This window comes from Nocardia sp. NPDC055053 (assembly GCF_053608285.1).
On the sequence record NZ_JBSGVD010000009.1, the window covers coordinates 1 to 56,779 of the forward strand.

The 56,779-nt window shown below is 67.8% G+C and carries 53 protein-coding genes and 1 pseudogene; 25 read left to right on the forward strand and 29 right to left on the reverse strand.

Features of this window, described 5'->3' with window-relative positions; genetic code table 11:
* Positions 1 to 106 precede the first annotated feature (106 nt).
* Positions 107 to 898, reverse strand: a complete 792-nt coding sequence (locus ACWF82_RS11655) for a TIGR03084 family metal-binding protein (RefSeq protein WP_452500390.1) — start codon at positions 896 to 898, stop codon at positions 107 to 109.
* A gap of 104 nt (positions 899 to 1,002) precedes the next feature.
* Complete coding sequence (locus tag ACWF82_RS11660) at positions 1,003 to 2,358, reverse strand: hypothetical protein (RefSeq protein WP_452500392.1); 1,356 nt, start codon at positions 2,356 to 2,358, stop codon at positions 1,003 to 1,005.
* 201 nt (positions 2,359 to 2,559) lie between these two features.
* Between ACWF82_RS11660 and ACWF82_RS11665 the strand changes: the two genes are divergently transcribed.
* Entirely contained in the window at positions 2,560 to 4,338 is a 1,779-nt protein-coding gene (locus ACWF82_RS11665) for a protein kinase domain-containing protein (protein WP_452500394.1), read from the forward strand.
* Between the two features lie 297 nt (positions 4,339 to 4,635).
* Here the strand turns inward: ACWF82_RS11665 and ACWF82_RS11670 are convergent, their stop codons facing one another.
* A complete protein-coding gene (locus ACWF82_RS11670) occupies positions 4,636 to 5,247 on the reverse strand; it encodes a TetR/AcrR family transcriptional regulator (protein ID WP_452500396.1) in 612 nt (203 codons plus the stop codon).
* An 84-nt stretch (positions 5,248 to 5,331) separates the two neighbouring features.
* On the opposite strand from ACWF82_RS11670, the gene ACWF82_RS11675 reads away from it, so the two are divergent.
* The 4 genes from ACWF82_RS11675 (at position 5,332) to lon (ending at position 9,996) form a co-directional block, all read left to right on the forward strand.
* Complete coding sequence (locus ACWF82_RS11675; protein ID WP_452500398.1) at positions 5,332 to 6,108, forward strand: Rv1157c family protein; 777 nt, start codon at positions 5,332 to 5,334, stop codon at positions 6,106 to 6,108.
* 29 nt (positions 6,109 to 6,137) lie between these two features.
* Positions 6,138 to 6,308, forward strand: a complete 171-nt coding sequence (locus tag ACWF82_RS11680; RefSeq protein WP_189031615.1) for a DUF2613 domain-containing protein — start codon at positions 6,138 to 6,140, stop codon at positions 6,306 to 6,308.
* Positions 6,305 to 7,378 (forward strand): DUF3068 domain-containing protein, encoded by a 1,074-nt coding sequence (locus ACWF82_RS11685; protein WP_452500400.1) that lies wholly within the window; start codon positions 6,305 to 6,307, stop codon positions 7,376 to 7,378. The genes ACWF82_RS11680 and ACWF82_RS11685 overlap by 4 nt, the downstream gene beginning before the upstream one ends.
* 146 nt (positions 7,379 to 7,524) lie before the next feature.
* Positions 7,525 to 9,996, forward strand: a complete 2,472-nt coding sequence (gene lon, locus ACWF82_RS11690) for an endopeptidase La (protein ID WP_452500402.1) — start codon at positions 7,525 to 7,527, stop codon at positions 9,994 to 9,996.
* A gap of 243 nt (positions 9,997 to 10,239) precedes the next feature.
* On the opposite strand, the pseudogene ACWF82_RS11695 reads toward lon, so the two are convergent.
* Positions 10,240 to 10,647: pseudogene (locus tag ACWF82_RS11695) on the reverse strand (PaaI family thioesterase); the annotation flags it as partial.
* A 148-nt stretch (positions 10,648 to 10,795) separates the two neighbouring features.
* Between ACWF82_RS11695 and ACWF82_RS11700 the strand changes: the two are divergent.
* Both ACWF82_RS11700 and ACWF82_RS11705 read left to right on the forward strand, forming a co-directional pair.
* Entirely contained in the window at positions 10,796 to 11,872 is a 1,077-nt protein-coding gene (locus ACWF82_RS11700) for a DNA polymerase IV (RefSeq protein WP_452500404.1), read from the forward strand.
* A gap of 157 nt (positions 11,873 to 12,029) precedes the next feature.
* A complete protein-coding gene (locus ACWF82_RS11705; RefSeq protein ID WP_452500406.1) occupies positions 12,030 to 13,025 on the forward strand; it encodes an acrylyl-CoA reductase family protein in 996 nt (331 codons plus the stop codon).
* 55 nt (positions 13,026 to 13,080) lie between these two features.
* Here the strand turns inward: ACWF82_RS11705 and ACWF82_RS11710 are convergent, their stop codons facing one another.
* Positions 13,081 to 14,967, reverse strand: coding sequence for an ABC transporter ATP-binding protein (locus tag ACWF82_RS11710; RefSeq protein WP_452500408.1), 1,887 nt, complete (start codon positions 14,965 to 14,967; stop codon positions 13,081 to 13,083).
* Positions 14,968 to 15,114: 147 nt separating this feature from the next.
* On the opposite strand from ACWF82_RS11710, the gene ACWF82_RS11715 reads away from it, so the two are divergent.
* Together ACWF82_RS11715 and ACWF82_RS11720 are read left to right on the forward strand one after the other, a co-directional pair.
* Complete coding sequence (locus ACWF82_RS11715) at positions 15,115 to 18,153, forward strand: FAD-binding and (Fe-S)-binding domain-containing protein (protein WP_452500410.1); 3,039 nt, start codon at positions 15,115 to 15,117, stop codon at positions 18,151 to 18,153.
* 282 nt (positions 18,154 to 18,435) lie between these two features.
* Positions 18,436 to 19,383: a DNA-3-methyladenine glycosylase family protein gene (locus ACWF82_RS11720; protein ID WP_452500412.1), complete on the forward strand. Its 948-nt coding sequence runs from the start codon at positions 18,436 to 18,438 to the stop codon at positions 19,381 to 19,383.
* On the opposite strand, the gene ACWF82_RS11725 is transcribed toward ACWF82_RS11720, so the two are convergent.
* Positions 19,380 to 19,586, reverse strand: a complete 207-nt coding sequence (locus ACWF82_RS11725) for a hypothetical protein (RefSeq protein WP_452500414.1) — start codon at positions 19,584 to 19,586, stop codon at positions 19,380 to 19,382. The two genes, ACWF82_RS11720 and ACWF82_RS11725, sit on opposite strands and share 4 nt — an antisense overlap.
* Before the next feature lie 180 nt (positions 19,587 to 19,766).
* Here ACWF82_RS11725 and ACWF82_RS11730 point away from each other — a divergent pair, with 180 nt between their 5' ends.
* From ACWF82_RS11730 to ACWF82_RS11745, 4 genes are all read left to right on the forward strand, one after another.
* Positions 19,767 to 20,684 (forward strand): helix-turn-helix domain-containing protein, encoded by a 918-nt coding sequence (locus tag ACWF82_RS11730; RefSeq protein WP_452500416.1) that lies wholly within the window; start codon positions 19,767 to 19,769, stop codon positions 20,682 to 20,684.
* Positions 20,681 to 20,899 carry a DUF397 domain-containing protein gene (locus ACWF82_RS11735; protein ID WP_189031590.1) on the forward strand — a complete coding sequence of 73 codons (219 nt, stop codon included), beginning with the start codon at positions 20,681 to 20,683 and terminating at the stop codon, positions 20,897 to 20,899. Before ACWF82_RS11730 ends, ACWF82_RS11735 begins: the two co-directional genes overlap by 4 nt.
* Positions 20,896 to 21,111 (forward strand): DUF397 domain-containing protein, encoded by a 216-nt coding sequence (locus tag ACWF82_RS11740; protein ID WP_452500418.1) that lies wholly within the window; start codon positions 20,896 to 20,898, stop codon positions 21,109 to 21,111. The genes ACWF82_RS11735 and ACWF82_RS11740 overlap by 4 nt, the downstream gene beginning before the upstream one ends.
* A 99-nt stretch (positions 21,112 to 21,210) precedes the next feature.
* Positions 21,211 to 21,348 carry a hypothetical protein gene (locus ACWF82_RS11745; protein ID WP_229740032.1) on the forward strand — a complete coding sequence of 46 codons (138 nt, stop codon included), beginning with the start codon at positions 21,211 to 21,213 and terminating at the stop codon, positions 21,346 to 21,348.
* 49 nt (positions 21,349 to 21,397) lie between these two features.
* Here ACWF82_RS11745 and ACWF82_RS11750 read toward each other — a convergent pair whose 3' ends face one another.
* The 6 genes from ACWF82_RS11750 to ACWF82_RS11775 form a co-directional block, all read right to left on the reverse strand.
* Positions 21,398 to 22,144: a succinate dehydrogenase/fumarate reductase iron-sulfur subunit gene (locus ACWF82_RS11750; RefSeq protein ID WP_452500420.1), complete on the reverse strand. Its 747-nt coding sequence runs from the start codon at positions 22,142 to 22,144 to the stop codon at positions 21,398 to 21,400.
* A gap of 2 nt (positions 22,145 to 22,146) precedes the next feature.
* The gene (locus ACWF82_RS11755) at positions 22,147 to 24,081 is read right to left on the reverse strand and encodes a fumarate reductase/succinate dehydrogenase flavoprotein subunit (protein WP_452500422.1); all 1,935 of its coding nucleotides are present in this window, start codon (positions 24,079 to 24,081) and stop codon (positions 22,147 to 22,149) included.
* A gap of 30 nt (positions 24,082 to 24,111) precedes the next feature.
* Positions 24,112 to 24,942: a hypothetical protein gene (locus ACWF82_RS11760; protein ID WP_452500424.1), complete on the reverse strand. Its 831-nt coding sequence runs from the start codon at positions 24,940 to 24,942 to the stop codon at positions 24,112 to 24,114.
* Positions 24,943 to 25,171: 229 nt separating this feature from the next.
* On the reverse strand, positions 25,172 to 25,462 hold the full coding sequence (locus tag ACWF82_RS11765) for a hypothetical protein (RefSeq protein WP_452500425.1): 291 nt from the start codon (positions 25,460 to 25,462) through the stop codon (positions 25,172 to 25,174).
* A 192-nt stretch (positions 25,463 to 25,654) separates the two neighbouring features.
* Positions 25,655 to 26,581, reverse strand: coding sequence for an alpha/beta fold hydrolase (locus ACWF82_RS11770; RefSeq protein WP_452500735.1), 927 nt, complete (start codon positions 26,579 to 26,581; stop codon positions 25,655 to 25,657).
* Positions 26,582 to 26,968: 387 nt separating this feature from the next.
* Entirely contained in the window at positions 26,969 to 28,150 is a 1,182-nt protein-coding gene (locus ACWF82_RS11775; protein WP_452500427.1) for an AAA family ATPase, read from the reverse strand.
* A gap of 105 nt (positions 28,151 to 28,255) precedes the next feature.
* Between ACWF82_RS11775 and ACWF82_RS11780 the strand changes: the two genes are divergently transcribed.
* From ACWF82_RS11780 to ACWF82_RS11790, 3 genes are all read left to right on the forward strand, one after another.
* Positions 28,256 to 28,537, forward strand: coding sequence for a hypothetical protein (locus ACWF82_RS11780; RefSeq protein WP_452500429.1), 282 nt, complete (start codon positions 28,256 to 28,258; stop codon positions 28,535 to 28,537).
* Positions 28,538 to 28,897: 360 nt separating this feature from the next.
* Positions 28,898 to 29,428, forward strand: coding sequence for a C40 family peptidase (locus ACWF82_RS11785; protein WP_379306854.1), 531 nt, complete (start codon positions 28,898 to 28,900; stop codon positions 29,426 to 29,428).
* A gap of 3 nt (positions 29,429 to 29,431) precedes the next feature.
* Positions 29,432 to 29,824: an RNA-binding S4 domain-containing protein gene (locus ACWF82_RS11790; RefSeq protein ID WP_452500430.1), complete on the forward strand. Its 393-nt coding sequence runs from the start codon at positions 29,432 to 29,434 to the stop codon at positions 29,822 to 29,824.
* Here ACWF82_RS11790 and ACWF82_RS11795 read toward each other — a convergent pair.
* Together ACWF82_RS11795 and ACWF82_RS11800 are read right to left on the reverse strand one after the other, a co-directional pair.
* Positions 29,821 to 30,951 (reverse strand): cation:proton antiporter, encoded by a 1,131-nt coding sequence (locus ACWF82_RS11795; RefSeq protein WP_452500432.1) that lies wholly within the window; start codon positions 30,949 to 30,951, stop codon positions 29,821 to 29,823. The two genes, ACWF82_RS11790 and ACWF82_RS11795, sit on opposite strands and share 4 nt — an antisense overlap.
* Entirely contained in the window at positions 30,948 to 31,337 is a 390-nt protein-coding gene (locus ACWF82_RS11800; protein WP_452500434.1) for a hypothetical protein, read from the reverse strand. Before ACWF82_RS11800 ends, ACWF82_RS11795 begins: the two co-directional genes overlap by 4 nt.
* A 142-nt stretch (positions 31,338 to 31,479) precedes the next feature.
* On the opposite strand from ACWF82_RS11800, the gene ACWF82_RS11805 reads away from it, so the two are divergent.
* Positions 31,480 to 32,421 carry an MBL fold metallo-hydrolase gene (locus ACWF82_RS11805; protein WP_452500436.1) on the forward strand — a complete coding sequence of 314 codons (942 nt, stop codon included), beginning with the start codon at positions 31,480 to 31,482 and terminating at the stop codon, positions 32,419 to 32,421.
* Between the two features lie 3 nt (positions 32,422 to 32,424).
* On the opposite strand, the gene ACWF82_RS11810 is transcribed toward ACWF82_RS11805, so the two are convergent.
* Positions 32,425 to 33,348 (reverse strand): NAD-dependent epimerase/dehydratase family protein, encoded by a 924-nt coding sequence (locus tag ACWF82_RS11810; RefSeq protein WP_452500437.1) that lies wholly within the window; start codon positions 33,346 to 33,348, stop codon positions 32,425 to 32,427.
* 159 nt (positions 33,349 to 33,507) lie between these two features.
* Between ACWF82_RS11810 and ACWF82_RS11815 the strand changes: the two genes are divergently transcribed.
* Together ACWF82_RS11815 and ACWF82_RS11820 are read left to right on the forward strand one after the other, a co-directional pair.
* On the forward strand, positions 33,508 to 35,880 hold the full coding sequence (locus tag ACWF82_RS11815; RefSeq protein WP_452500439.1) for a flippase-like domain-containing protein: 2,373 nt from the start codon (positions 33,508 to 33,510) through the stop codon (positions 35,878 to 35,880).
* Positions 35,881 to 36,183: 303 nt separating this feature from the next.
* On the forward strand, positions 36,184 to 36,951 hold the full coding sequence (locus ACWF82_RS11820) for a GntR family transcriptional regulator (protein ID WP_452500441.1): 768 nt from the start codon (positions 36,184 to 36,186) through the stop codon (positions 36,949 to 36,951).
* Between the two features lie 66 nt (positions 36,952 to 37,017).
* Here the strand turns inward: ACWF82_RS11820 and ACWF82_RS11825 are convergent, their stop codons facing one another.
* From ACWF82_RS11825 to ACWF82_RS11860, 8 genes are all read right to left on the reverse strand, one after another.
* Positions 37,018 to 38,136 (reverse strand): NAD(P)H-dependent flavin oxidoreductase, encoded by a 1,119-nt coding sequence (locus ACWF82_RS11825; protein WP_452500443.1) that lies wholly within the window; start codon positions 38,134 to 38,136, stop codon positions 37,018 to 37,020.
* A gap of 18 nt (positions 38,137 to 38,154) precedes the next feature.
* Positions 38,155 to 39,513: a WS/DGAT/MGAT family O-acyltransferase gene (locus ACWF82_RS11830; RefSeq protein ID WP_452500445.1), complete on the reverse strand. Its 1,359-nt coding sequence runs from the start codon at positions 39,511 to 39,513 to the stop codon at positions 38,155 to 38,157.
* A gap of 191 nt (positions 39,514 to 39,704) precedes the next feature.
* Positions 39,705 to 40,505 carry a hypothetical protein gene (locus ACWF82_RS11835; protein WP_452500446.1) on the reverse strand — a complete coding sequence of 267 codons (801 nt, stop codon included), beginning with the start codon at positions 40,503 to 40,505 and terminating at the stop codon, positions 39,705 to 39,707.
* Positions 40,506 to 40,642: 137 nt separating this feature from the next.
* Positions 40,643 to 42,322: a cutinase family protein gene (locus tag ACWF82_RS11840; protein WP_452500448.1), complete on the reverse strand. Its 1,680-nt coding sequence runs from the start codon at positions 42,320 to 42,322 to the stop codon at positions 40,643 to 40,645.
* A 223-nt stretch (positions 42,323 to 42,545) separates the two neighbouring features.
* Positions 42,546 to 42,974: a hypothetical protein gene (locus ACWF82_RS11845; RefSeq protein ID WP_379306769.1), complete on the reverse strand. Its 429-nt coding sequence runs from the start codon at positions 42,972 to 42,974 to the stop codon at positions 42,546 to 42,548.
* Between the two features lie 56 nt (positions 42,975 to 43,030).
* Positions 43,031 to 43,720: a DUF2637 domain-containing protein gene (locus ACWF82_RS11850; protein WP_452500450.1), complete on the reverse strand. Its 690-nt coding sequence runs from the start codon at positions 43,718 to 43,720 to the stop codon at positions 43,031 to 43,033.
* 124 nt (positions 43,721 to 43,844) lie between these two features.
* Positions 43,845 to 44,852 (reverse strand): 1-aminocyclopropane-1-carboxylate deaminase/D-cysteine desulfhydrase, encoded by a 1,008-nt coding sequence (locus ACWF82_RS11855; RefSeq protein WP_452500452.1) that lies wholly within the window; start codon positions 44,850 to 44,852, stop codon positions 43,845 to 43,847.
* A 17-nt stretch (positions 44,853 to 44,869) separates the two neighbouring features.
* Positions 44,870 to 45,697 carry an alpha/beta fold hydrolase gene (locus tag ACWF82_RS11860; RefSeq protein ID WP_452500454.1) on the reverse strand — a complete coding sequence of 276 codons (828 nt, stop codon included), beginning with the start codon at positions 45,695 to 45,697 and terminating at the stop codon, positions 44,870 to 44,872.
* 191 nt (positions 45,698 to 45,888) lie between these two features.
* On the opposite strand from ACWF82_RS11860, the gene ACWF82_RS11865 reads away from it, so the two are divergent.
* The 5 genes from ACWF82_RS11865 to ACWF82_RS11885 all read left to right on the forward strand — a co-directional run bounded on the left by ACWF82_RS11865 (position 45,889) and on the right by ACWF82_RS11885 (position 50,554).
* A complete protein-coding gene (locus tag ACWF82_RS11865; RefSeq protein WP_452500456.1) occupies positions 45,889 to 47,154 on the forward strand; it encodes a serine hydrolase domain-containing protein in 1,266 nt (421 codons plus the stop codon).
* Between the two features lie 3 nt (positions 47,155 to 47,157).
* A complete protein-coding gene (locus ACWF82_RS11870) occupies positions 47,158 to 47,952 on the forward strand; it encodes a class I SAM-dependent methyltransferase (RefSeq protein ID WP_452500458.1) in 795 nt (264 codons plus the stop codon).
* Between the two features lie 168 nt (positions 47,953 to 48,120).
* Positions 48,121 to 48,981, forward strand: coding sequence for an SDR family NAD(P)-dependent oxidoreductase (locus ACWF82_RS11875; protein WP_452500460.1), 861 nt, complete (start codon positions 48,121 to 48,123; stop codon positions 48,979 to 48,981).
* Between the two features lie 31 nt (positions 48,982 to 49,012).
* Positions 49,013 to 49,912 (forward strand): LysR family transcriptional regulator, encoded by a 900-nt coding sequence (locus tag ACWF82_RS11880; protein ID WP_452500462.1) that lies wholly within the window; start codon positions 49,013 to 49,015, stop codon positions 49,910 to 49,912.
* 96 nt (positions 49,913 to 50,008) lie between these two features.
* Positions 50,009 to 50,554 (forward strand): dihydrofolate reductase family protein, encoded by a 546-nt coding sequence (locus ACWF82_RS11885; RefSeq protein WP_452500464.1) that lies wholly within the window; start codon positions 50,009 to 50,011, stop codon positions 50,552 to 50,554.
* A gap of 14 nt (positions 50,555 to 50,568) precedes the next feature.
* On the opposite strand, the gene ACWF82_RS11890 is transcribed toward ACWF82_RS11885, so the two are convergent.
* Positions 50,569 to 50,952: a winged helix-turn-helix transcriptional regulator gene (locus tag ACWF82_RS11890; protein ID WP_452500466.1), complete on the reverse strand. Its 384-nt coding sequence runs from the start codon at positions 50,950 to 50,952 to the stop codon at positions 50,569 to 50,571.
* Positions 50,953 to 51,031: 79 nt separating this feature from the next.
* On the opposite strand from ACWF82_RS11890, the gene ACWF82_RS11895 reads away from it, so the two are divergent.
* Entirely contained in the window at positions 51,032 to 51,442 is a 411-nt protein-coding gene (locus ACWF82_RS11895; protein WP_452500468.1) for a Rid family hydrolase, read from the forward strand.
* Positions 51,443 to 51,538: 96 nt separating this feature from the next.
* Here ACWF82_RS11895 and ACWF82_RS11900 read toward each other — a convergent pair whose 3' ends face one another.
* From ACWF82_RS11900 to ACWF82_RS11920, 5 genes are all read right to left on the reverse strand, one after another.
* Positions 51,539 to 52,048, reverse strand: a complete 510-nt coding sequence (locus ACWF82_RS11900) for a hypothetical protein (protein WP_452500470.1) — start codon at positions 52,046 to 52,048, stop codon at positions 51,539 to 51,541.
* A gap of 144 nt (positions 52,049 to 52,192) precedes the next feature.
* The gene (gene dnaB, locus ACWF82_RS11905) at positions 52,193 to 54,820 is read right to left on the reverse strand and encodes a replicative DNA helicase (RefSeq protein WP_452500472.1); all 2,628 of its coding nucleotides are present in this window, start codon (positions 54,818 to 54,820) and stop codon (positions 52,193 to 52,195) included.
* 588 nt (positions 54,821 to 55,408) lie between these two features.
* Entirely contained in the window at positions 55,409 to 55,861 is a 453-nt protein-coding gene (gene rplI / locus ACWF82_RS11910) for a 50S ribosomal protein L9 (RefSeq protein ID WP_452500474.1), read from the reverse strand.
* A 17-nt stretch (positions 55,862 to 55,878) separates the two neighbouring features.
* Entirely contained in the window at positions 55,879 to 56,130 is a 252-nt protein-coding gene (gene rpsR, locus ACWF82_RS11915; RefSeq protein WP_019050001.1) for a 30S ribosomal protein S18, read from the reverse strand.
* Between the two features lie 31 nt (positions 56,131 to 56,161).
* Complete coding sequence (locus tag ACWF82_RS11920; protein ID WP_019050000.1) at positions 56,162 to 56,722, reverse strand: single-stranded DNA-binding protein; 561 nt, start codon at positions 56,720 to 56,722, stop codon at positions 56,162 to 56,164.
* Positions 56,723 to 56,779 lie beyond the last annotated feature (57 nt).

Below are 56,779 nucleotides of genomic sequence, written 5' to 3' on the forward strand. Positions count from 1 at the left end.
GCTTGCTCCTTCGTCGCCTACGCAACGGCACCTGACCGGCGGGACGGCCGCGAACCGCCGTTGCGCGGCGGCCCCTCCTCGGGGTCGGGGCGTTGTTGCTCGGTTTTCAGGCGAACTGGCCCGCTTCTCGGCCCTTTCCGGGCGGGCCCGCGAAGGCCTGTGCGATGCCGAGCCAGTGTTCGGCGTCCGGGCCCTCGGTGAGCAGGGCGGTGTCGTCGCGATGGCGGCGCTGGGTGGCTACCAGGCAGAAGTCGACGGCCGGACCGGTGACGCGCTGCTTCGCGTCCTCGGGGCCCCAGGTCCACAGGGTGCCGTCGGGTGCGGTCAGTTCCACCCGGAATTCCTCGGCCGGCCCGGATTCACCGTGGACGGTGTAGGCGAAGTTCCTGGTACGGACGCTGATGTGGGCGACAGTGCGCAGCCGGGCGGTGGGCGTGCGGTCGACGCCGAGCGCGTCGGCGACGTCCTGCCCGTGCGCCCAGGTCTCCATGATGCGGGCCGAGATCATCGACGCCGGGCTCATCGGCGGGCCGAACCAGGGCAGCTTGGTGCCCGCGGGCACGGCGGCCAGCGCGGCGAGCAGCTCGGCGCGGCCCGCGCGCCAGCGCACGAGCAGCTCGGCGGGCGGGGTCTGCGCCACTTCCTCGGCGGCCTCGTCGACGAAGGTGAACATCTTCGGCGCGGCCTCGGTCAGCAGCTTCGTGAAGGTCTCGCCGTCGGTGGCGGCGAGCTTGGACACCTCGTCGGTCCAGGTCAGGTGGGCGATCTGGGTGGTGATGTGCCAGCCGGGCGACGGGGTCGGCGTCTGCCACTGTTCGGGGGTCAGCGGTGCGACCAGGTTTTCCAGATCCGCGCATTCGGCGGCGAAGTCGTCGAGGAGCGCTGCGAGGTCAGCCATCTGTTCCCTTGCCGATCATGGCGCGGCCCGGTACGGGTGCGCCTCGTCACCAAGAATCTCAGCGGCCCGAGAAAAATGCAAGCACGCGTGCTTGTTATTTGCCGCTACCAGCCGAAGGTGAGCAGGTGGATCGCGCCGACTACGACACCGAGCACACCACCGTGCACGTAGAGCAGCCACGCGTCCTGCTCCACCGCGGCGTAGAACATCTCCATGAACTCGCCCGGCGTGAGTTTCTGCAGCTTGCGATCGGCGAACTCGTCGATCTTCTTCGCCTGCTCCAGCACGAACTTCTCGTCGTCGACCATCTCCGGCGCGAGGCTCATGCCCGCGCCGGCGCCGGAGATGGCGAGATTGTCGTACCCTTTCCGCCCGATCGCCGCGCGCACCATGAACGCGGTCGGGCCGAGCTGGTGCTGGATCTCCTCGGCGACGACCCGCTCGATCAACTGCTTGGTCTTGTCGCCGTTCGGCCCCTGGAGCAGCTCATTGGACAGGTTCTCCACGGTCAGCACCTGGTAGGCCAGAATGTGCGCGAGGTCGGTCGCCGCCTGCGGCTGCCGCTTGGCCAGCAGGGCCTGGCGCCACAGGTACTTGTAGCGCGGCTGCGGGTCGCCCGGCTCGAACACCATCTTGATCGCGATGACGTTCACGATGACGCCGATCGCGGCCGAGGCCAGCAGCACGATCACCCACGCGGGCACCAGCCCCCAGTACGGGATCTGCGAGTGCACGTGCAGGTACAGCGCCAGCACCAGGCCGAACGGCGCGCCGAGCAGGCCGATCCGCGCCATGAACTTCAGTTCCGGCGCGGCGATGGTGGTGGTGAGGTCCTTGAGAATGGTCGGGTTCTTCTCCAGGTACCTGATCACGAAGTTCTTGACGTCGAGCAGCTGGTCGATGTTGTCGCCCAGGCTCGCGAACGCGCGCCGGCCCAGCGCGGGCAGCTGCCGGTCGACCCGCTGGTAGACGGCCTGCTTCACCGGCCGCGGCAGCGAGCGCCACAGATCGGGATTCTCCCGGTACATGATCTCGTCGACGATGGGTTGCACCTGGTCGCGGGCCCGTTCGGCGAGATAATCGCCGATACCGTCCAGATCGAGTTCATGGATGAAATCGCGCGGGCTGCCGATGCGCATCAGCGCCTTGTCGACGCAGATACTCGCCATCTTCTCGGCGCGGGCGGGGATGAAGCCCTGGAAGCCGAGCCTGCGCCCGTCGCCGGAGAAGGTCGGCAGCACCTGGACCCGGCGCGGCAGATACGGGTAGAGGACGTGCAGCATCGGTACCCGGAAGCCCTTGAAATGCAGCGGCCAGAACAGCATGAGCACGCCGGTCCAGTTGGTGAGCCAGCCCGCCACCGCGCAGAAGATCGGGAAACTTACCAGCTCGACCACGAATTTCGACTGCCCTGTCAGCTCTTCCCAATCGATGAAGAGTCCGGAGGCCAGTGTGGTCATCGAGGAGCCCCCTAGTGCTGACGCGCGAAGAACGTGAAGAACGTGAGGATAACGAAATCACATTCTGACCCGTCGCGACGGGGTACGGCCTCGGGACCCCGTTTGCCCAGGCGGCGGCTGGTCACGAGCCCAGTTCGGCGCCGGATTTTGCGGTTAGAGTGACCGGGCAGGCTCAGCCGATTTTCGAAGGACCCCCACGCGATGCAACCCCTCGGCAGCGATGATCCACGCCAGATCGGGGCGTACCGGTTGCTCGGCGTCCTCGGCGCCGGTGGCATGGGCAAGGTGTATCTGGGCCGCAACGCGGGCGGGCGCACCGTCGCGGTGAAGGTGATCCGGCCGGATCTGCTGGGCGACGCCGAATTCCGGGTCAGGTTCCGCCGGGAGGTGGCCGCGGCGCGACGGGTCGGTGGGGCGTTCACCGCGCCGGTGCTCGACGCCGACGTCGACGCCGATCCGCCCTGGCTGGCCACCGGTTACGTTGCCGGACTTGCGCTCTCGGACGCGGTGGCCCGATACGGGCCCTTCGCCGAACCGTCGCTGCTCGCCCTCGGCCACGGGTTGGCCGAAGCGCTCGTCGCGATTCACGGTGCGGGCGTTGTGCATCGCGATCTGAAGCCGTCGAATGTGCTGCTGGCCGTCGACGGACCCAAGGTGGTCGACTTCGGCATCGCGCGAGCGGTCGAGGACACCGCGCTCACCACCACCGGAAAGGTCATCGGCTCACCGGGTTTCATGTGTCCGGAGCAGGTCACCGGCGAACCGCTCGGCCCCGCCTGCGATGTATTCGCGCTCGGCGGTGTGCTGACCTTCGCCGCCTCCGGGCACGGCCCGTTCGGCACCGCCGAGATCGTGCAGATGCTGTGGCGGATCGTCTACGAGGAGCCGCGCCTGGAGGGCCTGCCGCCGTCGCTGCGCCCGCTGGTCGCGGCCTGCGTCGCCAAGGACGCCGCCGCCAGGCCGACACCGCGGGAAGTCCTGGCCGAGCTCGCCGGAATCGGCATACCCGAGCGATCCGGGTGGCTGCCGCCCGCGGTGCTCGAGGAGGTCAGCATGCGAGCGGTGCGCCTGCTCGACCTGGATTCCGGCCCGGCCGATTTCCCACCCGGCCTCGGCACGCCGGATACCTCGACGTCGAACCCGGCTGGCACCGGCGCTGTCCTGCCTGCGGCGACCGGCGGGCATACGGCGTTCCCCGGCGCTGTCCCGTCAGCGGCGTCCGGCGGGCATACGGCGTCCCCCGGGGTTGCCCTGCCTGCGGCGACCGGCGGCCATACGCCGCGACCTGGCGCTCCCCTGACGGCGGCGAACGTCGGCGGGTACACCCCCGCGCCGTATGCGACTGTCCGTCCGCCGGTCGGCGGAGCCGGCGACCCCACCATGACGCCGACAGGCTGGCACATGGCGAGGCCCCAGCCGGATGCCGTCTCGGGACAGCATCCGATCCCGCCGACGAACTCCCGCACCCGCAACCTCCTCGTGGCCGCGGCGGTCACTGTCGCGATCGCGGTGGCGGCGGGTGCGTTCCTGATCGGCGTCCAGCTGCGCGGCCAGCCCGATGCGGGCGGCGTGACCATCTCGACGACGGCCGCCGCGGACACGGACGCGCCGACCGCCCCCGGCGCCCCGGCCACCACGGTCCCCAGCGCCTTCGTCGGCAGCTGGCAGGGGCAGGCGTCGGACGGTCCGGTGCGCTTCGCGATCGAGCTGACCATCGGGGACGGCGAGGTCGGGCAGCAGGTGGCCACCGCGTCGAACACCGGCATGATCTCCGGTGAGCGCTGTGAGCGGTCGGAGACCCTGGTCGAGGCCACCACCGACCGCCTCGTCTTCCTGGCGAAGCTGACCGGCGACAGCGCGGGCGGCTGCCTCGACGAGGGCGCGACATCGACGGTCACTCTGCGACCGGACGGCAGCATCGCCTACAGCACGCCGGGCGCATTCGGCGGCACCATCGCGGGCGTCCTGCGGAAGTCCTGATCGCCGGTTGCCGGTCGATTGCCGACCACGTACCGCAGGGTGTGAAACGGCGAACCGGACACCCCGCGAGGCCGGTGGTGGTTCACTACCACCACGAGCTTGTTTGGACCCGTGACCAGCACATCCCCCCAGGTGATGCCGATCGCAAAGTTTCAGCCGTTGCGATCTGGGTCACTACTATGCCAGACTCTCGTCCCACACTGTGAAGCCGTCCGGTCTCACAATGTCCGGAGAGGGAGTGTGTTGAGCAAGCGGCAAGTGCGTGAAGTTGCCACCCTCCCGGCGGTTGCGCGGAAATCAGTACTGATCGACCAGCGCGAGCGCTGCGGCGGTCAGCAGGTCGACCAGCTCGCCGACCGGCGGGCGCGCGTCGAGCAGCAGCCATTCGTGCGCGACTCCGTTGACCGCGCCGGTGAGCAGTCCCGTAGCGAGCTGTGCGTCGCCGCGCAGCCGGACGCCCTTCACGGCCAGCGCGGTCTGGATCAGCGCCGACCAGGCGTGGCGCCGCTCCCGGCGATGGTTCTCCATCCGGTCGCTGACCCCGATCACCTCGATCAGCGCCAGCTGCGCGCGGTACGGGTCGGAGCTGAGCGATTCCAGGTAGGCGGCCAGGCCGGCGCGCAGCGCGGACTCCGGGTCGGCGTGGTCGACCACCGCCGTGGCGACCGCGGCCGCCGCATCGTCCTGGATGCGGTCGTAGGCCGCGATGAGCACGTCCTCGCGGGTCTCGAACTCCTCGTAGAACTGCCGCTTGGACAGCCCGGCCGCCGCGCACACCTCGGCGAGCGAGCACGTGACGTACCCGCGTTCGGCGAAGATTCGCGTCGCTGCTTCCAGGAACCGCTGGCGCCGTTCGGCTTTACGCGCGACGACTGTACGACCCCCATACCGCCTGTCCGCTGTAGTCACCTCTCCAATGTATCTGAAACCCGGGATCACATATACCTTTCCGGACTGCTCCAACCAATCCCCACAAAGAAGGACGGCTGACCAGTGCTGCGCACCCGAGGCTCGCGGACCGCATTGTCCGCTCTCGTACTAGCGGTGAGTGCCTCACTCGCCGCACCGGCATCGACCATGGCTGCCCCGCGGCCTGCGGCTCAGCCGAGCGTCCCGGCGATCGCGGAGAACGTTCCCTCCGAGACGCTGGCCGCGCTGGCACCGTCGATCGTAAGCGCCATCTCCGCTCCCGCCCCCATCGCCGACGGTGCGCAGGCCGCGATCTTGGCCCAGGCGCGCGTGCTGCTCGCCACTCCGGGCATCCCCGCGCAGGTCAAGGCGACGCTCGAGAAGGTCATCACCTTCCTCGACGGCAGCGGCGGTGGCGGCCCCGAGCTCCCGCCGTCCGACGGTCCACGGATCGCGCAGTTCCTCTACCCGACCATCGGCAAGGGCTGCATCGGCCCGACCTCCGATTCCGTCGGCACCGCGCTGGCCGTACCCGGCCCGGCCGAGCTGCCGCCGCCGGGGCCCGCCGCGGGCCAGACCGGTTTCGTCTTCACCGCGCTGGGTACCAAAACGCCCACCGTCGCGCAGAACCCGCCGATGACGGTGCAGTGGGTCAACCTGGACAACCGGCGCACCGGCAACCAGCCGCTCACCACCGCGGCCGGAATCAACCCGGACGGACCGGCCACCCTGTCCGCCATCGCCGACACCGGTTCGGGCCGGGTCGCCGCGGTGATCACCGGTTCGCTCACCACGACCACCGCCGACGGTGACCGGACCTGCTCGTTCGCCCCGACCATCGGGTTCTTCTCCGTCGCTTGAGCCGACGCCGGATATTGGAGTTTCGATCTATGAAGTTTGCCGTCCCCGGCCTGATCAGCGGTCTGGCCGGCGCGATCCTCGGGGTGATTGCCGTGCTCGGCATCACCGCAGGCGCGCAACAGAATTCGATCCCAGCACCCGAGACCACCGCTGACCCGGGCTCCTCGGTGCTCGGCAACGTGCAGTACGGAAGCCGATGAACAGCGGGCGCAGGATGATCGCCTGCATTCTCGTCGGACTCGGCGCGCTGCTGCTCGCGGCCGCCGTCATGATTCCCACCTACACCGTCGGCAAGGTCGCCAAGACCCCGCTGGATCTGCGGATCACCACGATTGCCAAGAATGTGCCGGGCGAGGAAAGTCTTGTCCTGGACGCGAAGTCGCTGACCTCGCCGGAGGGCTCGGCCAAGGTCGACAAGAACGTCCCCGTCGTCTCGCAGCGCTTCCTGACCGTCGAGGAGCCGTCGGGCTCCGACGAGATGACGGTCCAGGCGGGCCAGACCCTGCGTCGCGACGACCGTGACGGCGACACCGGCATCCTGACCGCCTCGATCGACCGGGTCACCATCGACCGCGTGACGGGTCAGCCCGTCGACGCTTCGCCCAACGGTTCGCTCGCGGTCACCGTCGACAAGTCGGGCGCCTCGGTGGCCGACGCCCTGACCCGTCAGGGTCTGCAGTACCGCTTCCCGATCGGCACCGAGAAGAAGTCGTACCCCTACTTCGACACCAACGCCCGCTCGACCCGGCCCATCGACTTCGTCGAGGAGTCCGAGATCAACGGCGTGCCGGTCTACCACTTCCGGCAGACCATCCCGGTGACGAACATGAACGACGTGGTCCCCGCCGCGACCAACAAGCTCACCCTCCCCGCCGCCAAGTGGGGCCTCGAGGGCGACGCGCCGGTCACGATGACCCGCTTCTACACCAACACCCGTGACCTGTGGGTCGAGCCGCGGACCGGCGCGGTCCTCAAGGGCGGCGAGTCCATCCACCTGTACTACGGCCGCAGCGCCAACCAGGTCGATGTCACCGCCCTGAAGTCGCACCTCGTGTTCGACGAGGAGACCATCGACGCGCAGATGGCCGTCACCCAGGAGAGCCTCGACAAGCTCGACCTGTTCGGCAAGACCCTGCCGATCATCCTGGGCATCCTCGCCGCGATCCTGCTCATCGCGGGCGCCGTCCTCGGCGTCATGAGCGCGGGCGGCTCCACCGCGCGTCGCACCTACGACCCGCCCACCGAACAACTCCGCTCCACGAATCTCTAGCTCGGTTCCCCTGCACAACACGGCCTCCCCGGATCACTTCCGGGGAGGCCGTGTTGCGTTCGCCGTCAGTGAACGACGGCACCGGCAGGAACAAACAGGTAGGGCCTTGGGTTGAGTCAGCAAAGCTCAACTTTGGAAGGGTCGACATGACTACAGCTCAGAACCTGCCGGTGCTGTTCCTCACCGATCCGATCGTGCTGCCGGGCATGGTCGTGCCCATCGAATTGGACGAATCCGCGCAGGCCGCCATCGACGCCGCGCAGGCCGGGAAGACCGGCGCCGTGCTCGTCGCGCCCCGGCTCGACGAGGGGTACGCCTCCTACGGCGTCATCTCCTCGATCGAGCAGGTCGGGCGGATGCGCGGTGGCGCTCCCGCCGCCGTGCTCAAGGCCGAGCGCAGGGCGCGGATCGGGCACGGCGTGACCGGGCCAGGCGCCGCCCTGTGGGTGGAGGCCGAACCGGTCGATGAGGTCGCGCCGGACGCGCGGACCACCGAACTCGCCGCCGAGTACAAGAAGCTGGTCGTCGCGGTGCTGCAGCGCCGGGAGGCATGGCAGATCATCGACATCGTCAACCAGCTCGACAAGCCGGACGCCATCGCCGACACCGCGGGCTACGCGCCGTACCTGTCCGACGAACAGAAGCGCGAACTGCTGGAGACCCCGGACGTCGCCGTCCGCCTGACCAAGCAGATCGAGTGGATCAAGGACCACATCGCGGAGGTCGAGGTCACCGACAAGATCTCCGAGGACGTCCGCGAAGGCATGGAGAAGAGCCAGCGCGAATTCCTGCTGCGCCAGCAGCTCAACGCCATCCGCAAGGAACTCGGCGAGGACGAACCCGACGGCGCCGACGACTACCGCACCCGCGTGGAGAACGCCGACCTGCCGGAGCACGTGCGCGCCGAGGCGCTGCGCGAGGTCGGCAGGCTGGAGCGGGCCAGCGATCAGAGCCCGGAATCGGGCTGGATCCGCACCTGGCTCGACACCGTGCTCGACCTGCCGTGGACGGTGAAAACCGAAGACAGCACCGATGTCTCGGCCGCGCGCGCCGTGCTCGACGCCGATCACCACGGGCTGGACGAGGTGAAGGACCGCATGGTCGAGTACCTGGCGGTGCGTGCGCGAAGGGCCTCGCGTGGGCTCGAGGTCGTCGGTGGACGTGGCTCCGGCGCGGTGCTCGTGCTGGTCGGCCCGCCCGGTGTCGGTAAGACCTCGCTGGGTGAGTCCGTCGCGAAGGCGCTGGGCCGCAAGTTCGTTCGCGTCGCCCTCGGCGGCGTGCGCGACGAGGCCGAGATCCGGGGCCACCGCCGCACCTACGTCGGCGCGCTGCCGGGCCGGATCGTGCGCGCGGTGAAGGAGGCGGGTTCGATGAATCCCGTTGTCCTGCTCGACGAGATCGACAAGGTCGGCTCCGACTTCCGCGGTGATCCGGCGGCGGCGCTGCTCGAGGTCCTCGACCCCGCGCAGAACCACACCTTCCGCGACCACTACCTGGATCTGGATCTGGACCTGTCGAACGTGCTGTTCATCGCGACGGCCAATGTCATGGACACCATCCCCGGCCCGCTGCTGGACCGGATGGAACTCATCACCGTCGACGGCTACACCGAGGCCGACAAGGTGGCCATCGCCCGCGACTTCCTGGTGCCACGGCAGCTGGAACGCAACGCGCTGACCGCGCAGGAGGTCTCGATCACCGACGCGGCCCTGCGCGAGATCGCGGCGAACTACACCAGGGAAGCCGGTGTGCGCCAGATGGAGCGACTCGTGGCGAAAGCCTTGCGCAAGGCGGCGACTCGTCTGGTCGCCGGCGACGCCGGTCGCCCGGACGGGAAGACGACGCTGGTCGACAACGGCTCGCTCGGCGAGGGCGCCGTGCTCGGTTATGACCCGGAGCTCGGCTACGACAACGTCATCGATATCGAGTCCGGCCCACAGCCTGCCGGTCAGCTGACGAGTCTCGTGGTCGACATCGACAACCTGACCGACTACCTCGGCCGTCCCCGCTTCACCCCGGACTCGGTGGAACGCACCGCGGTCCCCGGCGTGGCGACCGGCCTCGCGGTCACCGGCGCCGGCGGCGATGTCCTCTACATCGAGGCCAATGCCGCCGAGGGCGAGCGTTCGCTCACCCTCACCGGCCAGCTCGGCGACGTCATGAAGGAGTCGGCGCAGATCGCCCTCACCTACGTGCGCTCGCACCTGGAGGAGATCGGCATCGAGCCGAAGGTCCTCGACCGCAATATCCACATCCACTTCCCGGCGGGTGCGGTGCCCAAGGACGGACCGTCGGCGGGCGTCACCATGGTGACCGCCCTGGTGTCGCTGGCCCTGGATCGTCAGGTGCGCGGTGATGTCGGCATGACCGGCGAGGTCACGCTGAACGGCCGGGTCCTGCCGATCGGCGGCGTGAAGCAGAAGCTGCTCGCCGCCCAGCGAGCCGGCCTGAAGACGGTCTTCATCCCGGCCCGCAACGAACCGGACCTCGACGAGGTCCCGGCGGAAGTGCTGGCCGCCCTGGACGTCCGCCCCGTCGCCGACGTGGCCGAGATCCTGGCTTACGCGATCGAACCGATCGCCGAGCCTGCGGCCGACAAGCTGGCGTACACGGCCTGACGGCACTGGCGTAATCGTGCATTTCGCGTCTCGCACGATTACGCCGGTTGCCTACCGGCTCACCGTGGGCGGCAACTGCGGCGCCTCATCCGCACCGACGACGATGACCGGCAGCTGATCGGTCTCGAAGCCGTCCTGCTCCTCCCCGAACTCGTCGTCGAAGTCGGCGTCGTCGTCGAACTCCGGATCTTCGTCGGCGTCGGCCGCGGCGGACGGGGCGAGGTCCTTCTCCACGCGCCGGGTCGTCCCCTGCGCGACCGCGCACAGGATCGGCTCCTCGCCCTCGGTCTCGGCGTAGACATCGCAGTGGGTGACCGCCTGGCGGCGGGTGGCGCCGAGGACGGTGGCGTGGATGCGCAGCCGCTCGCCCATGGCGGGCCGCAGGTAGGTGATGGTGAAGCCGCCGGTCAGGACGTTGGGGCCGAGGACGGTGCCCGCGGCGAAGGTCAGCGCGTTGTCCGCCGCGTAGGCGAGCACCCCACCGTGCACGAAACCGAACTGCTGGCCGTGTTCGGGCTGGATCTCGATGACCAGTGTGGCCGCACCGTCCCCGAATTCGGTCAGTTCGGTCCCGACGAGGCGCGCGAACGGCTGCGCGGCTAGTACCTGGCGGGCCAGGTCGAGGTCGAGGGTGGTGGCTTCGGTCGGCATCGGGTGTTCCGTTCTTCGAGCTCTGTCGTGACATCGGTTGGCGCGCTACGGATATTGCCATCCGGCCGGTGCGGCGAGTACTCCAGTGCCGCACCCGTCAGCGCCAGGTTGCGGCGGTTTGTCGGTACCGTGCGGTAATACTTCATTCGTGCCCCAGTGGCTGCTGCATGTCGATCTCGACCAGTTCCAGGCGGCGGTGGAATTCCGGCGTCGCCCTGAGCTGCGCGGACAGCCGGTCATCGTCGGCGGTACCGGCGATCCCGACCAGCCGCGCAAGGTCGTCACCTGCGCGTCCTACCCGGCCAGGGCCTACGGCGTGCGCGCGGGCATGCCGTTGAAGATGGCGCAGCGCAAGTGCCCCGACGGTGTGTTCCTGCCGGTGGACATGGCCGCCTACGAGGAAGCCTCCGACGAGATCATGGCGACTCTCGGCCGGGTGGCAGGCGCGGTCGAGGTGTGGGGCATGGACGAGGCGTTCGTCGCCACCGACGGCGATCCATGGCCGCTGGCCGCCGAAATCCGCAGCGCCGTCATCGAACTCGGACTGACCTGCTCGGTCGGCATCGGCGACAACAAACTCACCGCGAAACTGGCGACCGGTTTCGCCAAGTCGGCGGGCAAGTCCTCCGCCGAACCCGAACACGACCCCGGCGCCGCGGCCGGCGTCTTCGAGCTCACCGCGGCCAACTGGACCGAGCTGATGGGCCACCGCCCCACCGACGCGCTGTGGGGCGTCGGCGCCAAGATCGCGCATCGCCTCGCCGTCATCGACATCGCCACCGTCGCCGACCTGATGGCCGCCGACCGCGAGCGCCTTGCCGCCGAATTCGGCCCCAACACCGGCCCCTACCTGTGGGTCCTCGGCCACGGCAAAGGCGACACCGAGCTCACGACCACCCCGCGAATCCCGGTGGGCCGCAGCAAGTCCGAGACCTTCCCACACGACCTCACCGAGCCGGACGAGATCCACCGCGAGGTGGCGAGACTGGCCACCGAGGTCGCCGAAGAGATGATCGAGCACGCCCGGATCAGCACCAGGGTCTCGGTCACGGTCCGCACGAAGACCTTCTACACCCGCAGCAAACAGCAGAAACTCCCGCAACCGACCGCAGACATCACCACCATCGTCGACACGGCCTTGGCCATCATCGACCGCTTCGACCTGGACCGCCCCGTCCGGCTCCTCGGCGTCCGCCTCGAACTCCTCCCACCCGAGCACCCCTGACGACCACCCCCGAGCCCGGCCCGACTCGTGGACAGTTGATCACCACGCTGTGGTGGCGGCATCGGCCGAGAGAGCACCGCCACCACAGCGTGGTGATCGCTTGTCCAGGAAGTTGTGGTCTGCCCGTGGGGGTGGTTCGGCTCGTATGCTCTGAGCCATGGATTACTCCGCTATGGTCGCCCGTGAATCCGACGGCCAGATCGTGCTCGCGCGTGAGCAGGTCGGGGACGATTTCCTCGGCACCGGCGAGGTGACGATCAAAGTCCACTATTCGAGTGCCAACTACAAAGATCTTCTCGCGATCACCCCGCGCGGTGGCGTGGTGCGCAATTACCCGATCGTGCCCGGTATCGATCTCACCGGTGAGGTGGTCGCGTCGGAGTCCGACGACTTCGCCCCCGGCGACCAGGTGATCGCGCACGGCTACGAACTCGGCGTTTCCCGCAACGGCGGCTTCGCCGAGTACGCCAGGGTGCCCGCCGAATGGGTGGTGCGGCTGGAGGGCCTCGACACCCGCGACGCTGCCACGATCGGCACCGCGGGTTTCACCGCGGCGATGAGCGTGCAGGCGCTGCTCGACCACGGCCTGACCCCTGATGACGGCGCGGTCCTGGTCACCGGCGCGACCGGCGGGGTCGGCACCGTCGCCATCGACATTCTCTCCGGCCTCGGGTTCGAGGTCATCGCTTCGACCGGTAAGACCGACGCGGGCGATCTGCTCGCCGAGATCGGCGCCAACGAGGTCATCGGCAGGCTCCCGCTCGACCCCGACGCCAAGCCGCGCCCGCTGAACAAGGCGGTCTGGGCGTCCGCCGTCGACAGCGTCGGCGGCGCATCGCTCGCCCATGTCCTGAGCTCCATCGGCTACGGCGGCGCCGTCGCGGCCAGCGGACTCACCGGCGGCTCCGAGCTGCCGACCACCGTGCTCCCGTTCATTCTGCGCGGCGTGAGCCTGCTCGGTATCGACTCGGTTTTCCTGCCGATCGAGAAGAGGCGGACGCTGTGGGCAGCCCTCGGCAAAGAGCTGCGCCCGCAACATCTTTCGACCATCGAGTCCTTCGCCCCGATCACCGAGGTCGGTGCCGTGCTGCAGTCGATCAAGGACGGTGGTCACTCCGGTCGCACCGTCATCGGGGTCGCGGGCGAGTTCTGATCGGACAGCACTGTTCCCCAACTGCTTACCGTGACAGCGGTTGGGGAACAGTCAGCTAGACCGCGGTCTTGACCGGGACCGGCTCGTCGGCGAACTGGGTGCGGTAGAGCTCGGCGTAGCGACCGTCGGCATTGAGCAGGTCGGCGTGGGTGCCGCGCTCCACGATCCGGCCCTGCTCGAGCACCACGATCTGGTCGGCGGCGCGGATCGTCGAGAGCCGGTGCGCGATCACCAGGGCGGTCCGGCCGTGCAGCGCCTCGGTGAGCGCTTCCTGCACCGCGGCTTCCGAGGTGGAGTCCAGCGAGGCGGTGGCTTCGTCGAGGATCACCACGCGCGGCTGCTTCAGCAGCAGCCTCGCGATGGTCAGGCGTTGCCGTTCGCCGCCGGAGAGCCGGTAGCCGCGTTCACCGACGACGGTGTCGAGGCCGTCGGCGAGCGAGTCGACGAGGTCGCCGAGGCGGGCCCGGCGCAGCGCGTCCCACAGCTGCTCCTCGGTCGCTTCCGGTTGTGCCAGCAGCAGATTCGCGCGGATCGTGTCGTGGAACAGGTGCCCGTCCTGGGTGACGAGGCCGACCGTGCGCTGGATCGACTCGGTGGTCAGCTCGCGCACATCGGCGCCGTTGAGCCGGACCGCGCCGGAATCGACGTCGTAGAGCCGCGAAACCAGTTGGGCGATGGTCGATTTGCCCGCGCCCGATGATCCGACCAGGGCGACCAGCTGACCGGGTTCGGCCCGCAGCGTCACCTCGTGCAGCACCTCGACGCCACCGCGGGTGTCCAGGGTCGCGACGTCTTCGAGCGAGGCGAGCGACACCTTGTCGGCCGAGGGGTAACCGAAGTCGACCGCGTCCAGCTCCACCGCCACCGGGCCGTCCGGCACCGGGACCGCGCCGGGCGCGTCCTCGATCAGCGGCTTCAGGTCGAGCACCTCGAAGACGCGCTCGAAGCTCACCAGGGCGGACATGATCTCCAGGCGCGCGCTGGCCAGTGCGGTGAGCGGGGTGTAGAGGCGGGTCAGCAGCAGCGACAGCGCGACGACCGAACCGGCGTCGAGACTGCCCTGTAGCGCGTACCAGCCGCCGAGACCGTAGACCAGCGCGAGCGCGAGTGCGGAGACCAGCGTGAGCGAGGTGACGAAGGTGGTCTGCAGCATGGCGGTGCGCACGCCGATGTCACGGACCCGGGTGGCGCGCATGGCGAACTCGGACGATTCCTGCCGCGGCCTGCCGAACAGCTTGACCAGCGTGGCGCCGGGCGCGGAGAAACGCTCGGTCATCTGGGTGCTCATGGCGGCATTGAGCTGGGCGGCTTCGCGCTGCATGGCGGCGAGCCGGTTGCCCGCGCGCCGGGCCGGGATGACGAACACGGGCAGCAGCACGAGGGCGAGGAGGGTGATCTGCCAGGAGATGCTGAGCATCACGGCCAGGGTCAGCGCCAGCGTCACCAGGTTGGTGACGACGCCCGACAGCGTATCGCTGAACGCGCGCTGCGCGCCGATCACATCGCTGTTCAACCGGCTCACCAGGGCGCCGGTCCTGGTGCGGGTGAAGAACGCGACCGGCATCTTCTGCACGTGGTCGAACACGGCGGTGCGCAGGTCGAGGATCAGTCCCTCACCGATCCGGGCGGACAGCCAGCGGATGACCACCCCCAGCCCGGCGTCGAGGATCGCGAGCCCGGCGATGGCGAGGGCGAGCAGCACGACGGTCCGTGGCGCCGAACCGCCGACGATGTCGTTGACGACCCGTCCGGCGAGCACCGGCGTCGCCACGCCGAGGACCGCGGCCACCACGCTGAGCAGCAGGAACCCGGAGATCCGGCGCCGGTGCGGGTCGGCGAAGCGGAGGATGCGGCGGGCCGTGGCCAGGCGGAACGGCCGTTCCTCCTCTGGCGCGTTCATCCGCCGGTACATCTGGCTGTAGGCCACCGATTCGATACTCACTGCCACACTCCTCTTCGCTCCCCACCCATCGAACTCCTGCCCACCGACACTAAAACCTCAACAAAGGTTGACCGCAAATACTTTCCGCTGACGGCCGGTTCCGCGCACAGCGAAACCGGGCGGGGACTCGCCGAATAGGCTGGTCGGGTGGACGAGATCCGGAGTGCGGAGCTGCTGGCCGATGCCCTGCGTGGCCGGGTCGGCTGCGCGGTCGACGCCTCGACGCGCAGGCTCGCGGAGTACTCCTCGGACGCCTCCAACTACCGGGTCCGGCCCGCGATGGTCGTGTTTCCCCGCCACGATTCCGACATCGCAGCGGCAGTGACCTTCGCCCGCGAGCACGGGCTGGCGGTGACGGCGCGCGGCGGCGGCACCTCGGTGGCTGGCAATGCGGTCGGCCCCGGCATCGTGCTCGATTTCAGCAGGCATATGCGGGCCATCCTGGCGGTCGATCCCGAGGCGCGCACGGCGCTGGTGCAGCCGGGCGTCGTGCTTTCGGACCTGCAACGACGGCTGCGACCCGACGGCCTGCGGTTCGGGCCCGATCCGTCCACCCAGGACCGCTGCACGCTGGGTGGGATGATCGGCAACAACGCCTGCGGCCCGCACGCGCTGGCATGGGGGCGCACGTCCGATACCGTGCGATCGCTGCGCGTCATCGACGGGACCGCGACGCAGCGCATGCTCGGCACGAATCTCGCTGAGATCCCCGGCCTTTCCGGCTTCACGAATGCCAACCTCGCGGTGTTGCGCACCGAACTGGGCAGGTTCGACCGCCAGGCTTCCGGTTACGGTCTGGAACATCTACTGCCGGAACGTGGTTCGTCGCTCGCGAAGGCGTTCGTGGGAACCGAGGGCACCTGTGGGCTGCTGCTAGAGGCCGAGGTCGAGCTGACGCCGTTGCCTGCCGCGACCGTGCTGACCGTGCTCGGCTATCCCGATATCGCCACGGCGGCAGACGATATCGCCGCGGTGACCGGGTGCGCCCCCATCGCGGTGGAGGGTATCGATGCCGGGCTGGTCGACCGGGTGCGCGCCCATCGCGGGACGGTGCCCGAGCTGCCGCGCGGCCGTGGCTGGCTGTTCGTCGAAACCGCTGGTGCGAGTGCCGCCGAAGCATTGGCCTCGGCCGAGCGGTTGTGCCGGGAAGCCGACGCCGACGACTACCGGATCGTCACCGATCCCGCTGCCACTGCGGCACTGTGGCGTATCCGCGCCGACGGGGCCGGATTGGCAGGGCGGACACCGGACGGGAAACCGGCGTGGCCCGGCTGGGAGGACGCGGCCGTCCCGCCTGATCGCCTCGGCACGTACCTCCGTGAATTCGCGGCGCTGACCGGGGAATACGGAGTCGACGGACTGCTCTACGGCCACATCGGTGACGGCTGCATCCACGTCCGCCTCGACTTTCCGATCGCCGACGCGCCGCAACAGTTCCGCGCCTTCCTGTTCGAGGCCGCCGAACTGGTTGTGCGCCACGGTGGCTCGCTGTCGGGCGAACATGGCGACGGCCGAGCCAGATCCGAACTGCTCGCGGTGATGTACTCCCCCGCCGCCCGCGCCGCCTTCGCCGGCTTCAAGGCCCTGTTCGACCCCGATGACGTGCTGAATCCGGGCGTACTGGTCGCGCCGAATCCGGTCGACGCCGATCTGCGCGTTGCCGGGCTCCGGCCGCTGGCCCCGGCAGGCGGCTTCGCCCTGTCCGCCGACTCCGGCGACCTGTCCACAGCTGTGCACAGGTGTGTAGGAATCGGCAAGTGCCGCGCCGACACTCGTGGTTCCGGCGGCTTCATGTGCCCGTCCTACCTGGCGACCGCCGACGAAAAGGACACCACACGCGGCCGCGCCCGAGTGCTGCAAGAGGTAGTGCGCGGCGAACTCGACTGGCGCGCACCGGCAGTCGAGCAATCCCTTGACCTGTGCCTGTCCTGCAAAGCCTGCGCATCGGACTGCCCCGCAGGCGTCGACATGGCGACCTACAAATCCGAAGTCCTCCACCGCCGCTACCACCATCGCCCCCGCCCCCTCGACCACTACGTCCTCGGCCAACTCCCCCGCTGGCTCACCGCCGCACAACGCTTCCCGCGACTCGCCAACGCCCTGGCCGCCCGCCCGCTGCTCCGGCGCACCGCGATGCGCGCGGCGGGGATCGACCCGCGCCGCGAGGCTCCAGTACTCGCGACGGCATCATTCCGCCGAATCTGGCAGGACATCGGCGGCAACAACCGCACCGATCCAGCCGCCATCGCCCTGCAGCGCACCCCTCACCGCCACCTCATGCCGAACCAGCCCCCGAACACCGAGACGCGTACCGCCGCAACGCCTGCCGCCACGGCTGCGGATGACAAGGCGGCAGGCGGCGCGACTGCTGGCGACGCAGCTGCAGGTGACGCGGCTGTGGGCAACGCAGCGATTGGTGAGGCGGCTGCAGGTCACTCAGCGACGGGCGACGCGGCAGTGGGGGCGGGTCCGCCAGCCGCTACCACCGGCGAGGTGATGCTGTGGGTCGACACCTTCACCGACACGTTCGCTCCGGACAACGCCGTCGCCGCGACACTGCTGCTCGAACAGCTCGGCTATCGCGTCCGTATCCCGGCGGATCGCGTCTGCTGCGGACTGACCTGGATCACCACCGGGCAGCTCGACGGCGCCCGCGCCCGCCTGCGCGCCACCCTCGACGCGCTGGCCGCCCACGTGGCGGCGGGTGGCCTGGTCGTCGGCCTCGAACCGTCGTGCACCGCCACACTGCGCGCCGACCTGCCCGAACTACTCCCCGACGACCCACGCGCACCACAGGTCGCCGCCGCCATGCGTACCCTCGCCGAATTCCTGCTCGAGCATCCCGGCTGGCAGCCGCCACGACGCACCGGCGAGACGGTCGTCGTCCAGCCGCACTGCCACCAGCACGCTGTCGGTGGCTTCGCCGCGGAACGCGCGATCCTGGCCGCGATGGGCGTCACCGCCGACGAGCTCGCCGGGTGCTGCGGGCTGGCGGGCAACTTCGGCATGCAGAAGGGCCACTACGACGTCTCGGTGGCGGTCGCCGAGAACGCGCTGCTCCCGGCCCTGCGCGCGGCCCCGCCCGCGACGACGTTCCTGGCGGACGGCTTCTCCTGCCGAACCCAGGCCGCCCAGCTGGCGGGCGTGCGCGGTGTGCCGCTGGCGTCGTACCTACTCGGCGGCTGACCCTGCTCAGCTAGGGCGAAGCTCGCCGACTGCGCTGAGGCCTGCGCAGAGGACTGTGCTCAGCTGCCGTGCGGCAGGGTGCCCGGCGGAATCTGGTAGCCAGAGCTGCCGGCGGACCCGGTTCCCCATGCGGCTAGCAGCCAGTTCAGCGCGTTCGTGATCATCCGGTACCTCCTGCATCGGCGGGATGCCGACTGTTTGCCGACAAGGGCTAGATCGCCGTGCGAGTGGCGAGTATTACGAATCCGCATGGCCGCCGGATCGGGCGCGCACAATGGTCAGGTGCGCGATCAGACCCTCGACCCCGGCCTGTCGACGGCCGGGCTGTCCAGGACCGTCCGGTCGACCAGACCGTTCGACGTCGGGCTGACCGTCATCCCGCTGCGGCGCGGCGGCGGCGACCCGTGTCACCACATCGGCCCCGACGGCGCGCACTGGCACGCCTCGCGGATGCCGAGCGGCGTGGTCACCTACCGGCTCACCCAGGACGGCCGCGACGGAGCGCACGCCAGGGCCTGGGGCCCCGGCGCCGAGGAATTCCTGGCAGGCCTGGACCGGATGCTCTGCCTCGAGGAAGACCTCGCCGACTTCGCTCCCGCCCATCCCAAGCTGGTCGAAGCGCATCGCGTGGTACCGGGCCTGCGCATGCTGCGGACCGGGCTGGTGTTCGAGTCGCTGGTGCCCGCGATCCTCGAACAGAAGGTGCACACGAAGGCATCCTTCGCGTCCTGGCGGAGCCTGGTGCGCGAGTACGGGACCAAAGCACCAGGCCCCGCACCCGCCGGTCTGATGGTCGCGCCCGACGCCGAGACCTGGCGGCACATCCCGTCGTGGAAGTACCACCGGGCCAATGTCGGGCCGCAGCGCGCGCAGACGATCGTGCGCGCCGCCAGGGTTGCCGACTCGATCGAGCGCACCGCCGACCTGCCGCCCGCCGAGGCCGCGCAACGGTTGCGCAGCCTCCCTGGCATCGGTGTCTGGACGGTTGCCGAGACCGCGCAGCGCGCCTTCGGCGACGCCGACGCGCTCTCGATCGGCGACTATCACCTGGCCGCGGTGGTCGGCTGGAGCCTGCTCGGCCGCCCGATCGACGACGCGGAGATGATCGAGTACCTGGAACCGCTACGCCCGCACCGCTATCGAGCGGTCCGGCTGCTCGCGCTCAGCGGCCAGGCGCGCAAGCCGAAGTTCGGCCCGCGCACCCCGATCACCGATCACCGGCACCGCTAACGGATCGCGCGCTGGTCTAGCACGCATCGCCCCGAGTCGACCAGGGTGTCGCGCGCCCGTCTGCGCACCCGGCACTCGTCGACGGTGCAGTCCAGGTGCGATTGCATTGCGGCATGGGCCTGTTCGGCGTCCATCGGGCCCGGATCGGTGCCGCAACCGAGTAGTGCAGCGGCAACATGCATGTTCACATCGCTCAATTGCATGAACCAAGCACAGCACGCAACCGCCCGGCTAACGGTCAGTACACGCCGATCCCGATATTTCGCGTGAATTCCCAGCACAAGATCCACGGGGGAGTGCAGGATTCCCCATAGTGGACGAAATCCACCGCCAGACCGGGGTAATGGGTCGTGGCGGGTTGCGAACACAGGAGGAGTGGGGCTGTGGCAGCGAACGCATCGACCGGAACGGGTGGCACGGCGGCGGGAGTCTCCTCGACGCTGCCGCGCCGCCAGCTCGGGCGCTATCTGCGCGATTGGCGAACCCAGGCGGGCCTGACCATCGCCGAGGCGGCCAAGTTGATGGAATGGGGCGCCAGCACACTACAGCGACTGGAAAAGGGTCAGGCCGACCGCATTCGGACGATCGACATCCACGAACTGTGCCGGATCTACGGTATCCCCGACGATCTCGCCGAAGGGCTGACCGGTCTCGCGCAGCAGGCCGCTGTCAAGAGCTGGTGGCACGCCTATGGCGACCTGATTCCCGAAAACTTCGACGTCTATGTGGGTTTGGAGGCATCGGCGCATCGGCTGCGGGCCTATCAGTCCGAATTGGTCCTCGGTCTGCTCCAGACGGCCGACTACGCGCGGGCGCTGAATCATCTGGGCTATCCCAAGGATTCGGTCGACGAGCTCGATCGACGGGTCGCGTTGCGGCTGCAACGGCAGGCGCTGATCACCCGCAAGCACTCGCCCGCCGAAATCGATGTGGTTCTGCACGAATCGGTATTGCATCGCATCGTCGGTGATGCAAAGGTAATGGCTGCGCAGCTGCGACATCTTGCCGACACGAGTACCCGAAGCAATGTGGCGCTGCGTATCCTGCCGTTTGCCGCCGGTGTTCCACTCGGAGTCTCCACCGGACCTTTCACGGTTCTCGAGTTCGGCACCGACAGCAAGGGGCAACCGGTCGAACCGCCGGTGGTGTATGCCGAAGGCTTCACCGGCGATCTCTACCTCGAACGACGCACGGATGTCAGAAGGTACGACCGGGCTCACGAGTGCCTCCAGCGTCATGCGCTGGATATTCAACCGAGTAGAGACCTGCTGCGGCGGGTCGCGAAGGAGTATGTGGCATGAGTTTCGATCTCGTCGACGCACACTGGTTCAAGAGCACGCGCAGCGGCGCGGGCAAGGACTGCGTCGAAGTCGCGTTCCTGTACGGCGGGCGCGTCGGCGTCCGTGACAGCAAGAACCCGGCGGGCCCCGCGCTGGTCTTCGACGGACCGAGCTGGGACGCCTTCACCCGTGGCATCGACAACGGCGCGTTCGCCTGCGCACTGGGCGCACGGTGAACAGCAAGCGCACCATCGACACCACCGGCGCCACCTGGCTGCGGGCTGGCACCGCGGGGGAGGGCAGCAGCGTCGAAGTCGCCATGCTCGCCGACGGCTATGTCGCGCTACGCGACGGTAAAAACCCCGACGGACCGGTGTTGATCTTCACGCCGAGCGAATGGACCGCGTTCACCGCGGGCGTTCACGACGGCGAGTTCGATCGTCCTTGATCACGTTTGGATCAAGACACGGCGGGTAACCCCTTGATTATGGACCGAGGGTTGAAGAAAATGCCACCCCGGTACCGGAGGCTGGCGCCTGAGGACGGAGTGGAGCGCCTGATCGTGATACTGCTTTTCGCGGTGTCGTCGGTCGGAATCTATGTGCTCACCGGCTCGTTGCTCGCGGCGCTGTTCATCGGATTACTGGTCGGATTAGTCGCGGTAGGGACTGTAGCCGTGTTGTAGGTAGCAGTCGCTGCGGGGTTCGCCTGCGCGGACCCCGCAGCGCAACTGCCTACCGCCGGAACAGTTTGTTGCCCAGCCAGACAATCGGGTCGTATTTGCGATCGACGACGCGCTCTTTCAACGGAATCAACGCGTTGTCGGTGATCTTGATGTGTTCCGGGCAGACCTCGGTGCAGCATTTGGTGATATTGCAATAGCTCAGACCCGCTTCCTCCTGCGCCATTTCGCGGCGATCGGCGGTGTCGAGCGGATGCATCTCCAGTTCGCTGATGCGCATCAGATAGCGCGGCCCGGCGAAGGCCTGTTTGTTGTCCTCGTGATCACGCACCACATGACAGGTGTTCTGGCACAGGAAGCACTCGATGCACTTGCGGAACTCCTGTGAGCGCTCCACGTCGACCTGTTTCATCCGGTAGTCGCCCGGAGCGAGATCAGCCGGCGGCGTGAAAGACGGTATCTCCCTTGCTTTCTCGTAATTGAACGAGACGTCGGTGACGAGGTCCTTGATGATCGGGAAGGTGCGCATCGGCGTCACCGTGATCACCTCGTCCTGGGTGAACGTCGACATTCGCGTCATGCACAGCAACCGTGGCCTGCCGTTCACCTCCGCCGAACACGAACCACATTTGCCCGCTTTGCAATTCCAGCGCACCGCGAGATCGGGCGCCTGGGTGGCTTGCAGGCGATGGATGATGTCGAGCACCACTTCGCCCTCGTTCACCAGCACCGTGAAGTCCTCGAGACCGCCGCCGTCGACATCACCGCGCCAGACCCGGAACCGGGCGTCGTACCCCATCGCTACGCCTTTCCCTCGACCGAGCTCGCGGCCGGATGTTCGGCCAATTCCTGCTCGGTGTAGTACTTCTCGAGTTCGGTCAGTTCGAACAGGGCGAGCAGGTCCTCGCGCATCGGCGTCTGATCGGCCGGGGTGACCGTGATCGCCGGCATCTGCTGCCCCGCCGTGGCCGGGTCGATCGCGCAGACCAGCAGTTTGTTGCGCCAGTCCGGGTTCATGCCGGGGTGGTCGTCGCGGGTGTGCCCGCCGCGGCTCTCGGTGCGCAGCAGCGCGGCCTCGGCCACGCATTCGCTGACCAGCAGCATGTTGGCCAGGTCGAGCGCCAGGTGCCAGCCGGGATTGAACTGCCGCCGCCCTTCCACCCTGACATCGGCGTATCGGGCGCGCAGCTGCGCCAGCTTCTTGATCGCCTCGCGCACCTCGTGTTCCTTGCGGATGATGCCGACCAGGTCGTTCATCGTCTGCTGCAACTCGCTGTGCAGGGTGTAGGGGTTCTCGCCGGGACCTACGGTGGGTGGATCGAACGGTGCCAGTGCGGTTTTCGCGGCGCCCGCGATGTCGGCATCGGCCGGGGCGGGCCGCTCGGTGAGCTGCTTGACGTAGGCCGACGCGCCGAGCCCGGCCCGCCTGCCGAACACCAGCAGGTCCGACAGCGAGTTGCCGCCGAGCCGGTTCGAGCCGTGCATGCCGCCGGAACACTCACCGGCGGCGAACAATCCGGGGACAACGGCCGCGCCGGTATCGGGGTCGACCTCGATACCGCCCATCACGTAGTGACAGGTCGGGCCGACCTCCATCGGTTCGGCGGTGATGTCGACGTCGGCCAGTTCCTTGAACTGGTGATGCATCGACGGCAACCTGCGCACGATCTCGTCGGCGGGCATGCGGGAGGCGATATCCAGGTAGACGCCACCGTGTTCGGTGCCGCGCCCGGCCTTGACCTCCTCGTTGATCGCCCTGGCGACCTCGTCGCGGGGGAGCAGGTCGGGGGTGCGGCGCGCGGAATCGTTGTCGCGCAACCACTGATCGGCCTCGGCCTCGGTCTCGGCGTACTGGCCCTTGAACACCGGCGGGATGTAGTCGAACATGAACCGCTTGCCGTCGGAATTCTTCAGCACGCCACCGTCACCGCGCACGCCCTCGGTGACCAGGATGCCCTTCACGCTCGGCGGCCAGACCATCCCGGTCGGATGGAACTGCAGGAATTCCATATTGATCAGCGTCGCGCCCGAGCGCAGCGCCAGCGCGTGCCCGTCGCCGGTGTACTCCCAGGAATTCGAGGTCACCTTGTAGGACTTGCCGATGCCGCCGGTGGCGAGCACGATCGCGGGCGCCTTGAACAGCACCAGCCCGCCCGACTCACGCCAATACCCGAACGCGCCTGCGATGCGGCCGTTGTCGGTGAGCAGTTCGGTGATCGTGCACTCGGCGAAAACCTTGATCCTGGCCTCGTAGTCGCCGGTGGCCGCGTGGTCCTCCTGCTGCAGCGACACGATCTTCTGCTGCATGGTGCGGATGAGCTCGAGGCCGGTGCGGTCGCCGACGTGGGCCAGGCGCGGGTAGGTGTGGCCGCCGAAGTTGCGCTGGCTGATCCGCCCGTCCGGCGTCCGATCGAACAGCGCGCCATAGGTTTCCAGCTCCCACACCCGGTCGGGTGCTTCCCGCGCGTGCAGTTCGGCCATCCGCCAGTTGTTGAGGAACTTGCCACCACGCATGGTGTCCTTGAAATGGGTCTGCCAGTTGTCCTTCTCGTTGGCATTGCCCATCGAGGCCGCGCAGCCGCCCTCGGCCATCACGGTGTGCGCCTTGCCGAACAACGACTTACACACCACCGCGACCGAGAGCCCCTGCTCCCTTGCCTCGATGACGGCACGCAAGCCGGCGCCGCCCGCCCCGATCACCACGACGTCGTAGTCGTGCTGTTCCACTTCTGGCATGTCGATGAAGCTCCTCGAGTCGACGCGAAATCAGTTGACGAACCGCAGGTCCGAAATGGTCTGGCTCGCAACCAACATCACGTAGAAGTCGGTGAGCGCGAGGGTGCCGAGGGTGGTCCAGGCCAGTGCCATGTGGCGGGTGTTGAGCTTGGAGACCTGGGTCCAGAACCAGTACCGCACCGGATGCGCGGAGAAGTGCTTGAGCCTGCCGCCCGCGATGTGCCTGCACGAATGGCACGACAGGGTGTAGGCCCACAGCAGGATGACGTTGACCAGCAGCACGATGTTGCCGAGACCGAAGCCGAAACCGCCGGTGTCGCCGTGGAATGCGTAGATCGCGTCGTAGGTGTTGATCAGCGAGACCACCACCGCGACATAGAAGAAGTAGCGGTGCGAGTTCTGGATGATCAGCGGGAGCCGCGATTCACCGGTGTAGCGCCCGTGCGGTTCGGCGACCGCGCAGGCGGGCGGGGAGAACCACACCGACCGGTAGTAGGCCTTGCGGTAGTAGTAGCAGGTCAGCCGGAAGCCGAGCAGGAACGGCAGCACGACGAAGCCGAGCGGGATCCACATCGGGAGTTCGCCGAACGGGGTGCCGAAGTGGCTCGAGCCCGGTGCGCAGGAATCGCTCAGGCACGGGGAGTAGAACGGCGTCAGATAGTGGTACTGCGGCACCCAATAGGCCGTGCGCACAAACGATCTGATCGTCGCGTAGCCGACGAAGGCGGCCAGGCCGATTGCGGTGAGCAGGGGTGGCAGCCACCACCGGTCGGTGCGCAGGGTGCGCGCGGCGATGCGGGCTCTCGTCTTGCTGAAGACGCCCGTGCCGGACGGCGGGGTGGTGGTCGGTGCGGCACTCACGGTGGATGCCTCGCTGATCTAGGCCGTGCGGCGGTTGATCATTCCCCACCGCGATGGATTGTGATGTGGAGCACCATACGCCTGTGTTATCGCCGCTCGAGCCGGGTCTCCCACAACCGCCCGTTACCGGCCGTGGTGATCTCTGTCACAGACAGGATCGCGCCGGGTCCGGACAGGGGTCGGCGCGGCGACCCTGGGTGGCAGGACCGCCGCGCCGGTGAACAGGTCTTTACTTGGTTCGCGGCCGGGAGTGGAAACCGAGCCCCTCGTCCTGCGCGCCCATCCAGGCGGCCTCGTCGGACTTGCTGTCCGGGACATAGATCGGTTCCGCCCTGCGCGGGGTGGCGAGCTCCGGCGGTGGCGCCTGCTCGAACTCCTCGGCATCGATGACGAGCCGCTCGAGGTCGTTCTCCAGCCTGCGCACGGTGGCCGCGTCGCCGTAGTTGGAGCGCAGTGCGCCGATCGATTGCCGGAGTTGGCCGACCGCGTAGCGCAGTTCCGCGATATCGCTGCGTGTCATCGTTACCTCCTGTGTATATGGCGGGCATACCGACTCGTCGGATCACCTGGCACGCCCGTGAACTCCCGGGCCGCACTGCACCGAGCCGTGTGACTCACCACACAACGTGATCTCTACCACAATAACCGAGCTTTTCGGTTTGCGCCCGAAGTTGGGTCGGATTACGCGGTTGCCGTCCGGTAACTCCTGGGCTCAGCCCGCGACGGCGTAGTGCTTGTGGACACCAGCGGCGGCGCGCTCGACCAGCGTGGCGATCGAGTGGGCGACCTCCTCGGCGCACTCGAGGATGACGCTGTGCCCCGCGCCCTCGATCCGCACCAGCTCGGCGCCTGCCAGCTGGGAGGCGAGCACCACCGAGTGCGTGAACGGCACCATCAGGTCGGCCGAGCCCGCCAGCACCAAGGTGGGCAGCTCGCTCAGTCTCGGCAGGGTGTGCGCCTCGTCGAAGGTCAGCAGCGAGCTCAGGAAACCCGACATGGTCAGCAGCGGCGTCTCGTTGAGTACCGCGGTCGCGATCGCGGCGACCCGCGGGTTCACCCGCCTGGTCCCCGCGCTCGCCTCCCGGATCAGCGGCCCGAAGATCCAGCGCGAGAAGCGCTTCGACGCCTGCATCACCCGCGGCGCGTGCACGACGGCCCGCTGGAGCGAGGCGACGGCGTGCCGGTTGAGCAGCCTGCCGAGGCCGACCTCGGTGATCCCGCCCGCCGCGCCTGCGATCAACCCGATCCCGGCGACCCGTTCGCCGATCGCCGCCGGGAACAGCCGGGCGTAGGCCAGCAGCACCATCGCGCCCATCGAATGGCCGACCAGTACGACCGGCCCGGCCGGCGCGATCGCGCGCAGCACGGCGTCGAGGTCGGTCGCGAGCTGGTCGATCGTGTAGGTCGTGTGGTGGGCGTGCCCGGATTCGCCGTGGCCGCGGTGGTCGTAGAACACCATCCTGGTCCCGGCGTCCCAGTGCTGGAGCAGCTGTTCGCGCAGGATCGCCCAGGATTCGGTGTGCAGGCAGTGGCCGTGGACGAAGACGACGGTCAGCGTCGCGTCGTCGGCGCCGAAGGTGCGGACCGCGATCGGCACGCCGTCGTCGGCGGTGACGGTCGCGCGTCGGACTGTGTTCATCGGAGCGCTGGCGCGCTCGAGTTCGCGGCCCCTTGGGTCCCGCTGATCAGGCGCCATGGCTTGCTCCTTCGTCGCCTGCGCCATGACGCCTGATCAGCGGGACGGCCGCGAACCCGCCGCTGCGCGGCGGGCCCCTCCTCGGGGTCGGGGCGTGTGGCGTGGTGGTCCTGTACGGAGATTTTCGAATCAGATTTCCGGGCCGTTAGCCCGCGAATCCTCGCGTTATCCAGCTGATGCGCAACCGAATCCGGACGGGCTCCGGTCGTTATCAAGGAGACTCTTCGGCTTTCTAGCGCTATTGCTAGAAATCTGTAGATCAACCTGCGGACGCAGCCCGTGAGGTCCGTATCGGCATATCTAGTAGAAGGGTTAGATAGCCGAAGAGAGCTAAACGCTTCGGAGGTAGCGGCCGAAGTGGGGGACCGTGAAGCCGATCGTGCCGCGTTCGGCCGAGTAGATCAGGCCCTTCTTGATCAGGCCGTCGCGCGCGGGGGAGACCGAGGCGGGCTTGCGGCCGAGTTCGGCGGCCACCGCCGACGTTGCCACCGGGCCGTCGTCGCCGGCGAGGTCGGCCATCGCGCGCATGTACTCGCGCTCGGCGGGCGTGGCGCGCTCATAGCGGGAACCGAAGAAGCCGACCGCCAGTTCCTCCTCGGCCGTCGGCGAGGCCACCTCGACGTCCTCGGCGGTGATCGGGCTCTCCGGCGCCTGATCCCAGGCCGCCTTGCCGTAGGCCTGCACGAAATACGGGTAGCCGTCGGCCTTCAGATAGAGCGAGTCGAGGGCTTCCTCGGTGAACTTCACCTCTTCGCGCTCGGCGGGGGCGATCAGCGCGAGGTCCGCCGACTCCCGGTCGAGCCGATCGATGCGGTGATAACTGAACAGCCGCTCCGAGTAGCTCTTGGACGCCGAGAGCACCGCGGGCAGATGCGGCAGGCCCGCGCCCACGACGATCAGCGGCGCGGCGTCCTGGCTGAGCTCGTGGCAGGCGCCGCAGATCGCGGACACGTCGGCCGGGCCCAGATCCTGCATCTCGTCGATGAAGATGCCGATTCCGACGCCGATGGCGGCCGCCAGCGCCGCGGCCTCCTTGAACAGCTCGATCAGGTCGATCTCGATATCGCCGGAATCGGCGCGCCCGGTCACCGCGGGCACGTCGATGCCGGGCTGCCAGCGTTCGCGCATGCCCTTGTCGGCGGTGGCGCGCAAAGCGAAGGCCTTGAGGATGCCGAGGAAGTCGTCGACGTGCTCGGGATTGCGATGCGCCATCGCGATCGCGCGTACCGCCATGTGCAGCGCGGACGACAGCGGCCTGCGCAGATCCTGATCCGGCCGCGCCTCGATCTTGCCGGTGCCCCAGCTGCGCGAGACCGCGGCCGAGCGAAGCTGGTTGAGCAGCACGGTCTTTCCCACGCCACGCAAACCGGTGAGCATCACGCTGCGCTCCGGCCTGCCCCTGGCGACGCGCTCGAGCACGATGTCGAAGGCGGCGAGTTGCTTGTCGCGCCCGGCCAATTCGGGTGGACGTTGGCCGGCGCCGGGGGCGTAGGGATTGCGCACGGGGTCCATGCCGGACAACCGTAGCGCGTCGGCACGGCAGAATCTCGGTAACTCTGGGCTGTGTCCTAGATACTGCTAGCGAACGTAAGACGAGCGGAACGGGGACGGAGCGGCATGGTCGAGGAATCCCGGCGCGATGGTTACGACGCCGAGCCCGAGGTGGCCTCCACCGCGGAGATCGTCGCCGGCTGGGAGCTGCCTGCGGGCGCGTTCCTTGCCGATACCATCCGGCGCGGCGTGCTCGCCACCATCAATGCCGGATACGACGATCCAGAGGCGATCGCCGACCTGGCGATCGGGCCGCTGGTGATCGCGCTCGGCAGGCTGGAAGTCGACCTGGCCGACGCGCGCTCGCGCATCGAGGAACTGGAGCGACGGCTCGCCAGCCGCGGCTGATAACGATCCCCCGGTGCGGAGATCGGACCGTTACGCGTGGCGACACGCCGGGTAAATGCCCCCTGTTCTGGGGGTTTGCGAATGCGAGAAAACAACTTGCGCGCTTCGCTGGACAGCTTGCATCACAGGCCGTAATCTTCTCGTGACTTAGTGGAGTCTGTCGCTTCGTCAGAGAAACGGCGCCATTGAGTCACCGCCGAACAAGTCGTCGCACCAAGCGATCCCGACGACGCGGTGGTGGAGCAGCAAGATCGGAGACTCGTCTCGGTGGGTAAACACAGCTTGCAGCGGGATTCTCGACTGCCGAATTCCGTCAAGGGTGCACTCGTTCTGGGTGCGGTGGCCGCCACGACCGGTGCGATGCCCGCGATTTCGCAGGCCGCCACGATCAACATTCCCGGCCTCGGTAACTTCGATCTGCCGCCGGAGCTCGAGCAGCCCGCGCAGCAGGTGGAGAAGCAGCTTCAGGCGATGGTCGCGCCGCAGGGCCAGGCCGCCCCGCAGCTGCCGAGCGTCAACTTCGACAACCCGTTCCAGCAGCAGCAGTCGGCGGGCAACGTCGCGCTCGACGCAGCGCGGACCAAGCTCGGCGCCGTCTACAGCTGGGGTGCCGCAGGCCCCTCGAGCTTCGACTGCTCCGGCCTCGTGCAGTGGGCCTACCGTCAGGCCGGTATCGAACTGCCGCGCACCAGCTTCGAGCAGTCGCACGTCGGCGCGCCGGTGTCCTTCGACAACCTGCAGGCCGGTGACATCGTCATCACGAACGGTGGCGGCCACGTCGGCATCTACGCGGGCAACGGTCAGCTGCTGAACGCGGTGCAGTCGGGCACCCCGGTGTCCTACACCCACCTCAGCGCCGACGACGTCGTCACGGCTCGCCGTATCGTCTAAGGGGTGAGCCCCGCCGAACAACGCTCCATCACCCAGGCCCGCGTCGATTCGTGGATCTGGGCGGTGCGATTGTTCAAGACACGCTCGGCCGCGGCGGAAGCCTGTCGTGGCGGGCATGTGCGTGTCAACGGTGTGACCGTGAAACCGGCGCACCAGGTAAAACTCGGAGACGAGGTCAGGATCCGGCACGCGGGCGTCGAACGCATCGTCGTCGTGGAGCGGATCATCCACAAGCGCGTCGGACCACCGGTCGCCGCGCAGTGCATGATCGACCGCAGCCCGCCGCCACCACCGAAGGAAGTCCTCGCTTCCATCCCGCAGCGTGAACGCGGTGCGGGCAGGCCGACCAAACGCGAACGCCGCGAAACGGATCGGCTGATGGGCCGCTCCGACTAGACCGGCGCCTTCGCTGCCAGCCGGCTCGCCGCCATTGTCGCGACCGCGATCGTGCACAGCGTGGCCAGCATGATCGCCGAACCCTCACCCGGCACCAGCACGCCCAGCTGACTTCCCACCGTCACCGCGGCGACCGGCACCCCGATCTGTGCCGCCGCCAGCGCACCGTAGGTCAGCGGCTGCCCGATGACTCGCGTTGTGCAGTGCACCGCGACCGCGCCGAGGCCGAGCGCAAGCCCGAGCAGGATGAACTGCGGATGCTCGCCGAACTCACGCAGATCCAGCCGCGCCCCGAGCCAGACGAAGAACAACGGCGCCAGCAGACCGTCGCTGATCGCGAACACCTGCTTGGCCACCCGGCGCGGTTCACCGACACCCGCTACCGCCAGCCCGGCCGCGAAGCCGCCGAGCATGATCGACACGTGCATCGCGTTGGCCACCCCGCACAGCGCGAACACCAGCACCAGACTCACCCGCAGCTCCAGGGTCAACTTGCGCTCCTCGGACACCACGTGCACCTGCCGCTGCGCACCCGTCTGCTGCAGATACCGCAGGATCAGGAACATCACGCCAGCGCAGGCGGCGACCACCACCGCACCGAGCGCGGCCCGCGCCGCATTGCCCGGGTCGATCACCAGCGGTAATGCCACGATGCAGGCGGTGTCGGCGATGGCGACCTGGGCGGTGAGCGCGAGCACCGGCGGTCCGCTCAACCGCAGCGAGTCGATGATCGGCAGCGCCATCGCCGCCGAGGACGACGCCATCAGCACCGCGTAGATCGCGCCGTGGCCGATGCCGAAGGCCTGCGCCACCGCCCAGCCCGCGACCGCCGCGACGACCCCGACCAGCACGGCCCGCACCACCCCGGCGCCCAGCGCGCCGCGCACGGCCGGATCGCGGACCGGAACATGGGTGCCCGCCGCGAACATCACCAGCGCGAAACCCATATCGGCGAGGAAGACGAAGATCGGGTCCTCGGCATCGAGGATCCGCAATCCCGTGGTGCCGAAGATGATCCCGGCGATCAGCTCGCCGAGGATGACCGGCAGATGCAGCCGTCTGGGCAGGGCGAGCAGCGGCCCGGCGACCCCGAGCGCGACGACCAGCGCCAGGGTCGTGAAGGTCACGGCATCGCGGCGATCTTGGCGGGAATCTCCGCGTTCTCGTCGGCGAAGTACAGCGCGCACACCCGGTGGTAACCGTCGGCGATCAGCATCGGCACATTCTTGCGGCAGTCACCGCGCACCAGCAGGATCGGCGAGAGCCGCTTGCCCTCGTTGATCTTGAGCAGGTCCTTGCGCACGTGCGGGTTGTCGGGCGTTAGCGCTTCGAGCTGGGAGGCGCGCAGAATGTCCTTCGCCTTCTTCACGACCACCGGTGCGCTGCGGAGTTGGGCCACGATCGCCTCGACCACGACCGTGTCGCCGAGCAGCTCGAGATAGTCGGCGGCGGCCGGATAGTCGTGTTCCTCCGGCGTTTCCTTCCACTGAACCTGCACGATTTGGTCTGCCATCGGATCATCATCCGCCGCTGTCGCCGGAGTTAGCGGGACAGTCGCTGGATGTTGTCGTTTGTTTGCGTGATCGGTATGCGCGCGCCCCTCCCCGAAAAGTACATGGTGGTCGGGTTGTGGGCGATCGCCTACGGTGGCAGCTATGGGTGACCGCAGGCCGATGTTATCGACGCTTCTTGCCTGCTGTGTCGCTGCCGCCGCCACGGTCCCGCGCCTGCTGTGGCCGCGCCAGGCGAACACCGGTTTCCTCGCCGAACTCGAGTCGGCCCCGCTTCCCCCTGCGCACAACACCGTCGAGCTCACGGCGCTGATCCAGGCCGACCTGAGCGCGCCGACGGCGATCGTCGCCGAGGGTGTGCGGACGCTGCGCTCGACACCGCTGACCATGGCGACCTTCCTGGTCCGGCACCCGTCGGCCACCTTCCTGGTCGACCCGGCGATCTGCGCCGGCGTGCACGAGCGGGTGCTGCCCGAGCTGCCGTTCCCGGTCCCGCTGCTGGTCGCGCCGGAGCAGCCGGTGCACGGCCTGAGCGAGGTGCTCGCCGCCAACGCGTTGACCGGCGCCGACATCGACTTCGTCCTGCCGACCCACCTGCACTGGGACCACGTCGCCGGGCTGTACGAACTGCCAGGCTGGGTGCCGATCCGGGTGCCCGATATCGAATACCGCTGGGCGATGGGCGGATCGCACGCCCCGCTCGGCGTCGCGCGCGGTCCGCTGCGCGGCCGCGTCTTCGATCTCTACGAACTCGACGGACCGCCGGTCCTCACCTTCGCCCGCAGCCACGACCTGTTCGGCGACGGTTCGGTGCTGCTGGTCGACCTGGCCGGGCACACACCGGGCAGCGTCGGCGTGCTGCTGGCCGTCGACGACGGATCGCGGGTGCTGCTGGCGGGTGACGCGGTGTGGAGCACGCTCCAGGTCGAGCTGCTGCGGGAGAAGGCGCCGATGCCGGGCGACCTGTTCGACGACGACCGCGACACCGCCTTCGAAACCGTGCACCGCCTGCACGCGCTGCCCGAGGACATCGAGCTGATCCCGGGACACGACCGCGCCGCCGTCACCGCGCGCACCGCGCACTGACCCTCAGCCCGCGAGCCCTTCCACAACGCTCGCGTACCGCGGCCGCCACCCCAGTTCCTCGTGCGCCAGCGCACTCGAGATCCGCATCGAGGTATCCGACATGAGCGCGCCGATATAGGGCACAGCCAGCCGGATCATCCACGCGGGCAACCGGATCGGCCGCGGCGTGCCATGCCTGCGGGACACCTCGCCGAAGAACTCACGCCAGGTGATCGGCGTATCGTCGGCCAGGTTGTACGCCAGCCCCGCCGTCCCGCGTTCGAGCGCGGCGACCGTCGCGGCGGCGGCATCGTCGACGTGGATCCAGCTGTTGACCCCGCCGGAACCGAGCGGCCCGACCGGGCTGTGCTTGCGCATCATGTCGGCGAACAGATCGCTGAACGCGCCGGGACCGTAGAACAGCCCATACCGCAGTGCGATTCCGTCGACCGGCGCCGCGAACACCAGATCTTCCCCGGCGACGGTGGCGCGCACGACCTCGTCGGCAACGCCGCCGTTGTACACGCCGAACTGATCGCGCTCGGTCACCGGCCGGTCGCCGTGATCGTGATAGCCGTAGCCGAGGATCAGCGACTGGGTGAGGAAGCGGCCGGCGCCGACCAGCCCGGCGGCCTCGAGCAGATTGGCGGTGCCGACGGTGCGCAGCAGACCGGTCGGATCGTCGGCCGGTATCCGGCGCTGCACCTTCGCGTCGCGCAGCGCGGTCGCCTCGTGGATCACGGCATCGGCGGAGGCGCCGTCGAGCGCGCGGAGCAGCCCGTCGCGGTCGAGGACGTCGGCGGTGATCGGCTCGGCGCCGAGTTCGCGCACGAGCGGATGGGAGTCGGGATTGCGCACGACGGCCGACACGTGGTGACCGTTCGCGGTCAGCGCGCGGATGAGCGGGCGGCCGATGGCGCCGGTGGCGCCTGCGAGCAGAACCTGCATGAGAGTTCCTTCCGGGCGAGCGAGTGTTTCCCTGCTACCTGGACGAGCTACAACGCGACGGTGTGACGGTCTGTGACCGGCCTCACCAGGGCGGAGGCGACCGGAAACTGTGCGATGTCACGGCGGGTCGACGGCGTGTCGGTGTGTATCGTGCGGCTCATGCGAGTCGACGGTCGGGAGATCCCGGTCACGGGAAAACTCCTGCAGCCGCTGACCCGGCGGACCAGCGACATCATCCGGGTCGTGCTGGCGGCTATCGGGGTGGGAGTGGTGGTCGCGGGCTCGTTGATCACCAGGCCGGAGTGGCTGGCGCTGGAACGGGCGGTGGCCAATATCGTCGACTTCCTCAGCCCGGACCAGTCCACCATGATCTACCTGGTCTACGGAATGCTCATCCTGGCCCTGCCGTTCGCCATCCTGATCGAACTGGTGGTGCGCACGCAGTGGAAGCTGCTCGCGGGATACGCGGCCGCGGGTCTGTTCGCCGCGCTGGCGCTCTCGATCACCGGGGCGGGCATCTCGACGCCGAAATGGCATCTGCCCGCACCGGACCGATTCGACACCTTCCTCGCGCAGTTCCTCGACGACCCACGCTGGATCGCGATGCTGGCCGCGATGCTCACCGTCTCCAGCCCGTGGCTACCGGTACGGCCGCGGCGCTGGATGTGGTTCCTGCTGTTGATGTTCGCACCCATCCACCTGGCGGTCAGCTCCGTGGTGCCTGCCAGGGCGATGCTCGGGCTGGTGGTCGGCTGGCTGGTCGGCGCGGTGATCGTGTGGCTGGTCGGCACGCCCGCGCTCGAGGTGCCGCTGGAGGCGGCGGTCCGGGTGCTGGCCCGGCGCGGCTACACCGTGCGCGCGTTCCGGGTCGACCGGCCCGCCGGGCGCGGTCCGCTGCTGCTCGCGACGGAGGTCGACGGCCCGGAGTCCGAGCTCGTCGTCGAGATGTACGGCAAGAACCAGCGCAGCTTCGGCGCGGTCAAACAGCTGTGGCGCTGGATCACCTTCCGGTCCAGCGAAACCGCGCCGCTGCACGGGTCGATGCACCGGGCGGTGGAACATCGGGCGTTGCTCGGCATCGCGATCGGCGACGTCGGCATGGCCGACTGCAGGCAGGTCGCCGTGGCAGGCCTGGACCGCGGCTGGATGCTGTACGCGCACACCGTTCCCCATGGTGCCCCGATCCAGAAGCTGTCGGCGCAGGTGCTGCCCGGGGTGTGGCGTTCGTTGCTGCGGTTGCACGAAAGCCAGATCAGCCACGGTGACCTGCAGCCCGGCAATGTGCGAGTCCACCAGGGTGACACGCTGTTCGGCGGCTTCGTTGCCGCCGAGTTCGGCGCCTCCGAGGCGCAACGGCAGACCGACATCGCCCAGCTGCTGGTCACCACGACCTCGCTGTACGGCAAACACGAAGCCGTGTCGGCGGCGATCGAGGTGCTCGGGGAGAGCGCCGTCGTCACCGCGGCGAGGCGGCTCACGAAATCGGCCATGCCGACCGGCATCCGCAAGTCGGTGCCCGACTGGACCAAGGTGATGGCCACCGCGCGCGAGGAGATTCGCGAGCAGACCGGGCACGACCGCATCAAGTCCGCGCAGCTCACCCGCTTCACCCGCAACCAGATCATCCAGCTGGTGCTGTTGTTCGCGCTGGTCTACGTGGCCTACCCGTTCTTCAGCCAGGTGCCGACCTTCTTCAGTCAGCTGCGCACGCTGAACTGGTGGTGGGCGCTGCTCGGCCTGGTGATCACGGCGCTCACCTACGTCGCCGCCGCGGTCGCGCTCGGCGCGTGCGCGGACTGGGTGGTCAAGATGCGCTACCTGTTCCTGGAACAGCTGGCCAACACCTTCGTCGCGACGACGACCCCCGCCGGCGTCGGCGGCCTGGCGCTGAGCGTGCGCTTCCTGCAGCAGGCGGGCATGACGACCATGCGCGCCACCGCCGCGGTGGCGCTGCAGCAGTCGGTGCAGGTGATCACCCACCTCGTGCTGCTGGTCGTCTTCAGTGTGGTGGCGGGAACCTCGACCAACCTCGCCCACATCGTGCCCGGCGCGACAGTGCTGTATCTGGCGGCCGGCGTCGGTGTCGGGCTGATCGGCGCGTTCATGTTCGTGCCGAAACTGCGCCGCTGGGTGAATCAATCGGTGCGCCCGCAGTTGAAGGAAGTCCTCGGCGAACTCGCCGACCTGGCCCGCGACCCGATCCGGTTCTCGCTGATCGTCGGCGGCTGCGGTGCGATCACCCTCGGTAAGGCGTTCGTGCTGTGGGTGAGTGTCGAAGCCTTCGGCGGTGGTACGGATTTCGTCGCCGTCACCATCGTCACCATGATCGGCGGCACGCTCGCCTCGGCCGCGCCGACACCCGGCGGCGTCGGCGCGGTCGAGGCCGCGCTGATCGGTGGTCTCGCGGCCTTCGGCGTGCCCGCCGAGATCGCGGTGCCCTCCGTACTGCTCTACCGCGTCCTGACCTGCTGGATCCCCGTCCTCCTCGGCTGGCCGATCATGCGCTGGATGGGCGAGAAGGAGATGATCTGAGCCGCGCCGCCGGAATCATTGATTAGCTGTCCAGTTGCCCGCGTATTCAAAGATGGTGGTGCGCAACGCTGTCTGATCCACGTCAGGCGCTGTGCCACGATGTTTCCGCCGGTTCTTTGTCGGCAGCAAGGCCATGGGTGGATTGCCGATGGATTGCCGATCGGGCCGGTCGGTTGGTTCTCCGCCATGATCGGCCGCACGACGTGAACCGTCCCACAGCGCCCGCTGGTGCGTGCGGGGTGGGGATTCTGCGCATAAACTGTCTGGGACGTAGCCGGATGATGACCGAGAGGTGTTGTTTCGATGGGATCCCGGACGGTGGTCGCCGACGTCGCCGACGAGTTGGCACGCCGGGTAGCCACCGGCGAATACCGGCCCGGCGAGCTGATGCCGTCGGTCCGCCAGGTCGCCGACGAGTTCGGGATGAACCGCGCCACCGCGCAACTCACCCTCGGCAGACTCGAGTCCTACGGCTTCGTCGAGGCTCGTCGCGGCAAGGGCTTCACGATCCGCGACGTCAGGGAAGAGGGCGGGATGGATGTCTACCGGCATCTGTTCCGGTTCTCCGTCACCGCGCCCGACGTCGCCGCCGAGATGTTCACCGACATCGTCGAGGTGGAGCGCGGCATCGTGCTGGAGGCACTGCTCGGCTACACCGAGGCGGAGAAGGTGCTCGACCCGGCCGAGCTCGCCGCCGCCGTCGACGAGCTGGAGGCGATGGCCCGCCAGTCCGTGCCCGATCACGTGCGCATCATCGCCGCCGAGATCGCCCTCTTGCGCAAGCTGCTCGGTGTCCTCGGGATGAGCATGCAACGCGCCGTGCTGAATTCGGTGGCCGACATGGTCGTGGAGGTGCCGGAGGCGATCGCCGCCTACTTCGCGGTGGCGCCGGATCTGCACGTGCTCGTCTGGCGGGCGCTGCTGGCGGTGTGGGATGCCGAGTCGGCGCCGACCGAGGCCCAGCTCGCCCTGTTCGAGGACCTGTTCGCGCTGTATCACGAGAAGGTGATCGCCCGCTTCGACGAACTCGTCGGCGCCACGCCGGTGGAATCCGCGGCCGCCACCGCCTGAACGGACCGGACCAGCTGTCTGGGTCGGATTTCGGCGGGGACGGCCGCGCAGGTCGGCGGCGGTGGATCAGCCGTTGAGCTTGGTCAGCCGGTCGTACGCGGTGACGTACTCCTCGACCAGCCGATTGACCACATCGGCGCTGCGCTCGATCTTGTTCATCATGCCGACGACCTGGCCGACCGGGTTGAAGTTCACGTCCTTGGCCGCCTCGGGGTAGCGATGCCCGCGCTTGACGCCGTCGAGGGCGACCATCATCTGCAGCGGCATCGGCAGCGGGTCGGGGTTCTCGGCGTCCTCCCACGCGTCGGTCCAGTCGTTGCGCAGCATGCGGCAGGGCTTGCCGGTCCAGGAGCGCGAGCGAATGGTGTCGTTGCTCGTGGCCTCGAGGTAGGTGTCCATCTGCGCGGGCGGCACATTGGCCTCCTCGACGGTCAGCCACAGCGAGCCGGTCCACGCGCCCGCCGCGCCCATCGCCAGCGCCGCCGCGACCTGCGCGCCGTTGCCGATACCACCGGCGGCCAGCACCGGCGTATCGCCGATGGCCTCGATGACCTGCGGCCACAGCACCAGCGAGGACACCTCGCCACAGTGCCCGCCGCCCTCGGTGCCCTGGCACACCACGAAGTCCAGCCCGGCCGCCTTGTGGTTCATCGCGTGCTTGACCGAACCGCAGAGCGCGCCGATCACCCGGCCGGAGTCCTGGATGCGCTTGACGACGTCCTCGGGCGGAGTGCCGAGCGCGTTCGCGACCAGCTTCGCCTTCGGGTGATTCAGGATCACGTCGACCTGCGGGCCCGCGGTGGTCGCGGTCCAGCCCAGCAGCTCGTTGTGGTGCTCACCGTCGGGCAGCGCGGGCACGCCGTGGTCGGCCAGGATCTTCTGGGCGAAGTCGCGGTGACCCTGCGGCACCATCTGCGCCAGCTGCTTTTCCAGCTGCTCGGGGGTCAGGCCTTCGACGCCCTTGCCCTCGTACTTCGACGGGATGACCAGGTCGACGCCGTAGATGCCGTTGACGTGCTCGTCGAGCCAGGCCAGCTCCACTTCGAGCTGTTCGGCGGTGAAGCCGACGGCGCCGAGCACGCCGAGTCCGCCCGCGTTGCTCACCGCTGCCACGACATCGCGGCAGTGAGTGAAGGCGAAGATGGGGAACTCGATGCCGAGTTGTTCGCAGAATTCGGTACGCATACCGAACTGTAACACGTTCTAGTTGGCTGCGGCCTCCAGCTCGGTCAGTGAATCCTCCAGGTGATCGAGCAGTCGATGCAGGTCGGGCAGGGTGCGGCGGCAGCCGACCAAGCCGAAATCGAGGTTGTCGCCGTTGGAAGTGAGGGTGATGTTGACGGCCTGGCCGTCCAGCGGGATCGACAGCGGGTAGCTCGCGTCCAGCCGCGACCCGTTCCAGTACAGCGGCTCACGCGCGCCCGGCACATTCGAGATGACGATGTTGAACGGCGGTGTCGCCATCGAGGCGAAACCGGGCAGCAGCATCGCCGCCATCGGGCTCAGCATCACCCCGGCGACCGCGAGGGTCTGGGCGGGCGTCAGCGAGCGGTAGACCTCCTTGTTGCGCCGCGTCGACTCGCTCACCACCCGCAGCCGCTCCAGCGGATCGGCGATATCGGTGCCCAGATTGCACAGCAACGCCGCGATCTTCACGCCCTGGGTGTCGGTGTCGTCCTCGTCGCGCAGCGACATCGGCACCATCGCGATCATCGGCTTGTCCGGCAGGGCATCGCGTTCGAGCAGGTAGGCGCGCAGCGCGCCCGCCGACATCGCCAGCACCACATCGTTGACGGTGGTGCCGGTCGCCTTCTTCACCTGCTTGACCCGGTCCATCGACCAGGTGCGCACCACGCACTTGCGCGCACCGCCGATCGGCACGTTGAACAGCGTGCGCGGCGCCTCGAACGGCAGCGTCAGCTGCTGCTGCAGCAGGCCGGTGCGGGTCGCCCGCATCAGCGCCGCGGTCGACGAACCCGCCGAGCCGAGGTTGCCGAGCAGGCCGCCCAGCCGGGATCGGTGTTCGCGCGGTCGGTCCGCGCACTGCTTGCGCGGCAGGTTCCACGGCGTCTTGATCTCGGTCGCGAACGGATCGGTGGTGAGTGTGCGCCGCAGCAGCCGCTGCGCGGACACGCCGTCGATCAGCGAGTGGTGCATCTTCGAGTACAGCGCGAACCGGCCGTCGGCAAGGCCCTCGACGAAATGCAGCTCCCACATCGGGCGATGCCGGTCGAGCAGGGCGCTGTGCAACTTCGAGGCGTGGTCGAGCAGCTGACCCATCCGGCCCGGCGCGGGTAACGCGCTGCGCTGGACGTGATAGTCCAGGTCGACCTCGTGGTCCTGGGTCCAGGCCAGCTGCGGCGCGCCGAGCCAGGTGGCAGGCCGCTTGCGGAAGGTCGGCCTGCAGGTGTTGTCGGCGAGCAGGGTTTCGCGGAACTCGCGCAGATAGTCCGGCCCCGCGTCCTCGGGCGGCTCGAACAATTGCAGTGAGCCCACATGCATCGGGTGCTCACGGGATTCCGCGAGCAGGAACAGCGCATCCAACGGCGCGATGAACTCCATCACAAATCGCCCCCTGACGAGAGTGGTTCGGTGCAAGTCTGTAGACAATCGACCACGCTGTCGGGTCGGCAACGCGACGTATCGCGTGCCGCCTTCCAAGTTACCCGGGCGTTCGGTGTCGCGTCAGCTGAACGGCGACACCATCCGCCGCGCGGCGGAAAAGAAGCGGCCTGGGCTGGATTCGGCCGAGGTCAGACCTGGGCGGGCTCGGCCTGCCTGGCCTCGACAACGTCCTCGACGACCTCGGCCACGCGTAGCTCGGCGGTCTGCGCCTCAGCTTCCTGCTCGAAAGCCGCTTCCTCGACCGGGGTTTCGGCCACTGGCTCAGCCGCCGGCTCGGCCACCGGCGGTACCGGCGCCGGAACCGGCGGAACCGCAGGGCCTTTCGTCGCGATGTCGATGCCGAGTTCGATCCGCGTCGTCTCCACCAGCGCCCGCTCCTGCTCGGCGGCATGGCGCATCGCCTTCTGCCACAGCGACGCCATCTCCTCGAGCTCCTCGACCGTGGCCTCCACATCGATGTGCAGCTTCAGCCGCTGCATGGTGATGTGCTGGGCGGCGGTGAGAGTGCGCAGCAGGTCTTCGCACTTGTTCGGAATCCGGCGGTGCGCGACGACCCGCAATCGAGTCAGCATGCCGTTCGGGCGATCCCAGATCACCTTGTGGATCTGCGCGCCGACGCTGTCGATCTCCTCCGGGGTGACGAGATCCCATTCCCCGCAGTTGGTCAGATCGGCGCGCACCGAGGCCGAGGTCTCCAGGATCGAGGCGACCGCGGCGAGCACGGCCTCCCGGCGCCACGCCTCGTGATCGCGCTGGTCACCCACCATGTTCGACAGCTCGACATTGCGCTGCGCGGCGTCGAGTGCCTGCCTGCCGCGCTCGTCGGCCGCGGCGATGCCGTCGCGGTGAGTGCGGTTGTTGGCGATGACACCGACCAGAACTGCGGCGGCGACGACGAGCGAACCGAGGAGTGGGAGCCACTGAGTCACCCGCCGATCATTGCACCGAGGCACCGCACAGTCATCATGATCGGCGCGTTGCCTGGCGATGTCGCCCGGAGTGTCGGTGCCGGGAAACGGCAATCCCCGGTGGGCTGCGTGGCCCACCGGGGATTGTCCGGTCTCGATCAGTTCGCCGGAGCCGGGGTGGTTGTCGTCGGCGCGACGGTCGTGGTCGGCGCCACCGTGGTGGTGGTCGGTGCCGGCGCCGCCGTGGTGGTCGTCGGCTCGGGCGCCGCGGCCTGGTTCGTCGCCGGTTCCTGTGCGGGAGCCGGCGTCGTGGTCGACGGCGTCGTCGTGGACGGGGCGACCGTCGTGGTCGAAGTGGTCGTGCTCGTCGTCGACGTGGTGGTCGGTGACGTCGTCTTGGCCGTGGTCGTCGACTTCGCCGTCGTTGTGCTCGGCGCAGCCGCGGTGGTGGTCGTTGCCGGCTTCGTCGGCGCGGCCAGCGCCGCGGTCACATCGTCGTCGGTGGGCGCGGCCTTGGTGTCCACCTTCTCGCCTGCCTGCGCCTGCTTGGCCAGGTGGGTCAGCCACGCCGCCGCGTACTCGGCCGAGGTCAGCGGCTTGCCGTTGGCCGCGTCGGAGTCACGCCAGTAGTCGAAGTGATGACCGGTGCCGTTCGGGCCGAGGGTCAGCTGGTACGGATCGTTCATCGCCACCGGGATCGTGTTCTGGTTCGTCACGATCAGCCCGACGATCTCGTTGAACACCTTCTGCGGCAGGTACGCCAGCGGCGAGATCTGCTCACCGGCGATGGTGTCGACCTTGGCTGGCGCCTTGGTCTCGCCCTGCTTGTAGTCCGGATCCGACACCTTCAGCAGCACGTCGAGGAAAGTCTCGTCGCTGGCCATCCAGTTCGGGTTGGCGGCGATGTCGGAGAACGCCGCCATCGCGATCCGGCCGAGCGTGAAGGCCATGTCCTGGCCGGTGGCCGGGGTCAGGCCGTCGCGCTGCAGGTCGTCGACATTGATCTGCCTGCCGACATTGGCGGCCAGTTGCAGCAGGGAGATGTTCTCCGGTGCCGCGCAGGTGAGGTCGCCCTCGGAGCAGAACGAGGCGATCTTGCCGTTGAGCGCGCCGAAGCCGCCGCCGGTGGTCACACCCTGGCCCGAGATCGGCTTGGTGCCGTTCTGGTACTTCTGGTCGAAGTTGTCCGGGTTCGCGAACGGGTCCTCGGCGCCGATGAACGTGCCGTCGCCCGCCTTGCGACCGGCGTCGGCGAACATCACCACGCCGAGCACGTCGTCCGGGTCGACGACCGAGTAGCCGTCCGCGGGGTTGTCGTTGCCGATACCCTCGGCGACGCGGCGCACCACGTCGGCGCCCTCGCTGTAGCCGACGATGGAGAACTTGGTGTCCGGGCAGGCGGCGGAGATCTCGCGCATCACCTGCTGGGTGTTGGCGACGCCCTGGTTGACCGCGTCCTCGTAGGTCCGCATGTCCGCCGGGTAGGCGATGTAGATCGCCGCGTACTGGCCCTCGGCCAGGTCGTCCCGTGGCGCGTTCACCACCGGGTCGACCCACACGCTGCTGTGATCTCCCGACAGCGCCGCGGGTAGCGGGTTGCCGTTGGCGTCGAGCAGCATCGCCGTGGTGCCCTCGACCGGGGTGTCGTTGCGACCGGCCACCGAGATGGTCACCATCTCGCGGCACTCGGTGACCGAGGTGGTCAGCTGGTAGGTGGGGGACTCTGGCTGCGACGTCACCGCGAACGACGCGGCGACAATGGCCGCGACACCCAGCGCCGCCGGTGCGGCGACAGCCGAAGCTATGCGATGTTTCGCAAGGAACTCGCGCAGTTTCATATTCTGATCCCGTTCGAATGACCTACAGGTGGGCAGGCCCCCCGACGGGCCGTTTGTCACGACCTTTGTCGTCCCACCTGGCAAGATCGTTACTGCCGCGAACAGGAACCATTGCCCCCGGTTCCAGGGGCACCCGGCCCGGTCAACCGGTCCCACCACCTCCCAGCCCGGAAACATTCGGCTACCGCAACGTCTCCGGGGTGGGCGGATTCTCGGTGGTAGGTCAGCCTATTCCGCTTCCGTTCGTCACCGGATGGTCCGCCATTCCCTCCGGCAGCCACTGGGTGTGCGCGAGCGCTTCGAAAACGCAGATCAACAGCAATTTGCGGCCACGCTGTCCGCCGCTGAGCTCGGGTTCGGCAGATGTTTCCTGACCGCGTACTCCGGCCGCGGCGACGCGCCGTGGTCCCGGCTCGGACAGCATCCAGAACAGTTCCGGCCCCATCAGGGTCGAGCGGCCACCGGTCTCGATGAACCAGCGTCCGGAATATTCGATCATCAGATCGGTGAATGCCTCCGCGTTGCCGATCGCTTCGGTGAGCTGGGTCATCGAACCCGATCGGTCCAGGCTGCTCTGGATGATCGAAGCCAATCGGATCGCGAGTTCCCGAAACTGTTCCAGACCTTGGTCCTGCCACACTGTCATCGCCATTTTCTGCTCCCTCGAGTGGTGGTGGGGTGACTGCGAACGTCGAGCGGCGTGCATCGTCAGAAACGTATGCCGGTTGTAGTGAACTGGGGTCCGTCGATGACATCCACGGACGTCGGCCAGTGCGGCGATCCGACACCGGTGGTCTGCCGTCGGGTGAACAGCGGCCCGGTGTTGTCGAGCGGGTAGACCTTCGGCACCTCCACCTCCACCTCGACGGGTGCGACGGTGCACTCCGGTTCCGCGGCCTCGGCACTGCGTTCAGCCGAGATCTGCCGGCCGCGTTCCCAGAGCATCAGCGTGAGATGCACGGCGAACAGCATCGTCAACGGCATGCCGGCGTAGATCGCCATCGCCACGGCACCGCCACCGATCTCGTTGGCGTACTGGATATTTCCGGAAACAGAAATCAAGGTCGAGAAGGCGAACAAGGCCGTCGCGTACCACCAGGCCGCGCTCCACTGCCGGAACGAGGCGGTGGCGATGATGGACGCGACGACCAAACCGGCTATGGCGATCGGCACGTTCGCCGCGAGTTCGGGCGGGACCAGATTTCGTATCGATAGATCATGTAAAGCGGTGAACGACATTTGAAACGAATTGACGGCCACCACTCCGGTAACGATCAACGAGGCGTGTGCCACCCGGGGCCTGAACGAACTCAACCGGCCAATAGAGTGCAGATCCCCGCGCGACGTGTCCGGCCGCGCAGTGTCATCCGCAGGTACCGCAGCTGTGATCGTTGTCATAGCCGGGGAGAGTACAGTGGCGACCCCTCGGCAACTCGACCGCCCGGCCTGGACGACCGGCTTCGTTCCCTGCGGCCCGGCTAACGCCAATGTCCCAGCGTGGCAGCATTATCACCGCGCCTGGCTACCGGTGGCGCGGGCGGGGTCCGTTGGTGTTCAGGAAGACGACAGGACCGTCGCCCAGCTCACCGCCGGCATCCAGGGCGAGGGTGGCCGCCATGGCCTTCGCGGTATAGACGGGCTCGAGGATCAGCCCGGCGCCGGCGGTGAGCGCGCGGGCACGCTCACCCCGCTCGGTGGGGTGACCGTAGCCCGCGCCGAGCTGGTCCTCGACGAGGATCAGCCGGTCGGGTGTGAGCGCGAGCCGCGGCAGCCGTGCGCCACGCTTGCGCAGCAGCGCCTCGGTCCGTCGCGCGGACCGCAGCAAAGTGGGGGCGTCCAGCCGGAGCTGATCGTTGACGACCACCCCGACCACCCGGGTCGACAGCCCAGCGAGCTCGAGCCCGAGCAGCAGCCCGGCCGCGGTCCCACCCGATCCGATCGCGGTGACGACATGTGTCGGTTCCGGCAGCGCGCCCGCGGCGACCTGATCGGCCAGTTCCAGCGCCGCCTCCACATAGCCGAGCACGCCGACGGTCGACGACCCGCCCGCTGGCAGCAGATACGGAAGTTTGCCGCCTGCCGAATGTCTCGCGAGCAGGTAGGGGACCGCGGCGATCGTGCGCGCCTTCGAATGGGTGAAATGCAGTGTGGCACCGCTACGTTCGAGCCGCTCGAGCTGAGCACGGACATGCTCGTCGACCGGCTGATCGACCAGCGCCAGCGCCGTCTTCAGCCCATACTCCTTCGCGTACAACGCGGTGGCGAGTCCCCAATTCGTCCCTAGCCCACCGACAGTGAAGATCGTCCGCCGACCCCGCCGCAGCGCGTCGGGAATCAGCCATTCGAGCTTGCGGACCTTGTTTCCACCCCACCCGCCGTCTCCGAAAAGACCGTCGTCCTTGAGCCATAACTGCGCTGTCCCCTCGGAAAGCCCGGAAAGCTCGCGCACCGGAGTCGGCCCGGATCCGAGCCGGATGTGCGGCAGGGTATTCCGCAACTCGTCGAACCGTTCGTGCAGCAGCGCAGTCATGCTCGCCTCCTACCTTCTTACTTCCGTGCCTGGTCGAGTCCAGCGACTTCGCGCACCGAGTCGGCGATGGCCCGGAAGTCCTTGCGCAGGATGGCACCGTGATTGCTGGGCACCTTAGCCACGATGCGGACGTTCGGGTTGCGGTTGGTCGCCGCGTCGAGCCCGCTGCGGATCTTTTCCTGCTCGTCGCGCTTGCTACCGAACGACGTGCCGGAGGCGACCACATACCGCACCGGGACGGTGATCGCGTCCAGCACCGGACCCAGCTCGCTCGTGCGGGAGAGCTTGCCGAGCTCGATATTGCTCTCGGCCTGCTGCGCGGCGGTCATCCGCGGGGCCAGCCCGGTCGGACGCAGCAACGGCATGAACCAGCTCAACCGCTTGAACAGCGTGCGAATCCGCTGCTCCATGGCATCGTCGAGCCAGTCGTACGGAAACGCGCCGTCGACGAGAACCGCGCCGATGGCCCGTTCCGGATTCCGTTCGGCCCAATGCGCCCCGACGACAGCGCCGTAGGACCAGCCGACCACCAGCGCCCGCTCGACGCCTCTCGCCGCGAGCACCGCGTCGACATCACGCACGGCGGCCTCGAAGGAATAGTCGGCGGACAACTTCGACTTCCTGCCACGCGCCCGCTCGTCGTAGGTGATGTGCCGGAACCCCGGCCCGAGCTCGGCAATGGTCTTGCGCCAGTACCCCTGGGTAGCGAACTGCCCGTTGAGGTAGACCACCGGGATCCCGTCACCACCGCTGTCGGTGACGGCCAGCGCCGTATCGTCGACGGCCACCATGCCGCTCCACGCGGTGTTCTTCGATTCGGTGCGGTTCGTGTGCTGCGCGGTCATGTCGCGATCACCCCTTCGGTTCGTCCTTCGTGATAGCGACTACTTTCACGACCCGACCTGACACCGACCTGACACGCACCTGACGCCCCCGCTGACACCGCACCGCGCGGATAGAATCGGCTATTCGCTCGATCCACATTTCGGAGGACACCAGGGCAGTCGGATTCTTCAGGTAACCAGGAAGGTGACCAATGTCCGTTTCTCGGAGCGTTCTGGTGTTCGTCTGCACGCTCGGCCTCCTGGCGGCGGCATGCTCATCGAACGACACTGCGAAGGATTCGAGCTCGCACCCGACGTTCTCCAGTGCTGACCCGGCGAAAGCCGAGGCCATCATGAAGATCGTCGACGATTACATGGCGCAAGCCCACCTGAAGTCGGTGATCGTGCGCGTGACGGTCGACGGCAAGGAGATCGTCACCGCGGCCCGAGGTGAGTCCATGACGGGCGTGCCCGCCACCACCGACATGCATTTCCGCAACGGCGCGGTCGCGATCTCCTACGTGTCGACCCTGCTGCTGATCCTGGCCGACGAGCGGAAACTGAGCCTCGACGACAAGCTCTCGAAATACCTGCCCGGCATTCCCGCTGCCGACCGCGTGAATCTGCGTCAGCTGGCCCAGATGACTTCGGGCTATCACGATTTCGTGCTCGGGAACGAGAAATTCGCGGAGATCGCTTTCGCGGATCCGTACAAGGCGTGGACCACCGAGGAACAACTCGCGCTCGCGATCAACGACCCACTGTGGTTCGAGCCGGGAACCAACTGGGCCTACGCGCACACCAACTATGTACTCCTCGGGTTGGTGCTGGCGAAGGTCACGGGTAAATCGCTCGCGGATGCCTTGCAGGAGAAGGTCCTCGGCCCGCTCGACCTGAAGAACACCGTGCCGAACCTCACGCCCTACATCCCCGAGCCGGTCCTGCACTCGTTCACCTCGGAACGCCGCGAGTACTTCGAATTGGCGCCCGACGTCCCGTTCTACGAGGAATCGACCTACTGGAATCCGTCGTGGACGATCAGTCACGGTGCGATCCAGACGAGCAACATCTACGACCTGGAGCGCAGTGCCGTCGCGATCGGCAGCGGCGAACTGCTGTCCGAGGAGTCGTACCGGGCGATGACGACCACGGACCTGCGCGGCAAGACGACAACGGTCCCCGGTTGCGTCAACTGCCGACCGCTCGACGATTTCCAGACCTATGGTCTCGGCCTGTGGCTCACCGGCGACTGGTCCTACCAGAACCCACTGTTCTTCGGCGGTGCCGCGGTCAACGCCTACCTGCCGTCGCAAAAGATCGCGATCGCGGTCGCCGTCACCTTCCTACCCCAGGCGTTCAGCTCCTCGGGCGGCTACTCGAACGGAGGTGACGCGCTGTTCCGCAAGATCGGCGCGTACCTCGCCCCGGACGACGCCCCACCGGTCGAGAAAGATGTTCCGCCGCAAGGCGGGTCGTAGCCGATGGCGGACTGGGACGGCGCCGGCTACGCCCATATCAGCGCACTCCAGCGGGCGATGGCGACGGACGCGGTGGAGTCCGTCACGGTCGCGGGCGCCGAGCGGGTGCTCGATGTGGGTTGTGGCGACGGCTATGTGACGCGCCTGATCGCGGCGCGGGTGCCCGGCGGTTCCGTGCTCGGCGTCGACCCGTCACCGCGGATGATCGAAGCCGCCCGCACGGCCGACGACCAGCTCACGAACGTCGACTTCCAGGTCGGCGATGTCACGACCGTGACCTTCACCAGCGAGTTCGACCTCGTCGTCTCGTTCAACGCCCTGCACTGGGTGGCCGACCAGGAGACCGCCTACCGGCACATCGCCGCGGCCCTCGCACCCGGCGGACGGGTGCTCGTGCAGTATGTCTGTGCCGGGCGGCGCCCGAGCGTCGAGGACATCGCGATGGCGGTCACCAGAGATGGTCGCTGGTCGGCAGCGTTCGCCGAATTCGCGCGCCCCTACGTGCATATCGAACCCGGCGCGCTGACCACGATCGCGGCGAGTGCGGACCTCGAGGTCACCGCGCGATCCGTGACCGACCGCGAATGGGACTTCGGCTCCCGCGAAGCCTTCGCCCGCTGGTGCACGGTCGGATTCGCGGACTGGACCGCCCGTCTACCCGCCGCCGACGTGCCCGTCTTCGTGGACGAGGTCGTCGACCGCTACGAAGCCGTCATCGGCCGGCCAGGGCTGTTCCGATTCCTGCAGATGCGGGCCGAACTGTCGCGGCGCCCGCGGGACACAGTCAGCGATCCCTAGGCGAATCCGTGTAGGACCCTCGGCGCTTCGCGGGCCGCAGGCAAGGAACACGGCGCCTCCGGGATCCAACAAGACGACACGTCTCGTCTTGACAACCGGGTCGACACCATGCAAAGTTCTTTACATCAGCGAGACGCAACGTCTCGTGCCATCACTGGAGGAGCGCACATGCCCAGAACCTGGTTCATCACCGGCGCCAATCGCGGTCTCGGCCGCGCGTTCACCGTCGCGGCGCTGGCCGCCGGCGACACCGTCGTCGCGACCGCTCGCGACCCGCGCACCATGTCCGACCTCACCGATGCGCGACTCACGGTGCTGCCCCTCGACGTGCGTGACCGCGATCAGGTATTCGCCACGGTGGCCAAGGCGTTCGACGTCACCGGCCGCATCGACGTCCTCGTCAACAACGCGGGCTACGGACTCGTCGGCGCGCTCGAGGAACTGACCGAAACCCAGATCCGCGACCAGATGGACACCAACTTCTATGGCGCCCTGTGGGTTTCGCAGGCCGCGCTCCCGTACCTGCGCGCGCAGGCGTCCGGCCACATCGTGCAGATCTCGACGGTCGGCGCGGTCGGCTCCCTGCCGCTGTTCAGCATGTACAACGCCAGTAAGTGGGCACTCGAAGGCTTCAGCGCCTCCCTCGCCGACGAACTGCGCCCCTTCGGCATCAAGGTCACCCTCGCCCAGATGGGCGGCTTCGACACCGACTGGGCCAAGTCGAGCATGAAGTTCGCCGACGGGATCCCGGCGTATTCCGCGGTCCGCGAATCCATTCTCGGCATGCCGGACTACCCGGACATGTCGGCCCCGGCCGCCGAGGACACGGCGACCGAACCAGCGGCCGACAACGAATGGGTAGAAGCCGCACCGGAAGTCGCCGCCGCCGGCCTGCTGGCCCTCGTCGACGACCCGAACCCACCGCTGCGCAAGATCATCGGGCCCGGCGCGCAGCAGATGGTCGCCATGGCCCTCGACGCCCGCCGTCAGGACTACATCACCGACCCCGAATTCACCTGGCCCGCCTGACAGTAGGCGGCGCTTCACGAATGGGATAGGCATGCTGGAACGTCTCGAACTGGAGGCATTTCTCACCCTCGCCGAGGAATTGCACTTCGGCAGGACGGCGGAGCGCCTCTGCGTGACGACGAGCCGGATCAGCCAGACGATTCAGAAGCTGGAACGCCGCATCGGCGCACCATTGTTCGAGCGCAACAGCCGCATCGTGCGGCTCACACCGCTCGGCAAGCAACTGCGCGACGAGTTGCGGCCCGCCTATGACCAGATCTCGGCCAGCGTCATCGCGGCGAGCCGTGGCCGCGTCGAACAGCGCGTCACAGTCGGGTTTTCCGCGCCGTGGTGCGGGAATCTGGTGGTGCGTGCGGCGGATGCCTTCCGGATTCGCTTTCCGAACGCCGTTGTCGATATCGAGGAGATCCAGCTCGTCGATCCGCTCGGCCGCATACGTTCGGGCGCAGTCGATGTGCAGCTCACCGAGTTCCCGATCGTCGAACCCGATATCACCACGGGTTCGATCATCTTCTCCGAACCGCGCGGACTGATAATTCCCGAAGGGCATCCATTCGCGGAACGGGAATCGGTATCGATGGAGGATCTGGCCGACGCGACACTGGTCACCATCGCCGACGAACGCGTTCCGCGTTACTGGATGGACTGCCACTTTCCGCGTCGGACACCAGCGGGGCGGCCGATACCGCAGGGTCCTGCCACGAACTTCTGGCCCGAGGTGCTGGTTCACGTCAGCCAGGGCGTCGGTGTCAGTACCGTCGCTCTCCGGGCCGAGGACTTCTATACCCGGCCGCACATGGTCTTCGTGCCCATCCACGACGCGCCCCCGATCGACTACGGCCTCCTGTGGCCCGCCGTGGGAAAGAACCTCCTGGTGCGGCCGTTCCTGGAGACCATCGCCGAGGCCGCCGGATCACCCGCGCATCGTTGAATGTCGCTTAGCGCTGCGTTGCCGAAATACCGCTTGTCGGCGGGTTTTCGGGTGGCGATGCTGAGGGAACATCCACTCGGCATCGAAAGGTCGTCCATGCGCAAGATCATCGAATCCACCTTCGTCACTACCGACGGGGTCGTCGGCGAGCCACACGAGTGGGGTGGGCCGTACTGGGATGCCGAGCACAGCGAGTACGCCTCCGAGCTGCTGTTCGCCTCGGACGCGCTCCTGCTCGGCCGGGAAACCTATGCCGGATTCGCGCAGGTGTGGCCGACTCGCCCCGCGGATGATCCGTATGCGGCCCGGATCAACGCCATGCCCAAATTCGTCGCGTCCCGCACCCTCACCCAGCAGGACGCGACGTGGAACGCCACTGTCCTGCAAGGGGATATCGTCGACGCGGTGCGCGCCCTCAAGGCGGAGGACGGCCGTGACATTCTCAAGTTCGGCACCGGGTCGCTGTCGCACGCGTTGCTCGAGGCGAAACTGGTCGACGAATACCACTTCTGGATCTTCCCTGCCATCGCGGGCGCGGGTGAGCGGCTCTTCGAGGGCTACGCGAACCTCACCCACCTCGAATTGCTCGGGACGACCACCTTCAAATCCGGCATCGTCGTGCACCGCCTCGCCCCGCGCTGATCACCGGCGTCGCCTCACCGCGATCGAGCCTCTTCCAGCTGTAGGTCGTCGAACCGGGCACGTGCCTGTTCGACCTCGGGCAAGGTATCGGTGGTCCAGAGCAGCAGCGCGTCGATGAGTCCCTGCAGCGTCCGGCCGATCGGGGAGATGCGGTATTCGACCGCGACCGGCCGGGTCTGGGTGACCACCCGCTCGACCATCCCATTGCGTTCCAGTCGCCGCAGCGCCGCCGTGAGCGATTTCTGGGTCACCACCGGAATCGCCCTGCGGAGTTCGTTGAACCGCAACGGCTGATCGCAGAGCGCCTCCATGATCTGCAACGACCACTTGTCGAGCATCTGATCGAGCAACTCACGATGCCGCGCGGTGAGCTGGGGGACCCCGTCGGTTTCCTGCATGACACCTAGTCTCGTTGAAGTGCCCTTCGAATACCACGTATACATCGGATACCTAGTCCGATCGTGAAGGGAACCACCCATGCCCGTGCAGCTCATGACCCCACCGAACATGTTCGGCCCCGTTCCGTACCACCATGTTTCGATCAGCGCCGGCACCCGCCACGTCCACGTCGCAGGCCAAATCGCCCGCGACGCCGATGGCAACCGCGTAGCCGAGGGCGACCTCGCGGGCCAACTCGCCCAATCCCTCCGCAACACCGCCCGCGGCCTGGCCGGCGCGGGCGCCACCTTCGCCGACGTCGTCCGCCTCCGCTTCTACGTCACCAACTGGACCCCCGACAAATACACCGACTTCCTCGACGGCATCACCCAGGTCACCGAAGAACTCGCCCTCCCCAACCCCCTCCCACCCCTCTCCGCCATCGGCGTCGACTACCTCTTCGAACCCGACGTCCTGGTCGAGGTGGAGGCCTACGCCGTCGTCGACTGACCCGACACGAAGCCCGTCCTCGGTGCGAGGAGGAGAACGCGATCCCGCTCCGGTGCAGAGCTCTGTGCCAGAGCAGGGTCAGCGATCGGAGCGGTCTTACGGCACGATGCGGACGCCATCGAAAATCGTGCGGACCTCCGCCGCGTACCGCGTCGTATCAGCGGCCCTCAGCTGACTCCTGATCTGGATCGGAAACATCAATTTCGATGATTCGTAGGAGAATTCGATGCCACTCGCGCGGAGGGTGCGGAGGTTGGTGAGCGCGGCGTCAGCGGTATCGACCGGGTTGAAGGCGGTGAGCGTGATAGTCGCCGTGCCCATATCGGATTCTTCTGTGGGAGGGTCGAACCTGTGGAGCACGAAGCCTGCTGAAGATCCTTCCATGTGCTGCTGGGTCCAACCCGGCAGGCGCGGAGCCTGAATTGTGAACCCTCCCTCTCCGGGTTCACTGGTGAACATCGCATCAGCTGAACGGCTTTCGGCACAGGCAAGGTGAGAGCCGGGAACCGAGCTCGGCGAATCGGGCGTCGACACGCCACACGCGACCAGCCACGCCGCCGCGGTGCCCGCTATCAATGCGCGCTCCGCCCTGAGCCGAGTTCTCACGGCTCCACAGCCTAGCCAGACGCAGGCGCAAACCACCGGTGGCCCAACCAGGCGCGTTCAGCAACAAATGAAAACCGCAGGTCGCTGTCTCAACATCCCAACATGGTGCTCGTCGTCCCGACTTTTGCCGCGAGCGGCATTTCGTCAGCCCCTGGCCATGTCCACGAACCGGCTCAGGTGCAGCTGGTGGGCGACGGTGATGGTGGCGGTGGGGCCGTTACGGTGCTTGCCGACGATGAGGTCGGCCTCGCCGCCGCGGGGGTCGTCGCGTTCGAAGGCGTCGGGGCGGTGCAGCAGGATGACCATGTCGGCGTCCTGTTCCAGCGAGCCGGACTCGCGGAGGTCGGACACCATGGGCCGCTTGTCCGTTCGCTGTTCCGGACCACGGTTCAGCTGCGAGATCGCGATCACCGGAACTTCGAGTTCCTTGGCCAGCAGCTTGAGGTGCCGTGAGAATTCGGAGACTTCCTGCTGGCGGGATTCGACTTTCTTTCCAGAACTCATCAGCTGGAGGTAGTCCACCACAACGAGTTTCAGATCATGACGCTGCTTGAGCCGTCGTGCCTTCGCCCGAATCTCCATCATGGTCAAGTTCGGCGAATCGTCGACGAACAACGGCGCCTCACTGATCTCACTCATCCGCCGAGCCAGCTTGGTCCAGTCGTCATCACTCATCCGCCCCGACCGCATATCACCGAGCTTGATCTTCGCCTCCGCCGACAACAGACGCATGACGATCTCGGTCCGGCTCATCTCGAGCGAGAAAATGACACTCGCCATCCCATGCTTGATCGAGCAACTCCGCATGAAATCCATGCCGAGCGTGGAGTTGTGGGTCGGCACCATCGAGCGGCCGGCCAGATAGAGGTGGTCGGCGTTGTCGACCTCGACGCAGCGCACCGGCACCGATTCGATCCGCCGGACATCCACGATGTAGCGGGAATTCGACCGTGTCGTGTTGTGTGCGGCGCGACGCTCCTTGTGCAGCAGCGCTTTCCGGTACAGCCCGAAGACCTCGTCGTCGGTGGCGAAGGTGAGGGTGTAGCACGTCGAAGACTTCTCGGACCGGCCGCGGACCCGCTTCGTGCTGACCCCGCAGCGGTAGCCGAGGCCGACGACGAGTTCCTCGACGTCGCGGAAAAGGCGTTCGTCGGTGACGGCGAACTGCACCGACCCGCCGTGGGTGACGGTCCCGTCGGTATCGAGGAGCCCGGCCAGCAATGCCCGGCGCTGTGCTTCGGACGAGCGCAGGTATTCGGTCGGGATGTGCTTGTCGCCCAGCACCGAGAGGGTACGCAGTCGCGCCTGCACACTGCCCACCGAGTTGCGGCACGGCTGGCACAGCCGGAGGCCGATCGACGGACCACCGCAGTGCGCGCAGGTCGGAGCCGCGACGGGCTCGGAAACGAATCGTGCCTTCCCACCACAGGAGCGACCGCACGTGCGAACCTCACTGGTGAACGGCACGAACTCGGCGCCGCACACCACGCAGGTACGGGCCTGCACCGGTTCGGGAGCGGGCAGCGTCAGCTGATAGCGGCCGGGGGCCGACGGCGAGGGCACCGCGACGATGCCTTCGCCCTCGATCCGCGCGACGATCTCCGGGTCGAAGCAGGTGAGCTGCGCGGCCGCGGATGTACCGTCGCCCAGCCAAGCGCCGAGGGTGTACGGCGGTACCAGCAGATCGCGCGCGGGCAGCTGCAGCGGCCGGCTGTTGGTGACCGAATGGTTGAGACGCCGGTCCGCGGTGGCGCAGTGCAGGGTATTCGCGATCTCGGCGGTGGTGCGAACCCCGGCCACGGTCGGATTGCGTCGCGGTCGGCCTGCGGCCGCTTCCTGTGCGGAACGCCGGGATTCACGGGTATCGGTGAGCCACTGGTGCTGCTCGTCGGCGACGAGCACTGTTCCGTCGGAGAATTCGACTTCGTAGCAGGGCCGGTCGGTCATGACCTCGGTCGCCGCGACCACCCGGGTGGGGCGACCGGTGGCGTCGAGCAGTTCGTCGCCGACCTGGACGGCACCCATGGTCGTCCACCCGGTCGGCGTCGGCAGCGGCGTGTCCAGCGCCAGTGCCTTACCAACACCAGGTCGCGCCGCGACGATGATCATCTGGCCCGCGTGCAGACCGTTGGTGAGTTCGTCGAGTTCGGTGAAGCCGGTGGGGACGCCGAGGGAGATGCCGCCGCGGGAGGCGATGGAGTCGATTTCGTCCATGGTGGGCTGGAGGAGTTCTTCCAGCGGGGTGAAGTCTTCGGTGGTGCGGCGCTCGGTGACCTCGTAGATCTCGGCCTGGGCGCGGTCGACCACCTCGGCGACGTCCTGGCCGTCGGCGCCCGCGTAGCCGAACTGGACGATGCGGGTGCCCGCTTCGACGAGGCGGCGCAGGATGGCCTTCTCGGCGACGATCTCGGCGTAGAAACCGGCGTTGGCGGCCGTCGGGACGGTCTGGGTGAGGGTGACCAGGTAGGGCGGGCCGCCGATGCGCTTGAGTTCGCCGCGGCGGTCGAGGCCTGCCGCGACGGTGACGGGGTCGGCGGGTTCGCCGCGGCCGTACAGGTCGAGGATGGTGTCGTAGACGGCCTGGTGGGCGGGGCGGTAGAAGTCGCCGGGGCGCAGCACCTCGACCACGTCGGCGATGGCGTCCTTGCTCAGCAGCATGCCACCCAGGACGGACTGCTCCGCTGCCATGTCGTGCGGGGGCTGGCGGCCGAAGTCCTCGCCGGGGGGTTCGGGCGGGAAGTCCGTATGCGCGCGGTCACCGGTGGTGGTCACCAGAATCGACCGTCCTCTCTGCCCGCAGAACCGGGGGTTTCACATCGATGAACTCGTTGTACTCCCGGGCACCGACACGGATGTCAGCAATCGGGTGCCTGCGTGATTCCCGGGGTCGCGCGCAGGGCGATGCGACGAACCTAGGCGACGTATCCGGGCGCCGCCAACCCGATATGTGCACACAACTGTGGATAACTTGGGGGTAGTTCACCCAGTGTTGTGCAGCTCCTGTGGAAAACGTGGGGAAAACCCAGGTCAGTGCGGTGGAACGCCCTGCTAGACCCCCTTTTACCCAACTCTCCACCTGTGGATGAAAGAAGTCCCGGCGTGTCGGTCAAGGTGAACGGCCGGGCGTGTTGGGTAAACAGCGATGGTGCACGGTATGACTGGAGTCACAAATCTGCCGGTCGGTTTCCGCAACCATCCACAGGCTGAATAACCGGAGGTCAGCGTATTGCCGACCGTCGGCCGCCTGGGGCGACCCGCACGGGGCGATCGTAGGCTAACGTCCAGTTATCTCGATTTCGGCCGTGAAAAGGCAACGAGAAACCACCCCCATGTCGAACACAGGGGTGGTTCTCAGCGAACTCAGTTCGCGGCAACCTCGAGGTTGAACTTGGCAGCCACATCGGGGTGCAGGTGCACCACGATGCCGTGCTTGCCGGTCGCCTTGATGTGCGACTTCGGCAGCTCGATGCTGCGCTTGTCCACCACGGGGCCACCGGCGGCCTTGATGGCGCCGGCGACATCGGCGGTGGTGACCGAACCGAACAGCTTGCCGCTGTCGGCGGTCTTCACGGCCAGCGAGACCGAGTCGAGGCCCTCGATGGCCTGCTTCAGCTCGTTGGCGTGATCGAGGTCGCGCACCTTGCGGGCGTCCTGCGCCCGGCGGATGCCCTCGACCTGCTTCTGGGCGCCACGGGTGGCCACGATGGCCAGACCGCGGGGCAGCAGGTAGTTGCGGCCGTAGCCGTCCTTGACCTCGACGAGATCGCCCGGGGCACCGAGGTTGTCGACATCAGCGGTGAGGATGAGCTTCATCTGTCTGACTCCCTTTCTCAGCGAGCGGTCGACACGTAAGGCAGCAGGGCCACCTCACGCGAGTTCTTGACGGCGACAGCGATATCACGCTGGTGCTGGACGCAGTTGCCGGTGACGCGGCGGGCACGGATCTTGCCGCGATCGCTGACGTACTTGCGCAGCAGCGTGGTGTCCTTGTAATCGATATTGACGATTCCGGACTTGCTCTCCTTGCAGAAAGTGCAAGCCTTCTTCTTCAGCACCTTTTCGCGCGCGGGCGCTTTAGGCATGGTCTTCTCTCCGTACTATGAGTGCCGTTCCTCAGAACGGCGGTTCGTCATCCATGCGGCCGCCGCCCCCGAAGGAGCCGGCCGCGGGCGCGCTACCCCACGGATCGTCGTTGCCTGCGTTTCCGCCGCCCGACTGTCCGCCGCCACTGTTGGCGTTGTAGCCGCCTGCGCTTGCACCACCACCGGCATTGCCGGAACCGCCACCGAAGCCACCGCCTCCGCCGCCGCGACCTGCCTTGGAGACCTTGGCAGTCGCGTAGCGCAGCGAGGGGCCGACCTCGTCGACCTCGAGCTCGACGACCGTGCGCTTCTCACCCTCGCGGGTTTCGTAGGAGCGCTGCTTGAGCCGTCCGCTCACGATCACGCGAGCGCCTCGGGTCAGGCTCTCGGCGACGTTCTCCGCTGCTTCACGCCAGATGTTGCAGCGCAGGAACAGGGCCTCGCCGTCTTTCCATTCGTTCGAATTGCGATCGAACACGCGGGGAGTCGAAGCGACGGTGAAATTCGCCACCGCTGCGCCCGCGGGCGTGAAACGAAGCTCAGGGTCTGCCGTCAAATTTCCGATGACGGTGATGACCGTGTCGCCTGCCATGGGGGTTCCTCCTGCTCGGGGTGCAGTCCGCGTCTCGCTGTCGCGCTAGAGCCTAAA

Coding starts and splice junctions, on each gene's coding strand:
- ACWF82_RS11655 (WP_452500390.1), bottom strand. CDS start 898: ATGGCTGACCTCGCAGCGCTCCTCGACGACTTCGCCGCCGAATGCGCG.
- ACWF82_RS11660 (WP_452500392.1), bottom strand. CDS start 2,358: ATGACCACACTGGCCTCCGGACTCTTCATCGATTGGGAAGAGCTGACA.
- ACWF82_RS11665 (WP_452500394.1), top strand. CDS start 2,560: ATGCAACCCCTCGGCAGCGATGATCCACGCCAGATCGGGGCGTACCGG.
- ACWF82_RS11680 (WP_189031615.1), top strand. CDS start 6,138: ATGAAGTTTGCCGTCCCCGGCCTGATCAGCGGTCTGGCCGGCGCGATC.
- ACWF82_RS11685 (WP_452500400.1), top strand. CDS start 6,305: ATGAACAGCGGGCGCAGGATGATCGCCTGCATTCTCGTCGGACTCGGC.
- lon (WP_452500402.1), top strand. CDS start 7,525: ATGACTACAGCTCAGAACCTGCCGGTGCTGTTCCTCACCGATCCGATC.
- ACWF82_RS11705 (WP_452500406.1), top strand. CDS start 12,030: ATGGATTACTCCGCTATGGTCGCCCGTGAATCCGACGGCCAGATCGTG.
- ACWF82_RS11725 (WP_452500414.1), bottom strand. CDS start 19,586: ATGCAATTGAGCGATGTGAACATGCATGTTGCCGCTGCACTACTCGGT.
- ACWF82_RS11735 (WP_189031590.1), top strand. CDS start 20,681: ATGAGTTTCGATCTCGTCGACGCACACTGGTTCAAGAGCACGCGCAGC.
- ACWF82_RS11750 (WP_452500420.1), bottom strand. CDS start 22,144: ATGGGGTACGACGCCCGGTTCCGGGTCTGGCGCGGTGATGTCGACGGC.
- ACWF82_RS11755 (WP_452500422.1), bottom strand. CDS start 24,081: ATGCCAGAAGTGGAACAGCACGACTACGACGTCGTGGTGATCGGGGCG.
- ACWF82_RS11765 (WP_452500425.1), bottom strand. CDS start 25,462: ATGACACGCAGCGATATCGCGGAACTGCGCTACGCGGTCGGCCAACTC.
- ACWF82_RS11770 (WP_452500735.1), bottom strand. CDS start 26,581: ATGAACACAGTCCGACGCGCGACCGTCACCGCCGACGACGGCGTGCCG.
- ACWF82_RS11775 (WP_452500427.1), bottom strand. CDS start 28,150: ATGGACCCCGTGCGCAATCCCTACGCCCCCGGCGCCGGCCAACGTCCA.
- ACWF82_RS11780 (WP_452500429.1), top strand. CDS start 28,256: ATGGTCGAGGAATCCCGGCGCGATGGTTACGACGCCGAGCCCGAGGTG.
- ACWF82_RS11785 (WP_379306854.1), top strand. CDS start 28,898: ATGCCCGCGATTTCGCAGGCCGCCACGATCAACATTCCCGGCCTCGGT.
- ACWF82_RS11800 (WP_452500434.1), bottom strand. CDS start 31,337: ATGGCAGACCAAATCGTGCAGGTTCAGTGGAAGGAAACGCCGGAGGAA.
- ACWF82_RS11805 (WP_452500436.1), top strand. CDS start 31,480: ATGGGTGACCGCAGGCCGATGTTATCGACGCTTCTTGCCTGCTGTGTC.
- ACWF82_RS11810 (WP_452500437.1), bottom strand. CDS start 33,348: ATGCAGGTTCTGCTCGCAGGCGCCACCGGCGCCATCGGCCGCCCGCTC.
- ACWF82_RS11815 (WP_452500439.1), top strand. CDS start 33,508: ATGCGAGTCGACGGTCGGGAGATCCCGGTCACGGGAAAACTCCTGCAG.
- ACWF82_RS11820 (WP_452500441.1), top strand. CDS start 36,184: ATGGGATCCCGGACGGTGGTCGCCGACGTCGCCGACGAGTTGGCACGC.
- ACWF82_RS11825 (WP_452500443.1), bottom strand. CDS start 38,136: ATGCGTACCGAATTCTGCGAACAACTCGGCATCGAGTTCCCCATCTTC.
- ACWF82_RS11830 (WP_452500445.1), bottom strand. CDS start 39,513: ATGGAGTTCATCGCGCCGTTGGATGCGCTGTTCCTGCTCGCGGAATCC.
- ACWF82_RS11840 (WP_452500448.1), bottom strand. CDS start 42,322: ATGAAACTGCGCGAGTTCCTTGCGAAACATCGCATAGCTTCGGCTGTC.
- ACWF82_RS11845 (WP_379306769.1), bottom strand. CDS start 42,974: ATGGCGATGACAGTGTGGCAGGACCAAGGTCTGGAACAGTTTCGGGAA.
- ACWF82_RS11850 (WP_452500450.1), bottom strand. CDS start 43,720: ATGACAACGATCACAGCTGCGGTACCTGCGGATGACACTGCGCGGCCG.
- ACWF82_RS11855 (WP_452500452.1), bottom strand. CDS start 44,852: ATGACTGCGCTGCTGCACGAACGGTTCGACGAGTTGCGGAATACCCTG.
- ACWF82_RS11860 (WP_452500454.1), bottom strand. CDS start 45,697: ATGACCGCGCAGCACACGAACCGCACCGAATCGAAGAACACCGCGTGG.
- ACWF82_RS11865 (WP_452500456.1), top strand. CDS start 45,889: ATGTCCGTTTCTCGGAGCGTTCTGGTGTTCGTCTGCACGCTCGGCCTC.
- ACWF82_RS11870 (WP_452500458.1), top strand. CDS start 47,158: ATGGCGGACTGGGACGGCGCCGGCTACGCCCATATCAGCGCACTCCAG.
- ACWF82_RS11875 (WP_452500460.1), top strand. CDS start 48,121: ATGCCCAGAACCTGGTTCATCACCGGCGCCAATCGCGGTCTCGGCCGC.
- ACWF82_RS11880 (WP_452500462.1), top strand. CDS start 49,013: ATGCTGGAACGTCTCGAACTGGAGGCATTTCTCACCCTCGCCGAGGAA.
- ACWF82_RS11885 (WP_452500464.1), top strand. CDS start 50,009: ATGCGCAAGATCATCGAATCCACCTTCGTCACTACCGACGGGGTCGTC.
- ACWF82_RS11890 (WP_452500466.1), bottom strand. CDS start 50,952: ATGCAGGAAACCGACGGGGTCCCCCAGCTCACCGCGCGGCATCGTGAG.
- ACWF82_RS11895 (WP_452500468.1), top strand. CDS start 51,032: ATGCCCGTGCAGCTCATGACCCCACCGAACATGTTCGGCCCCGTTCCG.
- rplI (WP_452500474.1), bottom strand. CDS start 55,861: ATGAAGCTCATCCTCACCGCTGATGTCGACAACCTCGGTGCCCCGGGC.
- rpsR (WP_019050001.1), bottom strand. CDS start 56,130: ATGCCTAAAGCGCCCGCGCGCGAAAAGGTGCTGAAGAAGAAGGCTTGC.
- ACWF82_RS11920 (WP_019050000.1), bottom strand. CDS start 56,722: ATGGCAGGCGACACGGTCATCACCGTCATCGGAAATTTGACGGCAGAC.